This is a genomic window from Paraburkholderia ginsengisoli NBRC 100965 (assembly GCF_000739735.1).
Taxonomy (GTDB): Bacteria; Pseudomonadota; Gammaproteobacteria; order Burkholderiales; family Burkholderiaceae; genus Paraburkholderia; species Paraburkholderia ginsengisoli.
This window is the reverse complement of the sequence record NZ_BBJF01000005.1, coordinates 170,743-227,582: the sequence shown is the minus strand read 5'-3', so window position 1 is coordinate 227,582 and position 56,840 is coordinate 170,743. Positions and strand designations below refer to the sequence as shown.

Genomic DNA, 56,840 nt, shown 5'->3' with positions numbered 1-56,840 from the left:
CGGACGGCACGCGCTGATTAGCATCCTCGACGACATGCGCGCGGGCGGAACTCATCACGTGACGTTCAATCTCGCGGCCGAGCGCCCGGTCGTCGAGGTAATCGAGGAACTCGCGAGCGAGGTATTGCCGCGCTTCCATCTGGCGCGATAGCTTTAATAAGGGGCCGCTCTTGCCAGCGCGGCCAGTCAAATCGGCCAGCATCCATCCTGCGTCTGGAGCCGTCTGCGCGCGTCACGCAATCGATTTCGGTAGCCGCGGGTTCCGTTGCAACGAAGGCGACCGTTCGTTGATCCGCGGACTGGCGTTTGTCTCCACGATATCGCCGGCCGCAAACTGCTTGCGATAAGCAGCGGGTGTCAATTCCTTCAGCGCCTTGAACTGCCGGTTGAAGTTGGCCACGTTCGGAAATCCGGAGCGGGCTGCGACGACGGAAACGGGGGTGGAGGTATGCGCGAGCATTCGGCAGGCGTGTCCAATCCTGACCCGCGCGATGTATCGCCCAACGCTCTCTCCAATGTGCTGCTCGAAGTAACGGGCCAGAGAACGTTCCGACACATTGGCGGCCTCGCATAGTTCGGATAAACGCAGCGGTTCAGCGAAGCGCAGATCGATCATGGAGAGCACGCGATTGATACGTTCCGGTTCGTGGCCCGACGGCCCCTCCGTCCGGTCGCTAAACGCAGTCGGCGAAGCGAGCGGCTCGCCGGGCGCTTCCGCTAGCGTGCACAGAACATTGAGCGCTACAGCAAGGCGTTCACGCGGGGCATTGGACAGCAGTCTGTCGGCCTGAGCGTGCAGCGCTGCGCCGACCTCCGGACTGAATGCCAGCCCGCAGGCCGCACGGCGCAACAGGTTACGCAAAGGCGCATATTCCGGGCAGACATCCGCAAGCCGCCGCGCCCAGTCGCCGCCGAACCAGATCACGATGGCAACCTGAGGAGATGCCGGGTCAATCGAGCGATTCGACGCCCACGTGTGGGGAAGATTCGGCGGCACGAGAACCAGGTCTTCGTCTACATAGTCCGCAATCGAATCTCCGATATAGCGTTTGCCGTGACTGTTCAGCGTCAGGGTCAATTCGTATTCCGGATGGTGATGCCACTCGAACGGAATGCGCGGCAGACGCCGGTGGTAAACCCTGACCGAGCAGTCATCGCCGAATTCGACGCGTTCGTATGCTGGTTTCATGGCAGAAGCCGCAAAGTAATTGGCTGGATGGTATCACTTTTGTGGGCACGATCAGCCTATGCTGCGGACATAGCAGAACCCACAAGGAGACGACCATGGCACTCATCATCGACGATTTGCCGGCAGCCATCCGGCAGGCCAAACAGGAGCTTCGCGAACGACTTCCGAACTATCGTGAGGTCTTCGCCGAAGTGGACGAAGCGATCCGCGCCGAAGCCGGCAGAATTGCCGCGCAACGCGATCGAGGCGAAAACGTCATCCCCGAAATCCAGTTCTCCGACATCGCGGAACAGCGCGTGAGCGCAGAGCAGATCGAACTCGTGAAAACGCGCGGGGCGTGTGTGATCCGCAATGTGTTCGACCGCGCGCTGGTGGAACGCTGGGACCACGATATCGCGGAGTACGTCGAGCGCAACGATCTGGACACGCGCCTGAAGAACCGCGCCGAAGACAAATACTTTGGCCAGCTCGCATCGAGCAAGCCGCAAATTTACGGCGTGTACTGGTCGAAGCCCCAGGTCCTCGCTCGTCAGGCGCCATCGCTCACTGCGGCACGCGTGTTTCTGAACCGGTTGTGGCGCACCGAGAGTGAAGGCCGAGTCCATTTCGATCCGGAGCGCGTGCCGGTTTACGCGGACCGGATGCGTCGGCGTCCACCCGGTTCCGAGTCATTGGGCTTGTCCGCGCATTGCGACGGCGGATCGGTCGAACGGTGGATCGAGGGTCACTTCCGCAAGGTGTACCGGCATGTATTCGATGGCAACTGGCGTCAATACGATCCGTTCGACGCCGCGTTCCGGCCAGACGTCGAAGAGATCGCGTCGCCCGCAGTGTGCTCGATGTTCCGCACATTCCAGGGGTGGACCGCGTTGACGCCGCAAGGCCCGGGCGACGGCACGCTGCAACTCGTGCCGATTGCGAATTCGATGGCTTATATCCTGTTGCGCGCCCTTCAGGACGATGTCGCCGAAGACGACCTGTGCGGTGCAATGCCTGGCCGCGCGCTGTCCATCAAGCCTGAATTTCATGCGCCGCTTTTCGACGCGCTGTCATCGATTCCGCACATGCAGGCGGGCGACACCGTGTTCTGGCACAGCGATGTGATCCACGCCGTGGAAGACGCGCACCGCGGCGCGGGCTACAGCAACGTGATGTATATCCCGTCTGCGCCGGCGTGTGCCAAAAACGACGAATACCTCAGGCGCCAGTTGCCCAGCTTTCTTGAAGGCAGGAGCCCGCCTGACTTCCCGGCGGACCACTTCGAAGTTGACTTTGTCGGACGGGCTACCGCCGACGATTTGACGCCCCTCGGTAAAGCCCAACTCGGCTTCGATCTGTAAGCACGACCCCGACGCACGCCATCATGGCGTGCGTCCGTCTGGTGATTCACCAAGAAAACCAACGGAGACAGCAATGAAAAGAACACTCATGTCAGTTGCAATCGTCGCAGCGGCACTCGCCACAGGCGCACCCGTCGTAAGTGCCGCCGAGTCGCTTTCCGTGTTGCACTGGTGGACCTCGGGCGGCGAATCGAAGGCGGTCAGAGTGCTTAAGGACGACATGAATAAACAGGGCTACGAGTGGAAAGACTTCGCCGTCGCCGGAGGAGCAGGCGCGGCTGCCATGACTGCGCTGAAGACACAAGTCATGTCAGGCAATGCACCGTCGGCTGCACAGATCAAGGGGCCGTTGATACAGGACTGGGCCGATCAAGGCGTGCTGGTCGATATAGATAAATCGGCGACCGACTGGAAAGCCCAGCTGCCAGCGCAAATCAACAAGACCATGAAGTCTGATGGCCACTATGTGGCCGCGCCATTCTCAATACACCGAATCAACTGGCTGTGGATCAACAAAGCCAACCTCGATAAAGTCGGAGGTAAGGCGCCGACGACGTGGCCGGAGTTCTTCGCGCTCGCCGACAAGTTCCGCGCTGCGGGCATTACGCCCGTGGCGCGCGGCGGCCAGCCATGGCAAGACATGACCATCTGGGAGGCGGTCGTGCTGTCGCAGGGCGCGGATTTCTATCGCAAGGCCATGATCGATCTCGACCAGAAAACACTCACCTCGCCTCAGATGTTGCAGGTGTTCCAGATTGTGCGGAGAATTCAAGGTTACTTCGACAAAGGCTCCGCGGGTCGCGACTGGAATCTCGCGACGGCAATGGTCATTAACGGATCGGGTGGCATGCAGTTCATGGGCGACTGGGCGAAAGGCGAGTTCGCGAATGCGAACAAGAGGGCCGACGTCGACTATGTCTGCACGGCTGCGCCCGGTACGGCGAACGCCTTCACCTACACGGTGGACTCGTTCGTGTTCTTCCAGCAGAACGGCAAAAAAGACGCGACTCCCGGCCAGCTTGCGCTTGCCAAAACAATCATGTCCGTCGATTTCCAGGAACAGTTCAGTCTCTACAAGGGCTCAATTCCTGTCCGGCAAGATGTCCCCATGGACAAGTTCGACGCCTGCGCCAAGAAATCGCACGCGGATGAACAATCGACGATTAAATCCAACTCTTTCTTTCCGTCGCTGGCCTTCGGCGATGTTCAGTCGTCGGCCACCCAGGGCGCGATTACCGATGTCGTCACGAACTTCATGAACTCGAATGAAGACCCGCAAGACGGAGTGCGCAAGCTTGCCGCTGCGGCGAAGATCAAATAGGTGTGAGCTTCCGACCCTACCTCACGAAGATCAGGCGTCTATGCAAGGCCATTGGTGAGGTGTGAGATAGGGTTGAAGGACGTCTCCTCCATGTCTCGATGGATATGGATTTGGCCCGCCGTCGAGCGGGCTTTTTTTTGTTGCAGATCGCGGCGCTCAAGGTCCCCTTTATTAATCAATGTTCCATGTAACTTCAGCGGAAGCGGGCCGAGGCTAATCTGCTGACGAGCCGCGCGCCAATACAAAAGCGGATATTGGAAATAGCTTTACTCGGCAGACGACGCGTATGAACCCAGGTCTCAAAAGGCGACGTCGTCCGCCGATTGTCAGCAATCTTGCCCGATGTGTCGAATCGCGCGATTCGACACCCTCGCCGGGTCCGTTGAATCGAGATTAATGGCGCTCTTTTCGGATGCGTCAGTGATGTAGCAGATCCTCAGGCGCAACGCTTGCGCAGAAACAGCACGGGCCCTTCCCGCGTCCGTTCCTCTGCCACCTCTCTTTGGAGCATCGATCATGAGCTTTTTCGGAACCATTCTGTCGAAAATCTTTCCGTCGGATCATCCGGCGAATCAGCAAGCGCAGGCCGCGCCGGCCGCCGGCGCGAGGGCACCTGCCGCAGCCACCCCTACATCTGGAGCGGCATCTGCGCCGGCCGCGCCCACGCAAACACCTGCTTCAGCACCACCGGTCGTCGACGTGGAAGCGGTCCTCAGCGGACTCGCAGCGAATCATGGAGAACCGCTCAACTGGCAAACATCCATCGTCGACCTGTTGAAACTGGTGGGTCTCGACAGCAGCCTCGACTCGCGCAAGGAACTCGCTCGGGAGCTTCATTATTCAGGTGACACGAATGACTCCGCGCAGATGAACGTCTGGCTTCATAGGGAAGTGATGAAGCAACTCGAAGCTAACGGCGGCAAGGTGCCGGCGAATCTGAAAAACTAACGTGCCTGCGCCACGAATGTCGCTTCGTGCGGCCCGGCTTAGCCGGGCCGTAGTCCCTCTCATAAAGCGAATTATTGAAGCACGCATTGTGATCGCCCGATTTCGCTTCGATTAGAGATGCTTCCTCGACCGGTCATATTGGATGGTCCGGCGCAGCGGCTTTCGCACGACCACTTGCGCTGTCAATGAAGTCGTCCGGTCGAACTCCTTGCTGGACCCCACCTCGCTACCGCCAGCGCTCTGCGCTTCGCTAAAGAGCATCGGAAAAAAGCTCACCCATTCCCAGTACTGATCGGTGATGAAGTTCAACATACTGCCCTCGGTTGTCAAAGTGCGGATTAGGCGGGATGCCGTCCATCAACGCGTCTCGCATGTAACGTACCCGACGCGCATGCCCGCCACGCAAGACAGCGCCGCCCGCACGCCGCTCTCGCGTGGCGTGTGCAGCAACGCAACGGAATAGACCTGTGCCTGCGATTGCGCGTGCGTTGCTCGGGAATACGATTTTTCTCGCTGGCGCTTATCGGCCTACGTAGTCAGAGCCGTGCCGATAGACCGATCGACTGCAACGCTTCTTCCTGCTGCGCATCCGTTCAAGGCGTCGCGTATGAAGCTCTCACGTTGTCGCTCGATAAGAAAGTCACCGGCGAGGCTCTCCCACGACCGGCGATTTGTCGGCTGGCTTCTGATGGTTTTTATCCATCGCGGCAGCGATCTCCGCGCCGAGTAGAAACACTGCGGCGGAGAAATAAAGCCACATCATCAGCACGGCAAGCGAGCCGGCCGCGCCGAACGAATTGGCCGTGCCGGCATGCGCGAGATAAAGTCCGAACAGCCGCCGCCCCACGGTGAAGAAAACAGCCGATACGATGCCCCCCGCCAGCGCATGGCGAAACGGGACATGGACGTCCGGCAGCCAGCGCAACATCGCTGTAAAAGCAGCAGACAGCACAATGATGCCCAAGACCGTTTGCGCGATCTGAGCGGCAATCACCAATGGCGATTCGCCGAATATCCGTTGCCCGACATACGTAATCGCCGTGTCTAGCACGAGCGAAACGACCAGCAGAAATCCGACTCCGAGCACGAGGCCGAATGAGATCAGTCGTGCCCGCACTATCAAGGCAAGCCCCGCCACTCCGCTTTGTGGCTTGGCGGCGAAGATCACATCGAGCGCCGTGTTCAACGAACTGAATGTCGCGGACGCGCCAACTACCAGCAGCAAAGTCGAAAGCACTGCTGCCAGCCCGCCGCCACTCGCATGGTGTGCGTTCTCGACCACCGCCTGCATGGCACCCGCGGCCTCGGTGCCGAGGATGTCATGCACCTGCGCGAACAGTTTGCCGCGAGCGGCCGTCTCACCGAAAAACCAGCCGGCGACGGTAAGGACGATCAACAACGTCGGCGCCAAAGAAAACGCCGCATAAAATCCGATGCTGGCCGATAGAGTCGTGCACCGGTCCGCAATGAACTGCCGGACCGCGGTGACGGCCACACCTGATACATTGCCGATCCGGCCATGCTGGGCCCTTTGGGCCGGGGTCGTTTCACTCACAATCGAACTCCGAACGTCGCGCAAATCGACGAGCCAGTCGTGGCATCGTCTATTCGACAATTAGCGTGCACATAGCGATCGCGTAGTCGCGGGCTCCAAAAAATCCGCGCAATGCCGCCATCGTTGCGCTATGCCTTCACGTCTTCCATCGCCCTTTTTGCACCGTCTTCCACACAGCGCGCACCGATGCCGACGTTAGTAGTGCGCAAGCACCGTGCCGCCCAACATGGAATATCGCGCGTGTCTCGCGCGCTCGGGTATAGATCGCGCACGGAGACGATTGCTTGTCACCTACTTGCGTCGCCGCAGACTGGAAACCGGCCAAGCCTATCCCCTCGAACCCGGAAGCCCGGCACAGACGGCACGCCTGCATGCGCGCCTGCCCAAGCTTGCGATCGCGAGTGCCTGCGAACTGGCGTTGCCGGCAAACGCCGCGCCTATCCAAAGCCAAAGCGCGCTTCTCCCGACGCGCGTGCAGGCTTCGCACATCCTCGCACTGTGGAACGCTCACGAATGCGCAGATGGCAGCCGCGTTGTCGTGGATTCGTGCTTCATGGGGCAACGACGCGCAGCCGGTCACCGCGAATGACGTTCAGTCGCTTCGCGAGAAACTGCATAAATGACACGACAACCGCCGTGGACTGGGAAGCGTGTCATTCAGCCAAAGCAGACCGTTCAACCTGACATCACGGCCGTGCCTCGAGCACGAGATTGAAAGGCGTCTCGTGCGCCCGACGAAAACGCGTAAAGCCACCCGTCGTCACCACATCCCTGAGCCGGGCTTCACCTGCCTGTGCGCCCAAGCCCATTTTCCCTTCCTGAGCGAGCGACGCGGCAGTGCAGATCATCGTCGACGCCGAGTAGTAGATTCGCCCGATAGGGTTGAGGTTGTCTTCGAGTCTGTCGTTCGCGAACGGTTCGACGATCATCCACGTACCGTCCGGTTTCAATGTTTTGATCACGTGCGCCGCTGCGCCAACCGGATCGCCCATGTCATGAAGGCAATCGAAGAACGCGACGAAGTCATAACCGGTGCCCGGAAATTCCTTGGCCGACGCGACCTCGAAGCGGACGCGATCCGACACATGCGCCTCTTGCGCCGCTTCGCGCGCTCGCTGCACTGACGGCTCATGGTAGTCAAAGCCGACGAACGTCGCCTTCGGATAAGCCTGCGCCATGAGTATCGTCGACACACCGTGCCCGCATCCCACGTCCGCCACCTGTGCATCACCGGCCTTCAGTTTCGCTTCCACGCCATCCAGAGCGGGAATCCATTCGCTGATGAGATGCAGCGCGTAGCCGGGCCTGAAGAACCGCTCGGTGCCCTTGAATAGCGATGGATAGTGCTGGTGCCAGCCGACACCGAGCCCCGTGCGGAAGGCCGCTTCCAGTTTGGGTAGATCGCGGAACATGGCTTCGGCGCAATCGCAGAAGCCCGGGATAAACGCGGGACTCGTCTCTACGGCGAAACACATCGCCATTTCGTTTTCGAGCTGGTATTTGCCGGCGGCTGCGTCGTAACGAATGAAGCCGGACGCTGCCTGTGCCGCCAACCATTCACGCACGTAACGTTCCGCGAGCCCGGCGCGCTCGGCAACATCGGTCGAGGTCATCCATCCCTGCTCGGACATCGCCTTGTAAAGGCCAAGACGGTCGCCCAATGCGATCAGCGGCGCCGAGGCGACCGCGCCGAATTCACCGACCATCCGTCCCATGAAGTCCTGTACCTTCTGCTCGTCAAATTGCATGACTTGCCTCCTGTTTCTGACTGGAAGAGATCGGCAAGCCGGTGCGAAGGACAGGAATGGATAAATGCATTCAGCTTTCGTGACGCTCGCTCAGCAAGGAAAAGTATAGGCGTGGCGACGTATTCTGAAAGATAGTGGGGATGGCCTCGATGGGGTCGCGGCTATGGGCATCATCGATGTTCGGACGCGGTTATGTTCTGATGCGTTTCATACATTTGATGCGAACAGTGCCTCGCTGCGACTCGCGGCGGACTCGCGTGAATGCGGTTCGCGATGTCACGACTCACGGTTTATTGCCGGATGGTCACTCGAACGCCGATGCACGCAAACCGGCATGTCTAACTTGTCTGGCTTATCGGCCTGCTTAGCCGCTCCAGCCAGCTTCCGATCGCAGCCCCCGAACACTCCGCACTTCTCCATCCGATATAGCCGTCCGGCCTGACAATCCATGCAGCACCGCCCTTCGCTCGATACGTGGCCGCGAAGTCGCCCGATGCGTCCGTCACGGTCGACATGAATTCAGAAGCAGGCACATCGCAGCCCGCAGCCGTGACGAGCAATGCCGATACAGCGTCGGGCAATGCCGTCGACAGAGCCCGGCACCCGTCGACGAACGCATCATATTGCTCTGCCGCGTCCACATAACCCACGAGCGTATGTTTTCCCCGGCCCACGTACTCATGAAGTCGCCTGGCGTGGCCAACGAATCGTTGTGTCAGCGAATGCGCGTCGGGCGCCCGGTCGCCAGCGGCGGGAGCAGCGGGATCGGCGTCAGGACAAAGATCGGAAACGATCGGGCTGCCACGATAGGTAATCAGCAGTTGGGTCTCACGCATCGCCGGATTCGCTGCCTGCCGCGCGAGCACCGCGTTGAGTGCCGCGCTTGTCGCCTTGACGACGTCGACGCCGACCGGATGCCGTTCCGCCAGATAGCTGTCGAGCAATGCAGGACCCGTCAGCCCCTTCACGACGTGCGCCAGTTTCCACGCGAGATTGTGTGCGTCCTGCAGGCCCGTGTTCATGCCCTGGCCGCCCACTGGCGGATGAATGTGCGCGGCATCGCCGGCAATGAACGCCCTGCCGTGCCCATAAGCGGACGCGATGCGATGGCTCACGCGGTAGACCGACGACCATCGCATCGACGATAGCTGCGTGCCCTCGGGCAGTGATGGCAATAACAGGCCGCACATCGTGGCGAAGTCCGGCGCTCCGACGCTGGTGAGCGAAGACGCATGTTCGTCGGGCACGATCATCGAGAGTCGATAGCGCTTCGCGGAACCGCGAACGGGCACGGCGGCCACACTTGCTTTCGCCCGCGCGGCATCGGTCCATTCGAACCGGTACATCGGCCCGCGCGGATACGACCAGTCCACATCGACATCGACGAGCGCAAAAGTCTGCGGATACTGCTCGCCTTCGAAGCCCAGGCCCAATCCCGAACGGACCTTGCTGTGCGCTCCGTCACACCCGACCAGCCATTTGCAACGCACAGCGAGCGCCTCACCTTGCGGCCCGGTCAGAAACGCATCGACAGCGTCGCCGTTCCCGGTGAAGCTGTCCAGCGTATAGCCGTAGTTCACTCGACCGCCATGCTCCGCGAGCGCTGCTTCGAGCAGCCGCTCCGTCTCGTACTGCGCAAGCGAAAGCGAGCCGTAGGGCAAGCCCTTCTCCGGCACGCGCATCGAGCGCGCCGCTACCATCGAGCCGTCGACCCACGTTTCGACACCGGTGAGCCAGGTACCCGCGTCGATGGCTCGATCGACGATACCGAGATCGTCGAAAATCTCGAGCGTGCGTGCGGTGACGCCGAGCGCTTTACAGAAAAATCCTCTGCCCGGCATGCTGTCGATCACCGTTACCGCCGCGCCATCGCGTTGCAACTCGGTGCCCAGCAGCAAGCCGACCGGGCCGGCGCCAACGACCAGTACGTCCACGTCTTCCATATCTTGCTCCTGACAGGTCGTTGCGCAGCCGCGCGAGACGGACGCGCATGGAGAGAAATCGACGAGTGTGCACAACGAGATACTAATGCGGACCGGCCTTCTTTCGTCGTGCCAATCGTGGAGTCGTAGGCGTGGCTGGGCCGCTGCTTTGAACGCTCATGGCTTCCGGCTTGCAAGTCACCCGGCGCCGTAAACAGCATCGCGCAGATCGATCGTGTATTGCCCGTTCATGCCTTCATAGAGCGTGTTCGACAGCGACACGACGGTCAGTCCGCGTGCGCGATCGACAAACCACGAGTGGCCGTAGACCCCACCCCAGCGCCACGTCCCAACAGATTCCGGCGACGCCGCCGCATGCGGATCGCGCAGCACCGAAAAGCCGATCCCGAAGCCGACGCCGGGCCGGTCCGGCAATTCGAGGTCGCCGGTCTGCACGCGTCCCATCTCGTCCACAAAGGCGGCAGGCAGCAGCGCGCCGCCGCCCGCGCGCAGCGTGTCCAGCACGTGCAGCACGTCGCTCGCGCTGCCTACCATCCCCGCACCGCCCGACGCAAATGCGTGCGTGTCGAGCGCGCGCGCCGGCGAGTACGTGACACCCGCGGTCCCCTCGAGGACAGCGACGGTCTCGTTCTCGGCGAGCCGGTGCGGCTGCGGCGTGTCGTTCACATACGGTGTCGCGAGCCGCGCGGGATCGACCACGACGAAGGCCGTGTCGCGAGCGCCGAGCGGGCGGAGCACGAGCACATCGACAGCTTCGGCGAGGGGCACGCCGCAGACCGCTTCGATCAGTGCGCCGGTCACGTCGAGCGCGACTGAGTAGTTCCAGCTTGTGCCCGGCGCGTACAACAGCGGCGCACTCGCGATCCGCCGCACGTTTTCGACAAGCGTGATGGCTGCGCCGTCGAGTCCGTCCGAGATGCCCGCACGCGCATACGGCCCGTTCGCGTCGGCTTCCGCGAAGCGATAGCCGAGGCCCGCTGTGTGCGTCAGCAGCTGACGCACGGTGATCGCCGGCACGCGTCCGTCCGCAAGGCTCGGGCGGAAATCGGGCAGCCAGCGTGTGACGTCATCGTCGAGCGACAGTTTGCGTTGCGCCACCAGCACCATTGCAACCGTCGAGACGATCGGCTTCGTCACCGACGCGAGCCTGAACAGCGTGTCCTCGCGCATGGGCGTGCGCGATTCGCGGTCCGCGAATCCGGCCGCGCGGTGATAGACGAGCTGTCCGTCGCGCGCGATCAGCACGACCGCACCGACGAGACGCTGCGCGTCGAGCGCGCGGGACAACACCGCATCGACGCGCTCGGCGAGCGCGGCATCGGCGGACGGCTGCTGCAATGACGATGCTGAAGTGGAAGGCATAGAGGGCTCCGTCGTGATCGGTCAAGCCGACATGTTAGGAGAGGCCTGGCCGCGATCGCCATTAACCCGTCTGTCGAAAGGGCTACATCCGTTCGCACGGCTATCGCTGCTTTGCCGCTTCCCCTCGCGGCCGTCTCCGTTCATGAACCCATCCCCTCGCGTTCGAGCCATGAACGGAACAGCCCGATCATTTCATCGCCAGGCTTCTCATCAGCGACGTAAGTGCAATAGCTGCGCGACGGCAGACGAGGACCGGCGAACGGGGTGACAAGCCGGCCGGAGGCGAGATCGTCGGAGACCAGCGCGGTCGGCCCCATCGCGATGCCGATACCGTCGATGGCAGCCTGCAAGGTCAGATAGAAGTGGTCGAAGGTCAACGTGGCAGCCGGCCTCAGCGCGGAAATTTGTGCGCTCGCCAGCCAGTCGGGCCAAAGCCGCGGGAGACTCGATGTGTGCAGCAGCGTGTGTTGTTGCAAGTCGTCCGGCGCTCGAAGCGGCACTCGCTGCAAAAGCGCCGGACTGCACACCGGAAGCCTCTCCTCGGAGAGGAAAGGTCGCATCGAGTAGCCGTAGAACGTGTCCGGACCACCCCGGATGATGATGTCGTAGCTTTCTTTGAGACTCTCCAACGGCCCGTTCGACGTGTCCACCCTGACCTCGACGTCGGGATGCTCGGCGCGGAATTTCGCCAGCCTTGCCACCAGCCAGCGCAACGTGAATGTCGCGGGCGCGTTCACGGACAGCGTGCGGGCGACCGGTTCAGGTATGCCGTATCGGGCAGTTGCCTGCGAGAGCTTGTCGAACAGCGGGCCGATTTCGTCAAGATAGGCCTTCGCCGCCGACGTCAGCTCCACGCGCCGGTTGTGCCGTTCGAACAACGATGCGCCGAGCCACCCTTCGAGCAGGCGCACGTGCTGGCTCACCGCACCGTGAGTCACGTGCAATTCCGCAGCGGCTTCCTTGAAACTGCCGAGACGGCCCGCTGCCTCGAAGGCCCGCAACGCATTGAGCGGGGGCAATACCCGTTTCATTTGCAAGAGTTTTTCTAACGCGATTCGTCAATTTGTCTGGTTTGCTGCCCCGCTACAAGATAGTTATCCTTCTTATCGCGCCGCTAATGATGTCTCCCACCGTCCTTCCAGTCCGAAACCCACATGCTCAGTTTTACCGGCGGTATCGTGCTCTTTGCCGCCATGCTCCACGCCAGTTGGAACGCGATGCTCCACGGCAACCGCGATCGGTTCCTGTCCATGACGTGGATGAGCATCGCCATCGCGGCGGTCTCCACACTCGTCGTCCTGTTCAGTCCTTGGCCCGCGCGCGCCGCCTGGCCGTACATCGTCGCATCGGGGCTCGTGCATATCTTCTACAACGTGAGCCTCGTGCGGTCGTATCGCCGCAACGACCTGGCGCTCGCCTATCCGATCGCGCGAGGTTCATCGCCACTGCTTGTCACGCTCGGCGCTGCGCTCTTCGCGCATGAGGCGGTTGGTCCGCTGCACGCTCTCGGGATCGCGATGATATCGGGCGGCATCATCGCAATCGCGCTGCAGGGGCGTCACGTGTCGCTCGCCGGTGCGCTGGCCGCGCTGACGACCGGCGCGACGATCGCGGTCTACACGGTGATCGATGGCATCGGCGTGAGATTGTCCGATGGCCAGCCGCTCAGCTACACCGCGTGGATGTTCCTGTTCTATTGGCTGATGCCGGTGCTGTTCGTCGCGATGCGCGGACTCGGGCCGCTATGGAGACCGATACGTGCCGAGCCGCTATCGGTCGGATCGTCACTGGCCGGCGGCGTGGTGTCGATAGCCGCGTATGGCATCGTGATCTGGGCGCTGCAGTCGGGCGCGATGGGCGCGGTGTCGGCGTTGCGCGAGACCAGCGTCGTGTTCGCGGTGCTGATCGGGCGGGTGTTTCTGCGGGAAACGGTCAGTGGAACGCGCTGGCTCGCCTGTATGGTCATTGCGGCCGGAGCGGTTTGCCTCGGGCTTTGACAGTTCCCGGCGCTTACGAGCGAGCCGACTAGCGGCAGAAACTAGCGGCAGAGATTTCCGCCGAGATAAGCGGCGACCGGTCCTGTCAGTGCAATGCCCCGCAACTCCTCCGCCGATGCCAGTTGCGCGGCGACAATCTCGCGATTATCGAGCCGCAATTCGGGGATGCAATCGAGGTGGAGCTCAAAGAAATGCACCCGGTCTCTTCGTCCGTCCCAGTTCCCGCAGACGCTGCCCGCGGGAAGTAACGATAACGAGTGCGACGAGAGTCCGACCTCCTCCTCCATTTCGCGCTGCGCGGCGGCATCGGGCGCCTCGTCGGGCCGGACACTGCCGCCGGGAAAATTCCATTCGGCCCGGTACGATGACTTCACCAGCAACAACGCCCCTCCGACGTAGATGGCTACCAGCGCGCCTTCATGATGAGGCCGCCGAAGATGCCACCAGGCGCGAGCGAGCCGGAATCCGACGCGAAGCGCCATGCGCCAGACAGCGTCGACAAGCGTAGCCGGTCGCGCTCGTTCAAGGCTCGGCATGCGGTCTCTCCTTTCTTCGTTTCCTGGCGTCAACGGTGCGCAGTACCTGCGGGCAATATGGCCGTGCTCAGGTCGTGCTGCTCACGTCGCCGTCGAGACCATTCATCGGCAACGTCGCCCATACTCGTCGCTGTCCCGCTTCGAATCCATGCCATCAATGCGCGGTCGAATCTGATTCGGGCCCGCATTCAAGGATCAGAAAGCGACGCACGTTCTGCGTATTTCTGTACGCTTTGTCGATGCGTGTCGTCCGCGTGATATGACCGCCGTGCCAATCGAAATCCATCTACATCCCCATTGTCGAGTCGCGCTTCCAGATATCGCTGCAGATTGTCGGCGATTTAGCCAGGCGTGTCGAACGACCGGCTCGGTTGCATTGATTTCTTACGGTCACCCTGTCGCGACCGCCACGAAGAGATAAGGAAGAAACAAAAAGGACCGCTGTCCGTGAGGGCAGCGGTCCTTCATGCCGGGTTGCCGTCTTCAACAGTGGTTACTTGCCCGCACCTGGCGACACGACGCTTGGGGTCGCCAATGTGTTGTTGCTCTTGGGAGCGCTGGTGCCGGATGTCGAATCGCTGTTCGTGCCGCTCGGCAGGCCCGAGTTCGGCGCCTTGGCGCCCATGCCGCTATCCGAATGGGTCGAGCCTGGTGTGCCGTAGCCGCTCGTTGCACCGCTCGTTGCACCGTTCACCTGGTTTGCTGCGCCAGCCGTGCTACCCGCCGACCCGCTGCCGCTCTGGCCTCCGGCCGTCTGTGCATAAGCGCCTGCCGACAGCGTGAACGCGGCGAGGGCCGCGATTAATGTGCTGGTTGCCTTGCTCATGATTCGTGCCTCCTTGATCGGACTGGAATAGGGACACAGACGGTCATCGCCTGCTTGAACCAAGGGCAGCAATCACCGTGCCGCATGTTTTCATCCGCACCGGAATGATGTGCGCCGCAACGTGCGGTCGCCGTCTGCGCGTGACTCGACGGCGGCCAGCACGCGTTTTGACTTTCGCAAGGTCGGGATACTCAAGGCAACTGGGGCCTGACTTCGCGATACAGGGACAATTGAAAAACTTCCAGGAGCCGATTCCCTCATGCGCGCTGCATGCGGACCCTGATCGTTCTCTGATATCGACAGGTATGCGAAAGGAGCAGACCGCCCCCCAGCGGACCACGCATAGGCTCCGTTGACGATAAACTTGCTAAACTTTTCGTCGGCAATTTCTTTGCGCAACGATCTTCGGTAGAGCGAAGAGATTGCCCTCGGCTCTGCCCTTTGACCGATTCAACGAACCTCTTCCGCCCCGCATGTTCCAGCTACGGCAACTGAAAATCTTCCTGGCGGCAACCGAAACCCTGAGCTTTACGAAGGCTGCCAGGCGCGTGCATCTATCGCAGCCCAGTGTGACCGAGCAGGTACAGGCACTGGAGCAGAGCGTCGGTCAAGCGCTGTTCGTTCGCAAGAACAACAGGCTGACGCTCACCGCGGCGGGCGAAAAGCTGGCCACTCGCGCCCGCGAGCTGCTCGCGATGGCCGACGATACGTTCCGGGTCGTGCGAGATAACCTCGAAGAGCAAGGAGGCACGATCCGCGTCGCGGCACCGCAAACCTTGTGCACGTCCCTGCTGATTCCGGTGCTCACCCGTTTTGTCGATCGGCATCCGGGAACCCAGGTCGTGATCCAGGAAAGAAACTCATCGGCAACCGCTCAGGCGGTGCTCGACGGGACAGCCGACTTGGGTCTCGTGCACGGATGGCCCGCAAACGACGCTAACCTTCAGGCCGATCTCATCGCGCGCGACATGCCCGTTGTCGTGATGCCCCCTGGCCATGCGCTGAGTCGGGCCGTCGATGTCAGGCCCGACGCGCTCGCAGCGTTCCCTCTGATCGTCACCATGGAAGGCTGCCGGTATCGCGAGTATCTGGAAGCCCTGTTGCAGGAAGCCCCCGTGCGCCCTTCGATCCGCGGCATCGCCGACAGCGTGCCGGCCCTGGTGCAGATGGTGTCCGCGGGCCTCGGCGTGTCGATCCTGCCGAAAATGGCCGTGGACAGCGCTGAAGCGGCCGCGCGCGTCGAGTGGCGCGCGCTGTCGACGAGCGGCGACGGTCTGCCAATCTGTCTTCTCACTACGGATCGGCAGCCCGTGCGTCACGTGGCGGCATTTATCGACATGGTTCGTCTCGCCACCGCAAGCTCAGACGAGCCGATGCCCGCCTTCGACGTGAAGAACCGTGCCGGTGATGTAGCCGTTACCAAGTAGGAAAACGATGGCATCGGCGATGTCGTCGGCAGTTCCGACCCTGCCCACCGGCAGACGCTCGGCCATCGAGGCCAATAGCCGTTCACTGTCCGCGCCGGCGACGTCGTCCCAGATCGGCGTGCGGACCCAGCCCGGCGATACCGCGTTGATCCGCAGCGGCGCGAGTTCGACCGCCATCGCGCGAACGGCGCCTTCGAGCGCGGCATTGATTGCCGCCACCGCGACGCCCTTCGGCCTCGGCCGGTAAGCCGCAATGCCCGAAGTCAGCGTGATCGAGCCGTGAGCGGGCATGCGCGGCGCACCGTGCTTGGCCAGCAGGATCGGCGCGACGACCTTCGAGCGGATCGCGCGATCCAGCGCATCCAGTTCGAGCCGCGGCAGCAGTTCGTATGAGCCACGGATGTCGGCGGCCGTGCAGACCAGGTGATCCACCGTCCCCGCTTCGTCGAACAGACGCCGCACTTCCTCTTCGCGCGTCACATCGGCCTGGTGCAGGCGTGGCTCGCCGAACTCGCGCAGCCGCTTGCGCGCCGCTTCGAGCTTTTCTCGTGACCGGCCGACGATCGATACCTCACAGCGCATTGTCAGCAACTGCGCGCAAAGGGCCAACCCCATCCCCGAATTGCCGCCGACGATTACCACCCGTTGTCCTTCGAGATTCCTGTTCATGCTCACCTTGAAAGTCGTCGTTGAAGTGAGTCATGTTGGCGGCGCACAGTCTTGCGCACCAGCAGGAATGTTCGATCGTCGCATCGGTAGTTCCGATGCCGCCTGTCGGCTGATGGACAGGGGTAGCGATGCGCCGTGCAGGCAGTCGCGCCCTGCACGGCCTGTTCTATTCAAGACCGTTCGACCACGACTTCGAGATACTCGCTCGGCAGAACGAGTGTCGTGTCGCCCGACCGGTTTCGGCTCCCGATCAGTGTCATCAGATCATCGAGGAGCGCCGCCTGCCGATCGCCGTCAAGTGCGGCAAACGCCTTGTTCATTGGGCCGTAGTACGTGCGAAAAACTTCCATGAAGTGCGCCGGCGAACGATAGCGAAACGTGAACGAGCGTTGGGTCGCCGCGATATCCGCGGCGTTTCCCTCGAACAGCGTCTGCACGCGCGCCTGCGTACCCCAGAGCGCCGGTGACAGCATGCCCGCGGGCGGCGGGACGTACTTGCCGATCGTCCTGAACACCTGTCCGATGAAGCTCTCCGGCGTCCAGTTTGCGAGACCGATCCGGCCACCCGGCTTGCACACTCGCGCAAGCTCAGCCGCCGCCTTCTCCTGGTTCGGCGTGAACATGACGCCGAACGTCGACATCACGACATCGAACGAAGCATCCGCGAAGGGCAGCGCTTCGGCGTCCGCTTCCTGAAACCGCACCGGCAGCCCTTCCGCTTGCGCGCGGGCGCGTCCGCACTCCAGCAGTGACGTGACGTAATCGGTGGACGTGACATCGCAATAGCGGCGCGCCGCGGCAAGCGTCGCGTTGCCATTGCCGGCGGCCACGTCGAGCACGCGACTGCCGGCGCGCAGGTCGAGCGCTTCGCAGAGGTTCTCGCCGACAATTTGCAGCGTGGTGCCGACGACGGCGTAGTTGCCCGTCGACCAGGCGACCTGTTGCCGGGCCTTGGCGGCAGCGAAGTCTGCGACGGGTGAGAAAGAGGAATCGACAGCGGACATAAAGCACTCCTGAGAGGAACGAGGCGGCGATACCAGCAGGATGCGTGGATTGGCTGCCTGTTCCGGGACGCCGCGAATGTGCACCGCAAGCATGCCCGCGCGACGATCGGGCAAGTCGGAAGCCGTGAATCGACATTCGATGACAGTATCCGCACGCGAACCGGGTCGATGAATGACCGCGCGTCCAGATGTTTTGCGCGGGACGCCGAAATTGACTCGCGCTTTCCGGATGTTCTTTCGGACACCTTCGCCGAGGGCATCGATGCGGGCCGGTGATCTAAACGCCGACTTCACTGCGCGTTGCACGTTGGCGCATTACCGATGAGGCGACCCCGGATGGGTGCCGTGCATTCCGCCGCGCGCGGGCATCACACTTGCTGCGTTATCGCTTGCGCGTACTGGCACGCGCCTGGCGGAACCCGGCCGCCCGCCGTCGAACGCCCCACACCCCCACAGCGCCACTGCCAACAGATCCCGCTTTCCGCTTCAGTCCGCGGCCCGGCATGCCGCTTCTGCCCTCTCGCCATAAGGAGAACGCACGATGCATCAGACCGCCTTCCCCGCCTCGCCTGCGCAGCCCGCCGCTGAACGCGACGAAACGCGCGACCCGCCGCGCGACACAACGCGCCCCCCTCACCCGCCTTCCGCCGACACGGCCATGTCAGTCGAGCTGACCGTCAACGGTAATCTCTACAAACTGTCGCTCGATCCCCGCACCACGCTGCTGGATGCGCTGCGGGAGCATCTGCATCTGACCGGCACCAAAAAGGGTTGCGACCACGGTCAGTGCGGCGCGTGCACCGTGCACGTGAACGGACGGCGCGTGAATGCGTGCCTGTCGCTGGCCGGCACTCACGCCGGAGACGACATCACCACCATCGAGGGCATTGGCCAGCCCGATGCGTTGCATCCGATGCAGGCCTCGTTCGTGGAATGCGACGGCTATCAATGCGGCTACTGCACGTCGGGCCAGATCATGTCGGCGGTCGCGCTGCTCGACGAAGCGGTCGGTCCCGGCGATGCCGAAGTGCGCGAAGCCATGAGCGGCAATCTGTGCCGCTGCGGCGCCTATCAGAACATCGTCGCGGCGATCCAGCGCGTACGCGGCCAATCCTGAGGAGCGCCATCATGGAAATGTTCCAGTTGTCGCGCGCCGCCAGCGTGCGTGACGCGATCTCGGCCGGCGCGGCGTCGGCCACCGCCCAGCAAGGCGCACAAGTGCGCTTTCTCGCCGGCGGCACGACTCTGCTCGATTTGATGAAGCTCGACGTCGAGCGGCCCACGCGCGTCGTCGATATCAGCCGCCTGCCGCTCGACCGTATCGAAGCGCTGCCCGACGGCGGTGTGACAATCGGCGCGACCGCCAAAAACGCGGACCTCGCGTTGCATCCGCTGATTCGTGAGCCGTACGCGGTACTGTCGCAAGCATTGCTTTCCGGCGCGTCGGCCCAGTTGCGCAACATGGCGACGACCGGCGGCAACCTGCTGCAACGCACGCGCTGCGTCTACTTTCGCGACGCCGCGATGCCATGCAACAAGCGCGAGCCGGGTTCGGGCTGCCCGGCGATCGACGGTTTCAACCGCACCCTCGCGATTCTCGGCACCAGCGACGCGTGCATCGCCACGAACCCGTCGGACATGAACGTCGCGCTGACCGCGCTCGACGCAACCCTCCACGTCGAAGGGCCGAACGGCACGCGCAGCATCGCGATCGATGACTTCTTCCTGTTGCCCGGCACGACGCCGCAGCGCGAGAACGTACTCGACGCGGGCGAGCTCATTACGCACGTGACGCTGCCGCCTCTGCCGGCGGGCACGCGCTCGGTCTACCTGAAGCTGCGCGATCGCGCGTCGTACGAGTTTGCGCTGGCGTCGGCCGCCGTCGTCGTAACGCTGAACGGCGGTCGCATCGACCAGGCCCGTGTCGCGCTCGGCGGCGTCGGCACGCGGCCCTGGCACGCGCTCGAAGCGGAAGCCTTGTTGCGCGGCGCAATGCCCGACGCCGCAACCCTCCGGAAAGCCGCCGACGCCGCGCTCGCCGATGCAAAGCCGCACAGTCAGAACGGCTTCAAGGTCGAACTGGCGCGCCGCTGCATCGTCCATGCGCTGGGCCAGGCGACCGCCGTGGCCTGAACCGACCAGAGAGAGGAACGCACATGTCCACCTTGCCCGACTCCGTGTTGTCCGTCATTGGACGGCCTCAGGCGCGCGTCGATGGTCCGTTGAAAGTCAGCGGCCGCGCAGCCTATACATCCGATATCGAATTGCCCGGCCTGCTGATTGCGGTGCCGGTATGCAGCACGATCGCGAGCGGCCGGCTCACGTCGCTCGACACGGCGGGCGCCGAAGCGATGCCCGGCGTCCACGCGGTGCTGCATCGGGAGAATATCGGCCGCTTCTACCGGCTCTCCGGCAACTCGATGGAGACCGGCTATGTCGACGAAGCGCGGCCGCCGTTCGAGGACGACATCATCCGCTACTACGGCCAGTACATCGCGGTCGTGATCGCCGACACCTTCGAGGCTGCAAGCGCGGCCTCGGCGGCGGTCAAGGCGGCCTACGAAGTCACGCCGCACGACGTGCGCGACGAACTCGATGCCGATGACGAACCCAAGGTCCAAAGCGAGCGCGGCGACGCGCACACCGCATTCGACACCGCGCCCGCGACGATCGACGCGACCTATGTGACGCCGACGGAAACGCATAACCCGATCGAACTACACGCGTCGATCGCGCAATGGGACGGCGAAAACTACACGTTCTACGAGACGACGCAGGCCATTTCGGTCCATCTGGGCACGCTCTCGCAAATGCTTGGGATACCGAAAGAAAATATCCGCGTGATCTCCCGCTACCTCGGCTCGGGCTTCGGCGGCAAGTTGTGGGTGTGGCCGCACACGCTGCTGGCCGCCGCGGCGACGCGCCATACGGGCCACCCGGTCAAGCTGGTCGTGAGTCGCAAGATGATGTTCCAGAACGTCGGTCATCGTCCGGTCACGCAGCAACGCGTCCGCGTGTCGGCCGAGCCCGATGGCACGCTCACGTCGCTGCGGCACGACTACGTCAATCACACCGCGATCGCCGACGAGTACGAGGAAAGCTGCGGCGAAGTCACGCCACTCATCTACAGCACGCCGAACCTGCGCGTGACCTCCGGGCTCGCGCGCCGCAATGTCGGTTCGCCAACGTCGATGCGCGGCCCAGGCGCGGTGCCTGGACTGTATGCAATCGAATCGGCGATGAACGAACTGGCCCGCGTGCTGAACCTCGACCCCGTCGAATTGAGGCTGCGCAACGAGCCGCGCGTCGACGAAAGCACGGGCTTGCCGTTTTCTTCGCGGCATCTCGTCGAATGTCTGCGTGTTGGCGCCGATCGGTTCGGCTGGTCGCAGCGGAACCCGGACGTCGGGTCGATGCATCGCAACGGCCTGACCGTGGGCTGGGGCGTCGGCGCCTGTGTGTGGCCCGCGATACGCTTTTCCGCTGACGCGAACGTCGATCTGCGAGCGGACGGCAGCGCGCGGGTCGTGTGCGGCACGCAGGATATCGGCACCGGCACATACACGGTGCTCGCCCAGCTGGTGGCCGAGGAAACCGGCATTCCGCTCGCGCGCATCGAAGTCGGTCTCGGCGATTCGGCATTGCCGCGCGGACCGGTCTCGGGTGGCAGCGGCGTAACGGCATCGGTGGTCCCCGCGGTACTCGATGCCGTGCGTGCGGCGATCAGGATGGTGCTGTCGCGTGCGGTCGCGGTCGACGGTTCGCCGTTCAAGGGCGCGGCCGAAGAGGCGCTCGCATTCAGCGCGGGACACGTGCACCGCAAGGACGACGCGCCGGAGCGCGGCGTGCCGTTCGGCCAGATTCTCGAAGCCGCGAAAATGCGTGCGGCCTCGGGCAGCGGCAGCGCGAAGGGCGGCTTCGACGATCCGCTGAAAAAGCGCTTCTCGCTCTATTCGTACGGCGCGCACTTCGCCGAAGTCACGTGGCAGCCGGAGATCGCGCAGTTGCGCGTGAGCCGCGTGGTCACGGTGATCGATGGCGGACGCATCGTCAATCCGCGCGCGGCGCGCAATCAGGTCGAAGGAGCGGTCGTGATGGGTCTCGGCATGGCGCTATTCGAACACACCGAGTACGACAGGCGGACGGGCGCGCCGATCAATAGCAATCTGGCCGATTACATCATCGCGTCGAACGCGGATACGCCCGAGCTGGACGTGACCTTTCTCGACCATCCGGACACCGTGTTCAACGAACTCGGCGCACGCGGGATCGCGGAGATCGGCCTTGCGGGCATAGCAGCCGCGATCACCGACGCGACCCATCATGCGACCGGCGTGCGCGTGCGCAAGCTGCCGATCATGATTGAAGACCTGCTCGCGGGAGAATCGGCCTGAGCCTGAATGTTGTTGCAACGGGCGGAGCGCGTGGCGATAGCGCTCCGCTCGAGACCGATCCCGCCCTGCTTCATGACCGGCCCGCCGAACAGGCTCGCCTATCGTTCAAGCCGATCGCCGCGACGACCTGATACCTGCCATCGCGGGCTCGCTCTGTCGCGCTCCCCTTCTCTCACCAGAGATTCCGCCGTGAATCTGTCCCGCGCTTACCACTTCAGTTGACATGCATCAACCGCGCTGCCCGCCGCGCGGTCATAGTTGGCCTGTACCCACGCTGATCCACCGCCGCCCAACCCGTTTGGAGCAGCGGTGCAAGCGCATCACGGCCAACAAGAGCCGTCCCTCATCGCCGGCGCGGCGCATTGCGTGCCCGGCTCCTTCCTGATTCATGTGAGGAGACTATGTCTACCATCGAAACCGTTTCCCCTGCCCCCACGGCGCTGCACATTCCGCTCACGCGGAATGCGAGCATCGACGGCATGGATGCCTATCGCGCCCTCGTCGCCGAGGCCAGTCAGGATCACGAAGCGTTCTGGGCGCGTCTCGCCCGCGAACATCTCACGTGGCGCCGCCCATTCACGAAGGTGCTGAACGACACGGAAGCGCCGTTTTATCGCTGGTTCGAAGACGGCGAGCTGAACGCGTCGTATAACTGTCTGGATCGCAACCTGATCAACGGACTGGCGGAGAAAACCGCAATCGCCTTCGAATCCGACGACGGCAAGGTCACGCATGTGACCTATCAGGCGCTGTATCACCGCGTCTGCCGGCTCGCCAATGCGCTTCGTGCGCGTGGCGTGAAGAAAGGCGACCGCGTGGTGATCTATATGCCGATGTCGGTGGATGGCGTGGTCGCGATGCTCGCGTGCGCCCGCCTCGGCGCGCCGCACTCGGTGGTGTTCGGCGGCTTCTCCGCGAAGTCGCTGCATGAACGCATCGTCGATGTCGGCGCATGCGCGGTCATCACCGCCGACGAGCAGGTTCGCGGCGGCAAGACACTGCCGCTCAAAACCATCGTCGACGACGCGCTCGCGATGGGCGGCACGGAGAACATCGCAACCGTGGCGATCTACCGGCGCACCGGCGGCCGGATTCCATGGATCGCCGGCCGCGACGCATGGCTGCACGAACTCGAAGCGGCGCAGCCGGATACCTGCGAACCCGAATGGGTCGGCGCGGAACATCCGTTGTTCGTGCTGTACACGTCCGGCTCGACCGGTACACCCAAAGGCGTTCAGCACAGCACCGGCGGCTATCTGCTGTGGGCCGCGTTGTCGATGAAATGGACGTTCGACATCAAACCGGCCGACGTGTTCTGGTGCACGGCGGACATCGGCTGGATCACCGGCCACACTTACATCTGCTATGGACCAACGGCGGTCGGCGCGACCCAGGTGATCTTCGAAGGCGTGCCCACTTATCCGAATGCGGGTCGCTTCTGGGACATGATCGAGCGCCACAAGGTCAGCATCTTCTACACGGCGCCGACGGCGATCCGCTCGCTCATCAAGTCCTCCGACGCCGATCATTCGGTGCATCCCGACAGCTTCGACCTGAGCAGTCTGCGTCTGCTCGGCACGGTCGGCGAACCGATCAATCCGAGCGCGTGGACGTGGTACGCGCAGCACGTCGGCGGCGGGCGTTGTCCCGTGCTCGACACCTTCTGGCAAACAGAAACCGGCGGCCACATGATTTCTCCGCTGCCGGGTGTGACGCCGCTCGTGCCAGGCTCGTGCACGTTGCCGATGCCCGGCATCGACGCGGCGATCGTCGACGAAACCGGCAATGAAGTGCCGAACGGCCATGGCGGCGTGCTGGTCATCCGCAAGCCGTGGCCTTCGATGATCAGGACGATCTGGGGCAATCCGGAGCGCTTCCGGCATGGCTACTTCCCTGAGGAGCTGGGCGGCAATCTCTATCTCGCGGGCGACGGCGCGATCCGCGATCGCGACACCGGCTACTTCACGATCACCGGCCGTATCGACGACGTGCTGAACGTTTCCGGGCACCGGCTCGGGACCATGGAAGTCGAGTCCGCGCTCGCCGCGCATCCGCTGGTCGCGGAAGCCGCGGTGGTCGGGCGTCCCGATGACACGGCGGGCGAGGCGATCGTCGCGTTCGTGGTGCTCAAGGCCGAGCGGCCGTGCGGCGCCGACGCGAAGCGCGTGGCCGACGAACTGCGCGCGTGGGTGGGCAAGGAGATCGGCCCGATCGCGAAGCCCAAAGACATCCGCTTCGGCGACGCGATGCCGAAGACCCGCTCCGGCAAGGTAGTGCGCCGTCTGTTGCGCTCGGTGGCGAAGGGCGAAGTCATCGCGCAGGACACATCGACGGTGGAAAATCCCGCGGTGATCTCGCAGTTCGCCGCCCCCACCTGAAGCCTGACGCCCCATACGCGAGCGACTACCGCTCGCGCATTGCCTCACACGATCTGCTATCGCGCGCGCCCCGCATGGACACGCGCGCCCCCAATTTTCAGCGTTCCTGCACGGAACGGAGGACGTCATCATGAATATCAAGGCTCCCAATCCCGCTTCGCTCGGTCTCGCCGGCTTCGCGCTGACGACATGGCTGCTCAGCATGATCAACGCCGGCTGGTTCAGCGGCAATGCAATGGGGATGGTGCTCGCAGTGGCCTTCGCCTATGGCGGCACCGCGCAAGCGATCGCTGGACTCATGGAGATTCCGCGCGGCAATACGTTCGGCGCGACGGCTTTTCTGAGCTATGGCGCTTTCTGGTGGTCGCTCGCGCTGTTCGTGCTGTTCCTGCACGGCACGGTGCCGGCCGCGTTTATCGGCTGGTATCTGTTCCTGTGGGGCGTGTTCACGCTTTATATGTGGGTCGCGACGTGGCGCTCCCCACGCGTGCTGCAACTGGTGTTTCTCTCGCTGTGGATTACGTTCTTCGTGCTCGCGGCGAGTGAGTGGACCGGGCTCGAATGGCTGCATCATGCCGGCGGTTATCTGGGCATGCTGACCGCGTTGTTCGCGTTTTATCTGTCGGCGGCGGAAATCATCAACGAGACGCATGGGCATGTGGTGTTGCCGACTGGCGTGATGCTGCCGCGAATCGCGGTGTCCATGACGATTCAGGAAGAACTGCGCGAAGCGTAATCGGGCAGGTGGCGGGCGGCGCTCGCTGCCCGCTTGCCGTCCGCTTTCTGTCCACTTTCTGCCGCACTGGAGCGCGGTCTGGTCGACACATTGGAACGTCGCGCTGCAAAAGGTGCTAGCCGTTCAAGCGAAACATCTTTCGCGGACACACGCAGAAGGAGCGCGCTGAACAGCGCCGACCCACACACCCTCCGTTGATCCAACTCAACGAGCGTCCCTGCTGCGCCGGTATGGTCCAGGCACTACCACGCACACAGCCATCACCCCGGGGGCCATGACATGAATCATTCAGCGCAGTTCGCCACGCAACCCATCGCGACCACCGCGGCCGCCGCCAGGGACGACGCTCTCATCTCCGGCCATGTCCATCTCATCGGCGGCGGCATCGCTTCGCTGGCGGCCGCCGCGTTTCTGATCCGCGACGCGGATGTGCCCGGCTGCAACATCACGATCTTCGAAGCGCTCGACAAACCCGGCGGCAGCCTCGACGGCGCCGGTTCGCCACGGGAAGGCTACGTGGTGCGCGGCGGCCGGATGCTGGAGAGCAAATACCCGTGCACCTACGATCTGTTCGACTCGATCCCGACGCAGGACGGCCGCAGCAGCGTCACGCAGGAGATCTTCGACTGGAACCGGACGATCCGCACTTCGTCGAAAGCGCGGCTCGTGCGCGATGGCCGGCGCGAAGACGCGCCACCGTATGAGCTTGCGGAAAAGCATCTGCTCACGCTCGGCCGTCTTTCGATCGAACCGGAAGCCCTGCTCGGCGACAGCCGGATTGGCGACCACTTCGAGCCGGACTTTTTCAGCACCAACTTCTGGATCATGTGGTGCACGACCTTCGCGTTTCAGCCGTGGCATAGCGCTGCCGAATTCAGGCGCTATCTGCTGCGTTTCGCGCACATGACGCCGGGCTTCAACCAGCTGCACGGCATCATGCGCACGGTCTACAACCAGTACGACTCGATGGTGCGGCCGCTGCGCAAATGGCTCGACGAACACGGCGTGCAGTTTCGGGCGAACACGCGGGTCGTGGATTTGCGGTACGACGAACACGGCGCACTGAATCGGGTGACGGGCATCGTCTGCGAACACGACGACCGTCGTGTCGAGATACCGGTCGGGCAGAGCGACAAAGTGATCGTCACGCTCGGTTCGATGACGGCGGGTTCGAGCCTCGGCGGCACGGATCGCGCCGCCGTGCCCAATCACGACGACAGCAGCGGCGCATGGGCGCTGTGGAAAACCATCGCGGCAGGGCGCGCCGAATTCGGCCATCCGTCGGTGTTCGCCGATCACGTCGACGAATCCCGCTGGCTCTCGTTCACCGCGACGCTGCACGACCCGACGCTGTTCCGCCTGATCCGCGATCTGACCGGCAACGTGCCGGGCGAAGGCGGCCTCATTACCTTCCCGCAATCGAACTGGCTTGCGTCGATCGTGCTGCCGCACCAACCGCATTTCATCGATCAACCGCGTGACGTCGAAGTGTTGTGGGGCTATGGGCTGTTCGTCGACCGGCCCGGCAATTTCGTCGGCAAACCGATGGCCGATTGCACGGGCCGCGAGATCATGACCGAACTGCTCGGCCATCTGCACATACACGACGAAGCGCCGCGCATTCTCGACGACGCGATCTGCATTCCGTGCCTGATGCCGTTCATCACCAGCCAGTTTCTGCGGCGCAAGCGCGGCGACCGGCCTCAGGTGGTGCCCGAAGGTTGGGCGAATCTCGCGTTCGTCGGCCAGTTTTGCGAGTTGGCCGACGACGTGGTGTTCACCGTCGAGTATTCGGTGCGCTCCGCGCAGACGGCGGTTTACGCGCTGCTGGGTCTCGACCGCTCCGCGCCGGCGGTGTACAAAGGTCAGCACGATCCGCGCGTGGTGTACCGCGCGGTCTCCACGTTGCACGACCGGTAGACGACCATGCCGTTTTTGCGCCGTACATCAGCGTCCTCGCAAGCGGAGGCGCAAACCGGGGCGCCCGCCGGCGCGCCGCGCAAAGGCTTTCGCGCGCTTCTCGCCCGCCTCAACGAACATCCGCTCGCGCGTGTCGGCCCCGGCCTCATCACCGGCGTCGCCGACGACGATCCGAGCGGCATCGCCACCTACTCGCAGGCCGGCGCACAGTTCGGGCTGAACATGCTCTGGACCATGCCGCTCGCGTTCCCGCTGATGTCTGCGATCCAGTCCATGTGCGCGAACCTGGGCCGCGTCACCGGCAAAGGGCTCGCCGCCAACATCAAGGCGACGTTCCCGCCGGTCGTGCTGTATGGCGTGGTGCTGCTGCTGTTGATCGCCAATACGCTGAACATCGCCGCCGACATCGCCGCGATGGGCGAAGTCGCGCAGCTGGTCAGCGGCATCGACCGGCATCTGCTGACGGTAGGCTTCGTGTTCGCCACGCTGCTGCTGCAGATCTTCGTGCCGTACCACCGCTACGTGTTTTTTCTGAAGTGGCTGACCGTTTCGCTGCTTGCGTACGCGGCGGTGCTGTTCGTCGTTCACGTGCCGTGGCGCGAAGTGGCATTGCGCACCTTCTGGCCGCACTTCACCGTGGATGCGAACGCGGCGGCGGTCGTCGTCGCGGTGTTCGGCACGACGATCAGTCCGTATCTGTTCTTCTGGCAGGCGTCGGAGGAAGTCGAAGACATGCATGCTCATGCGGACGGCGCGAACGGCGCGTCGCTCGTGAGCGACCCGCGCGCCGCGCGCACGGAACTGCGCCGTATCCGCTGGGACACCTGGAGCGGCATGCTCTACTCCGATATCACCGCCTACTTCATCATGCTGGCCACTGCCGTGACGTTGCACGTCGCGGGCGTGACCGACATCACCACCGCCGCTCAGGCGGCAAGCGCGCTGCGGCCGCTGGCCGGCAACTTCGCCTATCTGCTGTTCGCGCTCGGCATACTCGGTGTGGGGCTTATCGGGGTGCCGGTGCTGGCGGGGTCGGGCGCCTATGCGTTGGCCGAGACGCTCGGCTGGCGGGAAGGACTCGAACGCAAGCCGCGCGATGCGCGCGGCTTCTACGGGATTATCGCGGTGAGCGTGCTGGCCGCGCTGGCGATCCAGTTCTCGTCGATCAATCCGATGAAGGCGCTGTTCTGGAGCGCCGTCATCAACGGCGTGGTGGCCGTGCCGTTGATGGTGGTGATTCTGCTGCTCGTGTCGAAGCGCTCGGTGATGGGGGACTACACCGCGAGCCGGCCGCTCGTCGTGCTCGGCTCGATCGCGACGCTGGTGATGGGCGCGGCAGCGGTCCTGATGCTGCTGCCGGGGTGAGCCTGACAGTGAAAGGCGCGGTGGCTCAGCAGATCCATTCGAGCGCTTCATAGTCGGCGAGATGGCGTTTCAGGTCGCTGACGAAAAGCGCCAGCGACGCGGCCACCGCGCCGCGCTGCACTTCGCCGGCGCGCACCTCGCACTGCGCGACGGGCGCCCGGCCGGCGAGCGTGCGCATTTCGTCGAAGACAGCTTGGCTGCCAAGACCGCCGAAGCTGCAAAAGAACGCGACATGCCGGAACTTCGACCGGTTCTCGAACAGATACGTGCGCACCGGTGCGGACACCGCACCCGCCCACACGGGCGTCCCCACCACAACGAGGTCGTACTGCGCGGCATCCAGCCCCGCCGGGACGATCTCGGCGGGCCGCTTGCGCCATGAGTCGGCGAGACACCGCAGATACCCTGAAGCGCCGCTGCGCTCGGTCAGATCGCAGATTTCTTCGAGATCAGCGGACAGCATTCCGGCGAGCGTAGACGCGAGCACGCGCGTGGTGCCGGTGCGGGAAAAGAAAACGACGAGAACGCGAGAATCGGACATGGCTCGCTCCTTCAGAGGAAACGCACGGCCGCGCTCACGGCCGCTTGCATGTGGGGGAGCATAGGCGCGACGACGACCCCTGGCATGACCTAAGTCAACGACCGCATTCACACGCAGCGCAGCAACCCTCCGTTGATCTGCATCAACGGCGCCGTCGCGAACGTTCCTAGACTCAAGCTGATCCATCCGCGCGTCACCGCCCTTTCTCCGGAGCCACTGCCATGAGCTACAAGACCATCGTCGTTCATCTCGACACCAGCGAGCGTGCGCATCCGCGGCTCGAAATAGCGCTGCGCCTCGCCAAACAGTTCGGCGCGCATCTGACCGGCGCTTTCGCCGTGTTCTCCCCGGTCCCGCGCTCGCTCTACGTGATGGCGGGCACGGCGGCGTACTACGGCACGCACGAAGAGATTCGCGCGGAGCGGCGCGCGGCGCTCGAACGGCTCTTTCACGCCGAACTGCGGCGCGCCGACGTGGCGGGCGAATGGGTCGTCAGCGACGAGCCAGCCAGCCTCGCGCTACCACGCGCGGGCCGCTGCGCCGATCTGATCGTGGCCGGCCAGGACAACCCCGAGGATCCCGAATCGTATGTCGGCGACTTCTTCCCCGAGAGCCTCGTTCTGTCGAGCGGTCGACCGGTGCTGCTGGTGCCCCATGCGAGTAACGCGCGGTCGACCGGCGAGCGCGTGCTGGTCGCGTGGGACGGCAGCCGCGAAGCCACGCGCGCGGTACACGATGCGCTACCGTTCATGCGGAATGCGACGAGCACCACGATCCTCACCGTTAACGGCGAGCAACAGGGCGAGCGCGCCCGCATTCCGGGCGCGGATATCGCCACGGTGATCGCGCGGCATGGCGTGCAAGTGGAAATCGCCGACATCGAAACCGGACCGGGCGGATCGGTCGGCGAAGTGCTGCTCACGCAAGTGGCCGACAGCGGCGCCGATCTGCTGGTGATGGGCGCGTACGGCCACGCCCGCTGGCGCGAACTGGTGATGGGCGGCGCCACCCGCACGATTCTCCACTCGATGACCGTGCCCGTGCTGATGTCGCACTGATCACAGTCCGCCCTTTCCCGTTCAGGAGTGCTCGCCATGTACAAGCAGATTCTGGTGGCCGTCGACGGCAGCGAAACCTCGGCGCGCGCGCTGGCCGCCGCCATCAAGATGGCGCGCGATTCGGATGCGCGATTGCAGCCGCTCTTCGTCGTGGACGTGCCGTTGATGTCCTACGACGTACCCGGCTACGACCCGTCATACGTGCGCGACGCGCTCGCGGATGAAGGCCGGCAAGTACTCGCCGACGCAGCCGCGCTGATGGCAGTCGCCGGCGTCAAGGGAGCGCCCCGCATGCTCGAAACCGAACTGCTGGAAGGCGAAGACGTCGCACACGGCATCCAGCGCGCCGCTCAGGAACTCGACGCCGACCTGGTCGTAATGGGCACGCACGGCCGGCGGGGCGTGCGACGTCTGGTGCTCGGCAGCGTCGCCGAGCATTTTCTGCACATCGCCGCCTGCCCGGTGCTGCTGGTCTCCGCGCATTGCGCGGCACCGTCGGCGAATCCGGCACACGCTGCGGATGCACTCGTCAAGGACCCGTCATAAGCTGCAAAACCCTGCTGGCACCTCTCGACGACAGTGCGTATTGCGCTGCCCGGCTCGACTGCGCGCCGGCTGTCGCACCCGCCGCCCGGTCCCTCGGGGCTGGCGGCACTGGTACACAGCCTGCGTTTCACGCACAATGAGCGCAAACATCGTTTGTTCGGGGCGAACCGCCGCGGGGTCCGCCACCGCGTCAGGCAACACACCGCACCGAACCGCGATGCGTCACTACGCGCCGCCGTCGCATCTCACTTCGAGTCAATCGGGTTAATCGGGTAGCGCGCCCTGTCCTTGTCTGCTGTTTCCGAAGAGGCGCACATGGTTGTTCGCGACAAGTCGCCCACTCCGCCACCGCCCCACGAACGTGGGCGGCTGGCCTCGTATGCGGCGCGCCCCGGGCTCGCCGCCGCCGCGACGTTTTGCGTCGCGCTCGCCGCGATGATCGCGGCGCAACGCTGGTTCGATCCAACCTGGCTGCTTTGTCTCGCCGCCGCGCTCTTTCTGGCCGCGAGCGCCTACCTGCTGACGCGCGCGCGCCGCAATGGGTCGGCGCGCGGCATGGAGAATCAGTCAGCCGTCAACGAAGCGCGCATGATGGCGATCATCCGTTCGTCGATGGAGGCGATCATCACCATTGACGAACGTCAGCGCATCGTCATCTTCAATCCGATGGCGGAGCAGGTGTTCGGCTGTTCCGCGATGGAGGCGGTCGGCGGGCCGCTCGACCGCTTCATCCCCGAGCGGTTCCGCGCGGCGCACGCGCAACACGTCCAGCAATTCGGCGGCACCGGCGTGTCGGACCGGCAGATGGGCACGCAACGCGTGCTGTCCGGTTTGCGCGCCAACGGCGAGGAATTTCCGCTGGAAGCGTCCATTTCGCAGATCCGCGACGGCAACACGCGCCTTTACACCGTAATGCTGCGCGACATCACCGACCGCGTGAAAGCGGAGCGCGCACAACGGCAGGCGCGCGAGGAATTGCGCGAGCTTTCAGCCAACCTGCAAAATATTCGCGAGGACGAGAAGTCCCGCATTGCGCGCGAACTGCACGACGACCTCGGTCAGCAGCTCACGGCGCTGAAAATGGATATCGCGTCGGTCGAACAGGCGCTGATCGACTCGGCGGATGTGCCGCTGCGCGCCCAGTTGCAAGGCATGCGGCGGCTGATCGACGCAACGGTCGCGTCGGTGCGGCGCATCGCCGCCGATCTGCGGCCGGTCATGCTCGACGATCTTGGGCTGATCCCCGCGATCGAATGGCTGTCGAACGACTTCACGAACCGCTATGGGATCGACGTGGAGCGCGACATCGAGACGGGCGACGCGCGTTTCACCCAAGCCGGCGCGACCGCACTGTTTCGCATCGTTCAGGAAGCGCTGACCAACGTGGCGCGGCACGCCGACGCCACCCTGGTCATGCTCAGCCTGCGCGCCGAAAGCCCGAACTTCGTGCTGCGCATCGCCGACAACGGCCAGGGCGCGCATCGCTCCGGCGAAGCCGGTGGCAAATCGTTCGGCTTGCTCGGCATTCGCGAACGCGTGCATATGCTGGGCGGCGCGGTCGAAATTCAGACCGCTTACGGCAAGGGGTTCGCGTTGACCGTGACGATGCCGGCGCAGACCGTGCAATCGCAGGAAGTGCAAACATGACGCGCGTGCTGATCGCCGACGATCATGCGCTGGTGCGCGACGGCTTGCGCCACATCCTCAAGGGCGCGAGCGGCTTCGAAGTGGTCGGCGAAGCGAGCGACAGCGCCAGCACCGTCGCGCTGATTCGCGAGCGCGCCGCCGATGTGCTGGTGCTCGATCTGTCGATGCCCGGCCGCAATGGCGTCGAGTTGATCAGGCAGATCAAGGAAGAAAAGCCGGCGCTGCGCATCCTCGTGCTGACCATGCATGCCGAGCAGCAATATGCGGTGCGCGCCTTCAAGGCGGGCGCTTCCGGTTATCTGACCAAGGAGAGCGCGAGCGCCGAGCTGGTGTCGGCCGTGACCAAGGTTGCCGCTGGCGGCGTCTATGTCAGCCTCGCGATGGCCGAGCGCTTCGCACAGAGCCTGAACGAACCCGTCGATCAACTGCCGCATCAGCGTCTGTCCGACCGGGAGTTCGATGTTCTCAAGCGCATTGCCGCCGGGCAGACGATCACCGAAATCGCCACCGAGCTATGCGTGAGCAGCAAGACCATCAGCACGTACAAGACGCGTATTCTGGAGAAGATGCAGATGCCGCACGACGCTGCGCTGGTGCGTTATGCGATGCGCCACAAACTCATCGCCGACGACGAGGACGACATCTGAACGCATGGGTCGCGCCGGCTCGCTGCGCCGTCGCTTGACGACCGCCCGCGCGGCCCGCACTCCGCGGCCCCCAGGGATTGCACTGAGCCGCTTCACGCTGCTGTAGGCAACGCCCTACACCCCTTCTCACTCGCCTACTCGAAGTACATTCACCGCCGATTTTATTTTGAGATAACGCGGCCGATACTTTGAGCATGAACTCAAACCCCGAGCGCCCCGCGCTGCGTATTTTCCTGGTCGACGATGCCGTGCCGGTGCGCCGCCGTATGGCTGCGCTGTTCAGCGCGCTCGACGGCGTGGAAATCGTCGGCGAAGCCGAAGAGCCCGCTGCCGCATTCGCGGGCATCGACAGCGGCGCGGCCGATCTGGTGGTGATGGAATGGCATCTGAGCGGCGGCACCGGCATGGAGTTGGTGGCGCTGCTGGCTGAAAGAATGCCTCACGTCATTGTCATGGTGCTGACGAATCATTGCGGCGCCTGGTTTCGGCGCGCCTGCCTGAAACACGGTGCCCACTACTTTCTGGACAAGACCGGTGAATTCGATCTCGCGCGCAGCACGATCCAGCGGATCGCCGGCGAACATCGCACGCGCGCCCCTTCTTCAATCAGGAGCACATCATGTCTGACGTAGCCGCGTATCCGGTCACCTTGCCCGCGTTTGTCCCTGAACATGCGCCGCCCTTTCCGGGGCAACCGCCGGCAATCGCGCGAGCCCCGCGCAGCGACACACTGCGTTGCTCGACCTGCTCGATGCGCGCGATCTGCATGCCGCAAGGCCTCACGCCCGACGAGTTGAAGAGGATGGAAGCGCTGATTTGCCCGTCGCGCACCATCAGGCAGGGCGAAACGATCTACCGCGCCAACGATTCGTTCCAGAGCATCTACGCCGTGCGCGTCGGCTCGTTCAAGACTGTCGTGATGCACCGCGACGGCCGCGAACAGGTGACCGGCTTCCACCTCACCGGCGACTCGTTGGGTCTGGACGGCGTGAGCTCCGGCCACCATAGCTGCGACGCCGTCGCGCTCGAAGACAGCAAGGTCTGCATCATCCCGTTCCATCTGCTCGAAACGATGTGCCGCGAGGTCAAGGTCGTGCAACAACATCTGCACCGGATGATGGGCAGCGAGATCGTGCGCGAGTCGTCGCAGATGATGCTGCTCGGCACGATGTCGGCCGAACAGCGCGTAGCGACCTTCCTGCTGAATCTGTCCGACCGTCTGAGGCTGCGCGGTTATTCGCCGGCGGAATTTCATCTGCGCATGACGCGCGAGGAAATCGGCAGCTATCTGGGCATCAAGCTCGAAACGGTCAGCCGGATGCTCTCCAAATTCCAGCGCGACGGACTGGTCGACACACACGGCAAGGACATCCGGATTCTCGATCACGAAAGTCTTGTGCGGGTTTGACTCCGGCTATCCACCGCAGTGCGGTATGCGCCCGTATGCGTCGTGATCGTCGACGCGGATCGGAGAGCGCAATCGCGCTAACGGATGGCGAGCACCGCCGCCCCCGTCAACCTGCCGTCGCGCAGATCGCTCAGCGCCCGGTTGGCGTCCGTCAACGGATAAGTCGTCGTTTCGATCGCGAGGCTTGTTTCGGCTGCGATGCGCATGAACGCGAGCCCATCGTCGCGCGTCAGATTCGCAACCGACACCACGCGCCGCTCGCCCCACAGAAACGCGTACGGGAACGACGGAATGTCGCTCATGTGAACCCCGCCGCAGACCACCACGCCCCCTTTCGCCACCGCTCTCAATGCTTGCGGAACCAGCGCGCCGACCGGCGCGAAAAGCAAAGCCGCATCCAGTTCGTCGGGCGGCGCCTCGTCGCTGCTGCCCGCCCATGCCGCGCCCAGACGCAGCGCGAGTTGCTGGGCCGCGTGATCGCCACGCCGCGTGAACGCATACACCGTGCGCTGCTGATGACGCGCGATCTGCGCGACGATATGCGCCGCCGCGCCGAAGCCGTAGATGCCGATGCGCTGCGCGTCGCCCGCCATGCTGAGCGTGCGGTAACCGATGAGGCCCGCGCATAGCAGCGGCGCGGCCTCGATGTCCGAGTACTGCGCCGGTAAATGAAAGCAGTAGCGACTGTCGGCGACGGTGCGCTCGGCGTAACCGCCGTCGATCGTATAGCCTGTGAAGCCCGGTTCGTCGCAGAGATTTTCGCGCGATGACAGACAATAGCGGCAATGCCCGCACGTATGACCGACCCACGGCACCCCCACGCGATCGCCGATTGCGAAACCCGTCACGCCTTCGCCGAGTTCCACCACCGTGCCGACGATTTCGTGGCCCGGGATCACCGGCTGTTTCGGATGTTCGAGTTCGTGGTCGATCAGATGAAGGTCGGTGCGGCACACGCCGCACGCATGAATATCGATCAGGATCTGTCCGGCGCCGGGCGTTGGATCAGGCAGTTCCTGCACTCGCAGCGATGATGCGCTGCCGTCGAACACCATCGCACGCATAGGGTTCTCCTCGAACTTTGTCGACCGCTCCGCGCAACGTCACTCGCTAAACCGGAAGTAACCGCTATGCACGAGCACCGGTTTCGCGCCTATCTCGTGAAGCAGTTGCTTCGCTGCGTGTTCGATCGGATGCCGGTTCGAGTTGAATGCCGCAATCAGATCGTCTTCGCGCAGCGAAGCCGCGCCAAAGTGATCCTCGAGCGCCTCCGCGGTAATCGCGCACTGCACACGCACGCCGTCCACCTCGGCCGGAAAGGCGACGACGAAATCGCGCGCGCAATACTCCGGCAGCTCCTCAGGGAAATGAATCTTCATAACGCCACCTGGTTCATTGCGCAGGATGCGAGGCTGGGGCGGACGCGTTCGCGCTCCGCGCGTCGCGCGCCACGCTCCGGGGCGGGCCCCGCTTCTGTGCGACCCGCCTGTCATCAGCATAGGAGCTATCCGCGGCACGTCAAATTCAGGCCTCGCGTGTTGCTTGACCGAAGTCAAGGGCGCCTGAATGGCCGCCCCTACACTGAAGTGGTCCCCCTCGCACCGTCGGTCCGGAAGATCGCGGAGCGCTATCGCGACGTACCGAACGCGCAGTTCATGCTCGAATCCACGTCGCGCATGGGGGCGCGCCTAGCCTGGCGAAATGGGTTTTGAACCGGCGATCTACGTTAATTGATTCACGGCTTCCGCATCTGATTCGATTGAAGACGTCCCCATGTTCCGGAGATTTTTCATGCGCCTCACTGTCCACCTCGATACGTTCGATCGTATCCATCCGATGGCATTTGCAATCCTCTGGCTCGACAAGGACACGCGGCAATGGTCGCGCGAAGGACACCAGGGGCTGGAGCTGCCCGAATGGGGCGCGCTGCATATGGATTGCGGCAATACGCTCGTGTGCGGCCCGCACGATGCGGCGCCCGTCTGCGTGCTCGAGAACCTGGATCTGAACGATTGCGACGGACCGTTCGAAGGCGAAACGGGCCGCGCGCAGTGGTGCGGGGAACGCGGGCGGACCTTGATGAGCGGCCACTGGCACGTGCAGTGTGTCGATCACGAGCGGGCGCAGCCCGAACACAGCTTGTTTGCCACCCGCGACGAGGCGTGAAGCGCCGCCGTCATCGACACGTCAAGGCCTATGCTCATGGGACTCACCACTGATCTGGACGGCGTGCGCCACGCTTACGGCCTTTGTTTCGTGCGCGCGCCGTGGGCCTATTTCACCCGCTTGCCGCTCGACCAGCAATGGGGCGATGGCTGGGAGCGCGTGCCCTATGAGAAGGATGCCGGCCTGCCCTACGACGACGCCGCACAGCAGATCCTGACCGTCGCGTTCGACGGCCCGCTGCTGCCGCCCGACGCCGAGTATGACGGCTGCGAGCGCAGCGTCAACGAAATCAATCGCGGCGACGCGCCGTGGCTGCGCACGCAGGATTTCATCAGCAACGCGCCGGTCCGGATCGCGGCGGGCGTGTCGCTGGAGAGATTCGTGGAACTGGTCGAACTGGCTGGCGGCCACGTATTCGCGCCGCTCGGCTGGGGCTCGCTTCGGCTGGAGCCGACCAAACCCGCCGGGTCATCCAAGGGTTGACGCGCACGCGCCGGCCCGATGTTGCCGGACCGGCACGTTCAGATCTTCTCAAGCTCGAGCCCTTTCGTGCGCGGCCCCATCAGGCCGATCGCCAGCATCACGACCAGCATCGCGCCCGCGATGAATATAAACACGCCGGCCGTGCCGAAGTGCTTCAACACCGCCGCGATGAGAAACGCGGTGAAGATCGCGGAAAAGCGGCTCCACGAATAAACGAAGCCCACCGCGCGCGCACGGATGCTAGTCGGAAAGAGCTCGGTCTGATACGCATGGTAGCTGTACGAAATGATGTTGCCCGCGAGCGTCAGACACACGCCGAGGCTCACCAGCAGCACCGCGCCCGACGCCTGGCTGAACCAAAGTCCGCAGACGATGTTCACCCCCGCCATCACCACGATCACCGTCTTGCGCTCGAAGCGATCGCCGATGAACAGTCCGATGATCGGGCCGAGCGGCGCGGCCAGTGCGATCACGCTCGAATACATCAGGCTCGTCGTGATCGTGATGCCCTGCTTGATCAGCAGTGTCGGCACCCAATTCGCGAAGCCATAGAAGCCCACCGTCTGGAAGATATTGAAGAGTGTCATCATCACCGTGCGGCTGCGGTACGGCGGCACCCACATATCGCGGAAGCTGCCGCGCGGCGCGACCGGCACCGGCGGCGCGGGCGGCGGCAACTCGCGGCCATATTCGCTGCGCACTTTCGCTTCGAGCGCGCTCATCACGCGATCCGCTTCGACGAGCCGGCCTTGCTGCGCGAGCCAGCGCGGGCTTTCCGGCAACGCGCGGCGAATCCACCAGACGAACAGCGCGCCGTGCGCGCCGATCAGCACGACCCAGCGCCAGCCGTCGAGACCGAACAGCGTGCGCGGCACCAGCAGGAAGGACAGAAACGCGACCACCGGCACCGCCGTGAAGCCTACCGCCTGCTCGCACGCAAACGCGCGGCCGCGAATCTGTTTGGGCACCAGCTCGGAGATATAAGTGCCAATCGTCACCAGCTCGACGCCGATACCGACGCCCGCGACGAAGCGCCAGAAATTGAGCCCCGTGGCCGTTTCCTGGAAGGCCATCACCACGTTCGCAGCGGTGTACCAAAGCAGCGAATACGTGAACACGGCGCGCCGTCCGAAGCGATCCGCGAGAAAGCCGCACGCGATCGTGCCGATGAATAGTCCGCTGAACAGCGCGGCAATGAAACTCGCGACGCCGGTCGAGCCGAACAGCCCGTGCGTCGTCGCGGTCAGCAGGCCGCTTTTGACGAGGCCCGGCGCGACATAGCCGGAGTACAGCAGATCGTAGAGTTCGAAGAAGAAGCCGAGGCTCAGCAGCACCACCAGCTTCCAGATGGAACGCGTGGCGGGCAAGCGGTCGAGGCGCGCCGAAATGCTGCCGGCGTCGAGCGACGCGCTGTCGGTTGCGGTGTCAGCCGCAGTCTCGACCGTAGCGCCGGCATACGTCGCGCTGCCGCCGCTGCGCGCGACGGAGCCGGCGTGATCTGGGGATGCCATGTTGTTTGTCTCCATGCAAAGCTGTCGGGCGGAGCCGGCGCTTCAGCGCCGCCCCGACCCCATGCAAGCCAGTCGCCGCCGATAGCGGAACGACGCTCGCCGAAGCCGATCTGGTGCCGGCCTTTCGTACTCTCGCGCATTGCACGCACCACGATGCCGGCCCCCAGGGTCCGGCCAGCATTCTAGCCGCGTGCGCGCTTCAATTGTTCAAACGTGGTGATTTTTCCGGCCAACGCGCTCGCCGCCACCGTGTACGGACTTGCGAGCCACACGTCGCCCGGACCCGAGCGGCCCGGGAAATTGCGGTTGATCGCGCTGATCGTCACCTGCTTCGGGTCGGCCGATTGCCCCGGTCCGCAGTTCGCGCACGACCCGCAACCCGGCATCACGATCGTCACGCCCGCGCGTTCGAACACCGGCAGATAGCCCTGCGCCTCGCAATACTCGCGCACCGCCATGGTGCCGAATTGCAGATAAAGACGCGTGCCCTCCGGCACACGGATGCCCTGCTCGACGCCCCAACGCAGCACCTCGTGATAGAAATCGAAATCTTCACGCTTGCCCGCTGTACACGAGCCGCCGTACGCGATATCGATCGCGACGTCCTGCTCCAGTTGCGGCGCCGGCACGCCGTTGCCGGGGTCGCCGGGGCGCGCGAGCATCGGTTCGATGGCGCTGGCGTCAATGCGGATCGTGTCGCGATAGACCGCGCCCGCGTCGCTTTTCATCCAGCTTTCCAACGCGAAATCGACGCCGCGCCGCTCCTTCAGAAACGCCACCGTGCGTTCGTCCGGCTCGACGATGCCGGTGAAGCCGCCCAGTTCGGCGACCATGTTGGTCAAGGTCGCGCGTTCGTCGATCGACATCGCGCGCACCGCCGCGCCGCCGTATTCGAACACGAGGCCAATCGCGCCGCCTGAGCGGATTGCGTCCATCCGCAACAGATGCAGCACGACGTCCTTCGCGGTCACGCCGTCGCGCAAGCTCCCGTCGACTTCGATGCGCAGCGTCTCCGGCACCTTGCAACGCACGTAGCCCGTCACCCAGCTATTGGCGATTTCCGTCGCGCCCGCGCCGAACGCGAGGCAGCCGAGCGCGCCCGAATGCGGCGTGTGCGAATCGGTGCCGCACGCCACCTGGCCCGGCAACGCGTACTGCTCGGCCATCAACGCATGACAGATGCCTTCGGAGCCCGCCACGCCGTCGAGCGCGCCGTGCGAGCGCACCGGGTAGTCGCGCGAGAACGACGTGTGGCCTTCCATCAGATTGGCGACTCCCGGCAACAGACCGTCGCGCACGTGCGGAATGCTTTGCGGCGCCAGCACCAGATGATCCTGGAACGCGATGATGTGATCGGGCGCATGCAGCGGCGCGGGCTTGCCGAACGCGCGGTGCATCAGGTGCGCGCACATGCCGGTGAAGTAGTCGTGGCTGAAGCGCCAGTCGGCGGAAATAAACACGCCGTCGCCGCGCTGTGCGCCGGCAATGCCCGGATGCAGATGACGGTCGATGATTTTCTCGACCAGCGTCTTCGGTTCGGCGGGCGGCGCGCTTGCCGCGTTATTTGCCGCATCGCTCGCTGCATCGCGCACGCGCGGCGCGGGCCACTCCGCGAACTTGCTGTACGCGAGCAGCCCGCCGCTGCGAATGATCTGCTGCGTGAGCGCGTCACGGCCTTTGAGGAACTCGTCGATCGGCACCGCTTCACCCGCGCTCAAACGATCGAGCACGGCAAAGTCGGTAGTCGTGAGAATGCCGATGTTGTCGCAATTCTGCTGATAGATCCGCTCGAAGCTCTCCGCGACGATCAGCCGGATGCCCGCCGACAGTTCCGCCAACGGGCTCGATTCGCGCGACGAGCCCTTGCCGTAACGCTTGCCCGCCACCGTGACCTGAAAGCCGCCGTTCTTCACCGCGTTGCGGCCGATCGGCATCCGCTCGCCCGCCTTGAAGCCGACGTACGGATACTGGCCAAGGCGTTCGTCGTAAGTGAGCATCACGGTGACCGGCGTGATCTCGTCGGTGGACACGTTTTCGCGCAGCGGGCCCGCCGTCGCGCGCGTGAAATTCTCACCCGCGAGTTGCGCGTCGATCACCGCGGGGTCCTGGGACAGGTACAGCACGCGGCCGTCCAGACGAAACGTATCGCTCATGAATGCATTCTCCTTGCGCTCACTATACGGCGCGCAACGCCGATGCCGAAGTGCCGGTCCGGCAATGCAGCCGTCTCGTTTGGCGAAGGCTGGGGTGGGCTGGGGTGGGCTGTGCTGCGCGGCCCCGCTACGGCTGATTGCCGAGAAACCCCACCAAAGCCGCCGCGCTCGCACTCAACTGCTCGCGCGTCCTGAAGATCATGACGAGGCTGCGCGCGGCCCACGCATCGCTCAGAGACAGCAGGCGCACGTCGAGCGCATTCACGTAGAGCAGCCCGACCTGTTCGGGAACGATCGCGATGCCGAGCCCCGCGTGCACCATCCGGCACAGCGCGTCGAGACTGCTCACCCGAATCCTCACGTCGAGTTCCCGCCCCGCGCTCGCCGCCTGTTGCGTGACGAGCCGTGTCAGCGCGCTCTCGCTGCGCAGGCCGACGAAGCGATCGTCGAGCAGAGCGTCGAACGACACGCGCGACGCGCCGGCGAGCCGATGGCCTTCGGGCACCAGCACCGCCAGCCGGTCTTGCCGGTACGGCACCTGCTCGAAGGCCTCGCTGCCCGCGACCGGGTTGCAGATGCCGAAGTCCGCGCCATGCTCGTCGACGATCCGCAGCACGTCCGCGCTGTTCTCCTCTTCCAGCTCGATCGACACATCCGGAAACGCGCGCCCGAATGCGGCCACATCTTCCGGCAGGAACTGCACGATCGACGAAAGATTCGCGACCACCCGCACGCGCCCTTTCGCGCCCGACGAGAAACGCGACAACTCCGCGCTCATCTGTTCGATGTTGCCGATGATCGCCAGCGCATAGCGCAACACGGTCTCGCCGACCGGCGTCACGGTGATGCCGCGCGACTGGCGCTGGATCACCGGCAGGCCGATGACCGCCTCGATCTCGGCGATGCGCCGGCTCACCGCCGACGAAGCGATGAACTCGCGCTCGGCCGCGCGTGCGATGTTGCGCTCCTGGCATACAGCGACGAACAGGCGCAGCGAAGTGAGGTCGAGTTTCTTGAGGAGGTTTTCCATGGTGTCGTGCGGCGGTCGGTCCTGCGCTCGTGATGCGAGTGGCTTTAATACACCGAAGACGGCGGCGCTCGCCGGTGCAGCGCTTTTCATGCGGGTGGGCGAACGCCGACGATTCCCGGATTGTAGCGAGTGCGGGCGGCTGTTCGCTCGCGATAGCCTTGTTGCACGCCGAGGCGGCGGTCTTGCCACGCCCTCGTTCCACGCTCTGAGCGAGCGAGCCCCCGTTATCGATCCGCACCGTTCAAGCGTCGCGACGCTCGACTCACAACGCGTCGTGAAAAATCACCCCCACCGTATGCCGACGCCCCGAGCGCAAACGGCTGACACCATGACGCAGCGTGACGCGATAGGGCCCGCGCGTCCCCTGAACCGGCCGGCTGTTCACCGTGAACACCACCGCATCGCCTTGCGCGAGCGGCACCACTTCCGCGCGAGACTGCATACGCGGACGCTGCTCCGTCATCACGAATTCGCCGCCGGTAAAGTCCCGCCCCGGTTCCGACAGCAGGATCGCGACCTGCAGCGGAAAGACATGCTCGCCATAGAGATCCTGATGCAGACAGTTGTAGTCGCCCTCGCCGTATTGGAGGATCAATGGCGTCGGGCGGACCTGGCCCGCGTCATGGCAACGGCGGATGAAGTCCGCGTGCTGCGCCGGATAGCGCACGTCGATGTTCATCGCCTGATTCCAGCGGTTTGCCACCGGCGCGAGATGCGGGTACATCGTGGCGCGCAACGCGCCGATCGGCTCAGGCAACGGATAGTCGAAGTACTTATATTCACCGCGACCGAAACCGTGGCGCGCCATGACGACCCGGCTTCGATAGAGATCGTCGCGCGGATAGAGGGCGGCCAGCGCGTCGCATTCGGGCGCCGTGACGAGTCCGGGAATCACCGCGCATCCGTACAGATCGAGATCCTGTTCGATTCCTCGCCAGTCGAGCGCGTCGATCCGTTGCGCGATCGTTTGCGGGGAGGCGATGACGGGCGCTTCTGCTTTACTTGAGTTCATGGTCGATTCGCGGCGGTGCTCATGGCCGGTTCAATGAATTGGAATGGGTTCGATCGGGCCAGTGTACGGGCACGCTGCAAAGAAAACACTCCGGGTCTTGCGGTCCAATCCGGCAGCGCTCGCGCATCAGCGCGGTGCTCTACGCGCGGTCCTGCAAGAGTCGGCAAATCACGCTACGCTGTCTGCCTCTGTCGCGCGCGCCATACGCGCCGCGCGACGCGTCATCCATCCAGCAAGGACCGCAATGAAACAAGCGCTCACCATCGATTTTGTCTCCGATATCGCCTGCCCGTGGTGCGCGGTCGGCCTCTCCTCGCTTCAGCTGGCACTGGCGCGTTTCGCCGATACCGTCGACGCGCAGATAGCCGTGCATCCGTTCGAGCTCAACCCGCAGATGGGACCGGACGGCGAAGCCATTGTCGATTATCTCGGCAAGAAGTATGGACGCACACCGGCGCAGATCGCCGAAACGCAAGCGATGATTCGCGAGCGTGGCGCAAGCGTCGGCTTCGAATTCGGTCCGCGTACGCGGGTCTATAACACCTTCGACGCGCACCGCCTGCTGCATTGGGCGGGCATCGAAGGCAAGCAGTTGCCGCTCAAGCTGGCACTGCTGCGGGCCTATCATGCCGACGGCAAGGACCCGAGCAATCACGACGTGCTGGTCGAAGCGGCGCACTCCGTGGGACTCGACGCGACCGCAGCACGTAACGTGCTGACAAGCGGCGCGTATGGCGATGAAGTTCGCGCGGAAGAACAGAATAACCAGGAGATGGGCATCCAGTCGGTGCCGGCCATCATCTTCAACCGTCGATACCTGGTGAGCGGCGGGCAGCCGGTCGAGCAGTTCGTGAAGGTGATCGAGCAGGTGCTGGCTGAAGCGTAGGTTAAGAACGCGGTCTGAACACGCGCGATGAGCTGCGTCGTCCCGTTCGGTTCCAATAAGACAGCTTGGGCTCGGCGCAAGGAGGATGGCTAATGGGAAGCGTGATCAAATTTATCGGTTCCAGCGCAAAGTCCGCAGCGCTCGCGTTGGCTTTCGTTGCTGTGGCCTCGGCCTCGGCCAGTCACGCGGCGAGTGCGGTCGACGCTCACGCGCATTTCGCGTGGCCCGCATCGCTCGCGCCCTTCGGCAACGGCTACCCCAACGCGGGAGACGCATGTCGCCGGCTCGGCGAGTCGCCCGCAACGGCCGGCTATCTCGACCATATGGCGATACTCGTCGGTTGTCCGGGCGGCGCCGATAGCGCCAGTGTGCGTGCGATGCTTCGCGATCATCGCGGGCACGTGGTCGGCGCAACGGACGGCGTCACGCTGATTTCGGTTCCGACGGAGGGCGCGAGAGGAAGCGCCGCGCCCGGTGATCAAAGCGATCACACCAGAACGACAACCGGTTGTCATGGGACCGGGCCACGCACGGACGGTCATTAGCATTTTTCGAATCACCGTTGACGTTACCGGCAGCGCTCATCCTAACGCTCGACATGGGTCGATCGCCTCCGGAGCGCCCATTCCGCAATGGATGACGAACACGAGGCAACCGGCAACGATCGGGCCGCCCGACCTGTTGTCACCCATAACAACTTCCAACAAAAGCCCTGGTTGCCACGCACGCCGGCTCGATTGAAGAGACGGGTGGCGTCGGGTTCCAGTGGATTGCCGCCACTCCGCGCGACATACGACCAAGGTCCAATACCTGCCGGCGTGCCTCACGCCTATGCTTAACCCGATGTATTTTTGTTCGGCGGTCGCTATGGCGATGTCGACATGCCTGTTGCGGACTATGGTTGATTCATGCCGGTTCGACATTCCCTGCATGTTTGGCCTACCTGGTCCGATCGCGCTGGCCTGAAGGCTTCCCATCACGACATCGACTCGTCCTCCCGCTTCGAAGCGGGAAATCCAGATCAAGCATTTCCAGATGCGCGGAATCCCTATCCGCTGCACGTCAGCCGAGGAGAGTCTCATGGAGCGTCGCGCCTTCTTATCGCTAACGGCCATCGCACTGGCCGCCTCGCTGGCCGGTTGCAACACGACTTCGACGCCGACGGAGGCCGCAAACAAGCGGCAGGAAATTGATGCCGGCGTCGATGGCGCGCTCAAGAAACTGTTCAGCACGACACCGGGCGCGCAGGCGGTGGCAGACAAGGCCAAGGCTATTCTCGTCTTTCCATCGGTAATCGCGGCAGGCCTCGTCGTCGGCGGCGAATATGGCGAAGGTGCACTCCGCAAGGGAGGCACATCCATCGGTTATTACAAGACCAGTACCGCCTCGTTCGGCTTGCAGATTGGCGCTCAGTCCAAAGCGGTGTTCCTGATGTTCATGACCGATGCCGCGCTCCAGAAATTCCAGACGAGCGACAAAGGCTGGACAGCCGGGGTGGATGGCTCGGTTGCGGTGGCGAAGACCGGCGCCAACGGTGTGCTCGACACGGCAACGACAGGGGCGCCGATCGTCGGTTTCGTGCTGACCAACTCAGGCCTGATGGCCAATCTCAGCTTCGAAGGCACGAAGGTCAGCAGGCTCGATATCTGATGCCAGTACGTACGATCGCGAGGCGTCGTTCCAGTCGGAATAGGACGGCGATGACGGATGTCGTCGCCGTGAAGGCATAGGCGAAGCGGTCACGCTGAAAGGCCTGCCAGGCCATACGGCGGGCAAGTAGCCGGTCGATATCCGACTACTTCAGGAGGTCGACCGACGCGGCGCCGCGTTCCGTTCCGACTGCCATGGTGATGGACGTGGCCTCGACTGTCGCCGTCAGATCCTCGATATGACCCGCGGGAGACACGTCATGCCACTCACACCGATTACCGAACGGGTTTTGTCCAGAGAACTGCTCGATGTTCTGATTCGCGCGGGACTGGTCGCCGTTCTGGCGATCTTCTGCTTCAGGATCTTCGCCCCGTTCCTGAATCTCATGGTATGGGCGTTGATCCTCGCCATTACGCTGTATCCGCTGCAGGTCAGACTTCGGCTTGTACTCGCCGACAAGGATGGCTTGACCGCCACGCTGATCATCCTCGTCGCGTTTGCCATCATCCTCGTGCCGACGTATCTGCTGGGCGTGGCGGTGGCCCATTCGATCGAGCATGGAATGGCTATTTTCAAAAGCGGCAGCTTCCGCATTCCACCGCCGGACGCCTCCGTGTCCGGCTGGCCGATCATCGGCCAGCGTGTCTACGATTTCTGGCAACAGGCCTCGATCGACCTCACAGGCGTTGCGCAGAAGTTCGCCCCCCAACTCAAGGAGGCCGGTCTCGCGGTGCTCGGAACCGTCACCGGGCTGGGTGCGGGGCTGCTGGTATTCTTCGTTGCCCTGATCGTTGCCGGGATATTGATGGCGCACGGTGAGAAAGGCCACCGCAGTGCGGTGCAGATTGCCTCGCGCATCTCCGGTCCCGAGAACGGCCCGCAGATCACCGAACTTTGCACGGCGACGATTCGCGCGGTCGCTCAAGGCGTGGTCGGGATCGCGTTCATCCAGATGCTGCTCATCGGCATCGCATTCGTCATCATGGGTATTCCCGGCGCGGGTCTGCTCGCGCTCGCGGTGCTGCTGGTCGGCATCATGCAATTGCCCGCCACGCTGATCACGGTTCCCGTGATTGTCTTCGTGATCGTCACGCAAGGCGTGAGCACCATGACGATCATCTTCTCGGTCTACGTGTTCGTCGCGGGACTTGCGGATAACGTGCTCAAGCCATTGCTGCTTGGCCGGGGTGTTGCCGTCCCGATGCCGGTGGTGCTGATCGGCGCGCTCGGGGGCATGGTGACAGGCGGCGTCATCGGCCTGTTCATCGGACCTGTCATGCTCGCGGTGGGTTATCAGCTGTTCTGGCGATGGGTGAAAGACCAGGGCAAACCGGCGCGGTTAAAACAGGAGCACCACGCCTGATGCGTCCGGAGGCTATCCGTGTTCCCCGCGGCAGTTCACGCACGCCTGCACTGGCCGCTTCTCGCCATGGGCTGCCTGAGCGCGTGCATGCGTGTTGGACCGGATTTTCATCCGCAGCACGAGAACTGGACGGAGCACTGGAGCAGCACGTCGATCGAGCAGGTCACGCAGCAGGCCAGCCAGCCCGACATCCGGCAATGGTGGCGGATATTCGCGGACCAGAACCTCGAGAGTCTGATCGCCCAGGCCGATGCGAACAACGGCGACGTAAAGATCGCGGGTCTGCGCGTGCTCGAAGCGCGCGCTCAACTGGGCATTGCGATCGCGGGCCGCTATCCGCAGGTACAACAGGCCAATGCCGAAGCCCTGTACTCGACGCGCAATCAACCGGATGGACTCGGTCCGCGCTCGGGCGGCTACTGGCAGTACGGAGCGGGCTTCAGTGTCGGTTGGGAGCTGGATTTCTGGGGGCGCTTCGCCCGCGCAATCGAATCCGCGAACGCCGCGTTTTTCGCGGCGCAAGCCAATCGCGACGACGCGTTGGTCCTGCTGCACGCGCAGGTCGCCAATACGTATTTCACGCTGCGCACGGCCGAGGCGCGCCTGCGTATTGCACACGATAACGCCCAGTTGCAGAAGCGCAGCTACGAGATTGCGCAGAAGCTATTCAAAAGCGGTGAGACCGATGAACTCGATCTGCAGCAGGCAAAGACGCAATATCTCGGCACGCTGAGCAGCATCCCCGAATTCGAAAGTCAGATCGTGCTCGCGCATCATGCGCTATCCGTGCTGCTTGGGCGACCGCCTGGCCCGTTGCCGGAACTGACCGTGCAGCCGGGCAAAGAGGAAGTGGTGCCCTTCGTGAATCGCGCCATTCTGCAGGACGTCCCGGCAGATCTCCTGCTGCGCCGCCCGGATGTGCGCGCGGCCGAACTGCAGATGGCCGCGCAGTCCGCGCTCATCGGCGTGGCGGAGGCCGACTTTTACCCGTCCGTGTCGTTGCTCGGCTCCCTTGTCTGGAGCGCCAGTTCGCTCTCCGGCGCTCAAAGCACGCTGGCTCTCGTCGGCGGCCCGAGCGTCACATGGAACCTGTTCGATCACGGCAAGATAATCAACAACGTGCGCGTGCAGGATGCCCGGCTGCAGCAGCTGACCGTCGCGTACCAGAACACCGTGCGCGAAGCGGCCCGCGAGGCCGACGACGCCGCGACCGCACTCATCGTCGCGTGGCAGCGGGACACGATCCTGAACGACGCGCAAGCGGCCGCGCAGCGTTCGCTGAAGCTCGCCAATACGATCTACCGGGAAGGCTACTCGGACTTCCAGCGCGTTCTCGACGCACAGCGCGCACTGTTCGCGCAGCAGGATGCCTACATCGTCAATCGCGGCAATGCGGTCGGCAGTCTGATTGCGCTTTATAAGGCGCTCGGCGGCGGCTGGTACTCGGAACAGCCGCTCATCGATCCCGCGACGTGCGAGCAGATGCGGCAGCGCACCGACTGGGGCGACCTGCTGAACGAGTCGAATGCTCAATCCACCGCCGCCAGTCCGTCAAAAGGTTCGTCCCGATGAGCGACAAGACCGAGCCCGCCGCCGGCAATCCGTCGAACCCGCCGACGCCCGCCGCCGACCCGTCGGGCAAAGCGGTGAAGTGGGTCGTCGGCGTGATCGTCGTGAGTCTGATCTGGTATCTGCTCGCCGATCGCTTCACCCCCTATACGCAACAGGCGCGCGTTCAGGCGTACGTCGTGTCCGTGGCTGCGGAAGCATCGGGGCGAGTGACCCGCGTGCTCGTGCATAACAACCAGGAAGTCAAAGCGGGCGACCTGCTTTTCGAGGTCGATAACGGGCAATACCGGATCGCCGTCGATCGCGCGCGGGCCGACCTCGAATCGACGCGCCGGCAGATCGGCGCGAGCACGGCAGGGATCGATGCGGCGCTCGCCTCGCTGCGCGCGGCCGTCGCGAACGAAGTCAAGGCACGCCAGGACAGCGAGCGCCTCGACAGGCTGTATCGCGACGACGAAGGCACCGTCTCGCTGCGGCGCCTCGAAGTGGCGCGAGCGACCCACGAGCAGGCCCAAAGCCAGGTGGCCGCAGCGCGTGCCGAAGTGCAGCGGGCTCGCGAGCAGCAAGGCGGCACGGAGGCGGAAAACGCGCAGTTGCGCAGTGCCGGCGCCGCGCTGGAAAAGGCCGAACTCGATCTGGCGAATACCCGGATCAAGGCGCGCTCAGGCGGTGTCATCACGGATCTGCGCACGGAGGTCGGCCAGTTCGCGGCGGTGGGCAATCCGGTCATGACGCTGATTGCAATCCGCGACGTGTGGGTCAGTGCGGATATGACGGAAAACAACCTGGGACATCTGCGCCCCGGCACGCGCGTGGCGATTGCGCTGGACGCGCTGCCGGGCGAGGTGTTCGAAGGACGGCTTCGCAGCATCGGCTACGGCGTGAGCGTCGGACAGAGCGCGCCGCCCGGCGGTTTGCCGACGGTACAGAACAGCCGCGACTGGCTGCGTCCCGCGCAACGCTTTCCGGTGATCGTCGAGTTCGAACCGGATGAGAGGACACGCCTTCGCAACGTTCGCGTTGGTGGGCAGGCAGAAGTGATGGCGTTTCCAGATCCGGGCAATCCGCTCAATCCGTTCGGCCGCGTGTTTTTCCGCGTGATGAGCTGGGCCTCCTATCTTTACTGAACGGCTAACCATTGCATCCATGGAACCCAGGCTTCAGCTTCTCGGTCGACGTACGCTGCGCGTTGCCACAGGGACGGCGCTGTGTCTGACGATCAGCTTCGCACTGGATCTGTCGGTCCCGGTCATCGCGCCGGTGTTCGCCGTCTTCCTGCTCGCGACGCAAAACCGGCCACTATCATTCAAGGCTGGCGTCGCGTTCGCGCTGATCGTCGCTTTGACGACGGGCAGCGGCCTGCTCCTCGTTCCGTTGCTTCGCCACTACGCGTTCGCTGGCGTGATGCTGGTCGGCCTGATGCTTTTCCTCGCGTTTCGCTACGGTTTGCGCGGCGGGAACAATCTGGTCTCGACCTTTCTGGTGGCTGGCCTGACGATGGTTTCCGCCGCCGGAACCACTGACTTCCCGCTGGCCGTGACGGTAGTCGGCGCGCTGGTGAAAGGCCTCGTGCTCGCCGTGCTGGTGGCGGCACTAACCCACGCGCTGTTTCCGGAGCCCGTGAGCGCGGGGCCGCAGCCTGCGGCTCAGGGCATGCCCGACGGGCAGGCCGTCCGTATCGCGCTACGCGCCGCGCTCGTGGTCATGCCTGCGTATCTGCTCGCCATTGCCGATCCGGCGAGCTACATGCCGATCATCATGAAGTCCGTCAGTCTCGGGCGACAAAGCTGCACCACGACGGCTCGCAACGCAGCGCGCGATCTGATCGGTTCCACACTGCTCGGCGGCTTGCTGGCGATCGTGTTCTGGTTTGCACTGAGGCTCTTCGCTGACCTGTGGATGTTCTTCCTGTGGATGCTGCTGTTCGGCCTGCTGGTGGGACGCAAGCTCTATCGCATCAGCCCGACGCGTTATTCGGCGAGCTTCTGGCTGAACAGCCTGGTAACCATGATCATTCTGCTGGGCCAATCAGTGCAGGACAGCGCAGCGGGCAAAGACGTGTACACCGCGTTCGCGGTTCGTATGGGACTCTTCGTGGCCGTCACGCTCTACGCGTGTCTGATGTTGCTGATTTTCGAGCAGCGTCGCCCCGCGTGATGACGCCACTCGCGCGTGCGTCTGTCCAACGTACACATCGACGTCCCCGAGAGCACCATCCAGGAGGTATCTTGCAATGGGAAATGGGACAGGCGAAGTAGTCGTTCGCGTGAGAGCGCGCGACATCTTGCGGGAATCAGGCAGAACGCTTTGGTACCTGCGCGCGATCCTTGCCGGCCTTCTGTTGCTGTTCGTGCTGCTGACGCTCGCCATGTATTACATGGGGGCTCCCGTGGAGACGGTGAAGCGAACGGCTTCACCGCTGGGTGAAACCCTGTATTTTTGCGCGATCACGGCGTTGACCATCGGGTACGGCGACGTCGTCCCTACATCGGCGTTCGGCCGGATCGACGCAATATTGCTTGGGCTGGTCGGCATGGTGTTCACGGGGCTGATCGTTGCGGCCGCCGTACGGGGCGTGCAGGAAGCGGCGCACCAGGCCAGCGTTCAGGATCAGTCTGGCCGCGGTGGCTGATGCGCGGCATCTCAAACTCCGCCAAAGCGCCGATCAAGCCCCGCACCCGCTCCCTTGCTGAATCCGCGCCCATTGCCTGAACGCCACCGGCGGCGTCGCGTGCCGGCTGCGAAAGAAGCGCGTGAATGCGCTTTGCGACGAGAAACCGAGTTGCTCGCTGATCTGCGCGACGCTAAAACGTGTGTCGGCCAGCAACCGGCAAGCCTCCTTGAACTTGACCCGCGCTTCCAGTTCGCTGAAATGCAAACCCTCGGCCTGCAACTGGCGGCGCAACGTCCAGCGCGACGTATTCAGTCGTTCACAAATCTGCGCCAGCAAGGACGATGACGTCGGCGCTTCTCCGCTTTCATCCGCGATGATGTCTCTGACCAGCTCCGCGATATGCGTGGAAAACAAACCGCTTTGCTGAACGCGCTGCAATTCCTTTTGCGTCTGTTGCAGAAGAAACGGCGCTAGCACCGCGTTGTATTTCGTAAACGGCCGGTCCAGCGCTGCCGCCGGGAACTGCATCTGGTTCGCGGACGCGCAATAGCGCACCGCCGCGCCGAAAAAATCGCCGGGCACGTGAGCGCGGCGTGGCTCATCGCAAGTCAACGCGACACGAAATACCGTGGGTTGCGCGACATCGTACGCGCGGATCAGCGTCGCCAGCACCTGGAAATTCGCGAGTGCCTGAAAGCAGTTTTCGGGCGAGAACTCCGCGATGTACTCGAACTGCACCGACTCGGGCGTCTCCTGGCAGAAAAGAAAATCGAACTCGCCAATGAGCGGACGAAAAGTGATGAACGCATCGATCGCCTCGCGCAGCGTACGCGCGTTCAGGCATAGATTGCCGAGCACGGGGAAATCCGGAAACAGCGCGCAACGCTCATCCAGAAGCGGCTCGATATCCGGACCGATCGACGTCATCAACGCCACGAGCCGACGATGCCGCGCGCCTTCTATCCGGCCGTTCGCATCGATCAGATCCTGCGCCTCGATGCCGGTACGCGCGCTGAAAATTTCCGGCGACATGCCCGCGCACCCGGCGGCATGCATCGCGGCAACGGCGATGCGGTTCGAAACGGTACGGCGCCGGGCGACGCGCGGCGTCGCGTGGTCGAGCGTGGATTCCGGGAGTGCGGGCATCTCGCGATCATGCCCACACCGCGCGTGCGAATCCATCAGGAATTGCCATTACATTTCGCCTTCTTCGACTTGCGTTCAGCTTCGTTACGCATCCTGCTCCGCAAAGACAAATGCTGCACCGCACAGTCAAACCAGTAGGAGACGGTAAGGATAAGGTAATACGCAGCCCGTCGAATGGGCTGCCAGAACTCGAAGATCCACCGAATCCGGAGACACAGATGCACCTCTTTTCCCAGCCTGCCTGCCGAGTCACGGCCATTGCCGCCGCCAGCGCCGCACTCGCACTCGGCCTGTTCGCTTGCGGCAGCGATGTCAGCGAAAATCCCCCGAGCGTCGCGCAGCGCGATTTCGGCTACACGACTCTGCCCTTGCTCACGAAAGACAACCTCAAGTTCAAGGACATGAATCGCAACGGCCAGCTCGATCCCTACGAAGACTGGCGTCTGTCCGCCGACGTCCGCGCGCGCGATCTGACCAACCGGCTGACACTCGCCGAAAAGGCCGGACTGATGATGCACGGCACCGCGCCCGTGCTGAACGACACGACCGGCGCGGGAACCGGCACGGCCTACGATCTCGCCGCCTTGAAAACGCAGATCAACGATCGCGACATCAGCACCTACATCACGCGTATGAGCGGCGATGCGAACACGATGGCCTCGCAGTACAACCAGATCCAGACTCTGGCCGAGCAATCGCGACTGGGCATTCCGGTGTCGATCAGTTCCGATCCGCGCAATCATTTCCAGTACGTGCTAGGCGCGAGCGCGGGCGGCAGCGGCTTTTCGCAATGGCCGGAGACGCTGGGTTTCGCGGCGATCGGCGATAGCGCACTGACGCGCAAGTTCGGCGATATAGCGCGCCAGGAATATCGCGCGGTCGGCATCACGGAGGCGCTTTCGCCCCAGGCCGATCTCGCGACCGAACCGCGTTGGGCCCGCATCAACGGCACGTTCGGGGAAGACGCGGATGTCGCGAAGGCGCAGGTTCAGGCGTATATCGAAGGCTTCCAGGGCGGCAATACCGGCATCAATGAAACGAGCGTGATTGCGGTGGTCAAGCATTGGGCCGCTTATGGCGCGCAGAAATCCGGCTTCGACAGCCACAACTACTATGGCCGCTACGCGACGTATCCCGGCAATAACTTCGCCTATCATCTGAAGCCATTCGAAGGCGCCTTCGCGGCCAACGCCGGTTCGGTGATGCCAACCTATTCGGAGCCGGATGGCCCGGTGACCGTGGACGGCATCGCGCTCGAACAGGTCGGCGCAGCCTATGACAAGGCGCTGCTGACCGATCTGCTGCGCGGCAAGTACGGCTTCAAGGGCGTGGTCGTGTCGGACTGGCTGATTGCGTCGGATTGCGACACCAACTGCATGAACGGTACGTCGTCCGGCGCGCCGTCGTTCGCGGGACTCGGCATGCCGTGGGGCATGGAATCCGCGACGCGCCTCCAGCGCTTCGTGAAGGCCGTCACGGCGGGCATCGATCAGTTCGGCGGCGAGGACGATCCGTCGTTCCTCATTCAGGCCGTCAATCAGGGCTTGCTGAGCGAAGCGCGCCTCGCGGATTCCGCGTACCGCGTGCTGTTGCAAAAATTCCAGCAAGGCCTCTTCGATCATCCGTACGTGGATGCGGAAGCGGCCGGCTCGATCGTCGGCAATGCGGATTTCAAGGCGCAGGCGCTCGATGCGCAACGCCGCTCGATGGTCCTGCTGCAGAACACGGGCAACGTGCTGCCATTGACGGCGACAAGCAAGAAAGTGTGGCTGTACGGTATCGATCCGGCGGTGGCGCAGCAATACGGCTACACGGTCGTCGATACGCCGCAAGCCGCCGATGTCGCGATCCTGCGCGTGAGCACGCCGTACGAGACCTTGCATCCGAACTACGTGTTCGGCGCGATGCAGCATGAGGGCAGTCTCGCTTTCGTCGACGGCAACAAGGACTATGAAGCGATCAAGCAGGCGGCTGCCGCGCCGCGATCGATCGTGTCGGTGTATATGGATCGACCGGCCATTCTGACCAACGTGCAGGACAAGACGAGCGCGATTCTCGCCAACTTCGGCGCAAGCGATATCGCGCTGTTCGACGTGCTGACCGGCAAAGGTAAGCCGGAGGGCAAGCTGCCGTTTGAGTTGCCTTCGTCGATGGATGAGGTGGCCGCGCAACGGGAGGACGTGCCGCACGATACCGCGCATCCGTTATATCCGTACGGATATGGGATGTCGTATTGAGGCGGGCACGCGGTAGATAGCGCTGTTCGGTTGGGCCGCACTTTGATGTGCGGCCCAACAGCGTTTACTCGCGCGATGCATCCGAGTCGTCAATCACGCTCGCTCAAAGGTTCGAACCCTCGATGAAAACCCATGCGGCGTCACGCCCGCCACGAAAGTACGGCATCAACAAGGCCGCTTTTCAATTCTCGAAGTAGGTCAAACCCAGTGCGCTCTTGACCTCGGCCAACGTTTCTCCGGCCACTTCCCGCGCGCGCATCGTGCCGCGACGCAGGATCGCCAGTACTTCGGCACGGTCTTTCTCCAACTCGCAACGGCGGGTGCGAATCGGTTCAATGATCGACTGGAGCCGCTCATTCAGTACCCGCTTGACCATGCTATCGCCCAGTCCACCGCGACGATAATGAGCCTTGAGTTCGTCCACCTTCTGCACGTCCGGCTCGAATGCATCCAGGAATGCAAACACGACATTGCCCTCCACCTGACCGGGGTCGCTGACTCGCAAGTGGTTGGGGTCTGTGTACATGTTGTTGACCGCGTTCGTGATTTCGTCCGGCGTAGCGCCCAAGGTGATGGCGTTTCCGAGGGATTTGCTCATCTTGGCTTTGCCATCGATACCGGGCAATCGCGTGACCTGCGACAGCACCGCCTCGCACTCGACCAGAACGGGCCGGCCGGCCGTATTGTTGAAGCGGCGCACCAGTTCATTGGTTTGCTCGATCATCGGTATCTGATCGTCGCCGACCGGCACCTGGGTCGCCTTGAACGCGGTAATGTCAGCCGCCTGACTGACCGGATAAGTCAGGAATCCGGCGGGAATGTCGCGCTCGAATCCGCGCAACCGAATTTCTTCCTTGATGGTCGGATTGCGTTCGAGCCGCGCGACCGTCACGAGGTTCAGCAGATACTGCGTGAGTTCCGCCAGTTCCGGCACCTGCGACTGGATGAAGATGGTCGACTTCGCCGGGTCGATGCCGACCGCCAGATAGTCGAGCGCGACTTCGACGACGTTCTCGGTGACCCTCTGATGCCGGCCCACGTTGTCGGTTAGTGCCTGCGTATCCGCGAGAAGCAGAAACTGCCGGGCCTCATGCTGGAGCTGGACGCGCGCTCGCAACGAGCCGACGTAGTGGCCGAGGTGCAGCGGACCGGTCGTGCGGTCGCCAGTCAGAATGGTGGGTCGGTTTGCGTGTGTCATGAACTGGAGTCTCATACTTTTGACACCACCAGCCATCGGCGCGCAGAAACGAAAATGCCGCCAGGACTGGCGGCATCACGTTTGCGATATGCGTGGAGAAACGGGCCGCCGGGTTCAGGCGTGCCACCAACGATGCAGGTTCAGCGAGGTCGGTTTCGTATCCATGGGCTGGAGTATAGCGCAGCGGTCGCACATGCGGTCAAGGCTGCCGGCCTGTGTGCGAGAGGACCACCGCGGCTATTGCAGATATCGGACGATGAGCCGTGTGGCTTCGTCGACGAGCGCGTCCATCGCTTCTTCCGAGAGGCGCCCGGCATAGTCCAGCACGGCCGAATGAGTCAGCGCCTCGATCGAGGTCACGCACACGAACGTGGCAAGCTCCAGGTCGACCGCGCGAAACTCGTCGGCGTGGGCGTCGAGATACGCCCTGAACAGCGCATAGGTTTCCACGCTCAGAACGTCCGCGTTCGCCGCGCGTCCCGTGCGTGGCATCTGCTCCGCCAGCACGCGATGCAGTTCGGGATCGATGCGATGCGCGTGGATCGCCGCCGTGACCAGCTTGCGCACGGCCTCGTCCACGGGAAGCTTCGCCACGTCCGCCAGCACGGTTCGGACGACGTGCATCAGCTCCTCAGTATGACGCTCGACCACAGCGGCCACGAGCGCTTCTTTGCTGGGGAAATACTGGTAGAGCGAGCCGACACTCACGCCCGCTTTTTCGGCGATGCGGTTGGTGCTGGTTTTATCGAAACCGTCCTTGACCAGAATGCGAGCGGTTGCTTCGATCAGCGCATCGACCGTCGCGCGCGACCTCCCCTGAGAGGCGTGTTTTCTGGGTTTCGTGAGCGGTTTCCGCGCCATTTTCCGCGCTCCGGAATGCGAGTAGATAAATACGAGCAACCGCTCGTATTATGCCTGCAGGCGATGGCGCCGTGGACCCGAACCGTAGCACCACTCATCAATACAGGGGCCGGCCCGAATCGCGCCTCTATCGTCACCGAATGATTAAAGGAAACCTCTCATGATCCGTCAGCCCTACTCCAAACTCATTGCGATCAAACAATGGGCCGATCGTGGCCTCTACGATGCCGTCAGCCAGAATTTCGACAAGCTGAGCACCGACGAGGCTTCGATCATGCTGCGCATCCTCGACCATATCAATGCGGTCGACACCATTTTTCAGCATCACTTACAAGGATTGCCGCATACCTTCAAGGCGCCGCGCTCCGAAAAAGTACCCGCGCTCGACGTGCTGGCGAAAAGTGCAAAAGCAGTCGACGACTGGTACGTGTCATACGTGGAGAGCCTGACGGAAAA

General features: G+C 63.6%; 51 protein-coding genes and 1 pseudogene (2 of these 52 only partly in view). 30 read left to right on the top strand and 22 right to left on the bottom strand.

Going from position 1 to position 56,840, the window contains the following annotated elements; genetic code table 11:
- On the top strand, window positions 1-151 hold the 3' portion of the coding sequence (locus BGI01S_RS10285) for an LLM class oxidoreductase (protein WP_042324958.1). It extends 815 nt beyond the left edge of the window; the window shows 151 of its 966 coding nt (coding positions 816-966); its start codon lies off the left edge, out of view; its stop codon occupies window positions 149-151.
- Between the two features lie 81 nt (window positions 152-232).
- Here the strand turns inward: BGI01S_RS10285 and BGI01S_RS10280 are convergent, their stop codons facing one another.
- Window positions 233-1,189 carry a helix-turn-helix domain-containing protein gene (locus BGI01S_RS10280; protein WP_042324956.1) on the bottom strand — a complete coding sequence of 319 codons (957 nt, stop codon included), beginning with the start codon at window positions 1,187-1,189 and terminating at the stop codon, window positions 233-235.
- Window positions 1,190-1,284: 95 nt separating this feature from the next.
- On the opposite strand from BGI01S_RS10280, the gene BGI01S_RS10275 reads away from it, so the two are divergent.
- The 3 genes from BGI01S_RS10275 (at window position 1,285) to BGI01S_RS10265 (ending at window position 4,798) form a co-directional block, all read left to right on the top strand.
- The gene (locus tag BGI01S_RS10275; RefSeq protein WP_042324954.1) at window positions 1,285-2,529 is read left to right on the top strand and encodes a DUF1479 domain-containing protein; all 1,245 of its coding nucleotides are present in this window, start codon (window positions 1,285-1,287) and stop codon (window positions 2,527-2,529) included.
- A 73-nt stretch (window positions 2,530-2,602) separates the two neighbouring features.
- Window positions 2,603-3,850 carry an ABC transporter substrate-binding protein gene (locus BGI01S_RS10270; RefSeq protein WP_042324952.1) on the top strand — a complete coding sequence of 416 codons (1,248 nt, stop codon included), beginning with the start codon at window positions 2,603-2,605 and terminating at the stop codon, window positions 3,848-3,850.
- Window positions 3,851-4,366: 516 nt separating this feature from the next.
- A complete protein-coding gene (locus BGI01S_RS10265; protein ID WP_042324950.1) occupies window positions 4,367-4,798 on the top strand; it encodes a DUF3597 domain-containing protein in 432 nt (143 codons plus the stop codon).
- A 111-nt stretch (window positions 4,799-4,909) separates the two neighbouring features.
- Here the strand turns inward: BGI01S_RS10265 and BGI01S_RS10260 are convergent, their stop codons facing one another.
- The 6 genes from BGI01S_RS10260 to gcvA all read right to left on the bottom strand — a co-directional run bounded on the left by BGI01S_RS10260 (window position 4,910) and on the right by gcvA (window position 12,437).
- A complete protein-coding gene (locus BGI01S_RS10260) occupies window positions 4,910-5,110 on the bottom strand; it encodes a hypothetical protein (protein ID WP_042324947.1) in 201 nt (66 codons plus the stop codon).
- A 328-nt stretch (window positions 5,111-5,438) separates the two neighbouring features.
- The gene (locus BGI01S_RS10255; RefSeq protein ID WP_042324945.1) at window positions 5,439-6,353 is read right to left on the bottom strand and encodes a YihY/virulence factor BrkB family protein; all 915 of its coding nucleotides are present in this window, start codon (window positions 6,351-6,353) and stop codon (window positions 5,439-5,441) included.
- Window positions 6,354-7,039: 686 nt separating this feature from the next.
- Window positions 7,040-8,101 (bottom strand): class I SAM-dependent methyltransferase, encoded by a 1,062-nt coding sequence (locus BGI01S_RS10250; RefSeq protein WP_042324943.1) that lies wholly within the window; start codon window positions 8,099-8,101, stop codon window positions 7,040-7,042.
- 338 nt (window positions 8,102-8,439) lie between these two features.
- Window positions 8,440-10,044, bottom strand: a complete 1,605-nt coding sequence (locus tag BGI01S_RS10245; RefSeq protein ID WP_042324942.1) for an FAD-dependent monooxygenase — start codon at window positions 10,042-10,044, stop codon at window positions 8,440-8,442.
- 177 nt (window positions 10,045-10,221) lie between these two features.
- Complete coding sequence (locus BGI01S_RS10240) at window positions 10,222-11,406, bottom strand: serine hydrolase domain-containing protein (protein WP_042324940.1); 1,185 nt, start codon at window positions 11,404-11,406, stop codon at window positions 10,222-10,224.
- A 140-nt stretch (window positions 11,407-11,546) separates the two neighbouring features.
- The gene (gene gcvA, locus BGI01S_RS10235; protein WP_042324937.1) at window positions 11,547-12,437 is read right to left on the bottom strand and encodes a transcriptional regulator GcvA; all 891 of its coding nucleotides are present in this window, start codon (window positions 12,435-12,437) and stop codon (window positions 11,547-11,549) included.
- Between the two features lie 123 nt (window positions 12,438-12,560).
- On the opposite strand from gcvA, the gene BGI01S_RS10230 reads away from it, so the two are divergent.
- The gene (locus tag BGI01S_RS10230; protein WP_042324935.1) at window positions 12,561-13,403 is read left to right on the top strand and encodes a DMT family transporter; all 843 of its coding nucleotides are present in this window, start codon (window positions 12,561-12,563) and stop codon (window positions 13,401-13,403) included.
- A 41-nt stretch (window positions 13,404-13,444) separates the two neighbouring features.
- Here the strand turns inward: BGI01S_RS10230 and BGI01S_RS10225 are convergent, their stop codons facing one another.
- The 3 genes and pseudogenes from BGI01S_RS10225 to BGI01S_RS10215 all read right to left on the bottom strand — a co-directional run bounded on the left by BGI01S_RS10225 (window position 13,445) and on the right by BGI01S_RS10215 (window position 14,765).
- On the bottom strand, window positions 13,445-13,939 hold the full coding sequence (locus BGI01S_RS10225; RefSeq protein ID WP_042324933.1) for an NUDIX domain-containing protein: 495 nt from the start codon (window positions 13,937-13,939) through the stop codon (window positions 13,445-13,447).
- Between the two features lie 29 nt (window positions 13,940-13,968).
- Window positions 13,969-14,225: pseudogene (locus BGI01S_RS31030) on the bottom strand (DUF6434 domain-containing protein).
- A 207-nt stretch (window positions 14,226-14,432) separates the two neighbouring features.
- Window positions 14,433-14,765: a hypothetical protein gene (locus BGI01S_RS10215; RefSeq protein WP_042324931.1), complete on the bottom strand. Its 333-nt coding sequence runs from the start codon at window positions 14,763-14,765 to the stop codon at window positions 14,433-14,435.
- A gap of 473 nt (window positions 14,766-15,238) precedes the next feature.
- Between BGI01S_RS10215 and BGI01S_RS10210 the strand changes: the two genes are divergently transcribed.
- The gene (locus BGI01S_RS10210) at window positions 15,239-16,192 is read left to right on the top strand and encodes a LysR family transcriptional regulator (RefSeq protein WP_042324929.1); all 954 of its coding nucleotides are present in this window, start codon (window positions 15,239-15,241) and stop codon (window positions 16,190-16,192) included.
- On the opposite strand, the gene BGI01S_RS10205 is transcribed toward BGI01S_RS10210, so the two are convergent.
- Together BGI01S_RS10205 and BGI01S_RS10200 are read right to left on the bottom strand one after the other, a co-directional pair.
- Complete coding sequence (locus BGI01S_RS10205) at window positions 16,127-16,861, bottom strand: SDR family oxidoreductase (protein WP_042324926.1); 735 nt, start codon at window positions 16,859-16,861, stop codon at window positions 16,127-16,129. The two genes, BGI01S_RS10210 and BGI01S_RS10205, sit on opposite strands and share 66 nt — an antisense overlap.
- Before the next feature lie 170 nt (window positions 16,862-17,031).
- Complete coding sequence (locus BGI01S_RS10200; RefSeq protein ID WP_042324924.1) at window positions 17,032-17,865, bottom strand: class I SAM-dependent methyltransferase; 834 nt, start codon at window positions 17,863-17,865, stop codon at window positions 17,032-17,034.
- Window positions 17,866-18,523: 658 nt separating this feature from the next.
- Here BGI01S_RS10200 and BGI01S_RS10195 point away from each other — a divergent pair.
- From BGI01S_RS10195 to BGI01S_RS10165, 7 genes are all read left to right on the top strand, one after another.
- A complete protein-coding gene (locus BGI01S_RS10195; protein ID WP_232624483.1) occupies window positions 18,524-18,982 on the top strand; it encodes a (2Fe-2S)-binding protein in 459 nt (152 codons plus the stop codon).
- An 11-nt stretch (window positions 18,983-18,993) separates the two neighbouring features.
- Window positions 18,994-19,998 (top strand): FAD binding domain-containing protein, encoded by a 1,005-nt coding sequence (locus BGI01S_RS10190; RefSeq protein ID WP_042324920.1) that lies wholly within the window; start codon window positions 18,994-18,996, stop codon window positions 19,996-19,998.
- Window positions 19,999-20,021: 23 nt separating this feature from the next.
- Window positions 20,022-22,259, top strand: coding sequence for a xanthine dehydrogenase family protein molybdopterin-binding subunit (locus BGI01S_RS10185; protein ID WP_042324919.1), 2,238 nt, complete (start codon window positions 20,022-20,024; stop codon window positions 22,257-22,259).
- Between the two features lie 401 nt (window positions 22,260-22,660).
- Window positions 22,661-24,637, top strand: a complete 1,977-nt coding sequence (gene acs, locus BGI01S_RS10180; protein WP_042324917.1) for an acetate--CoA ligase — start codon at window positions 22,661-22,663, stop codon at window positions 24,635-24,637.
- Between the two features lie 130 nt (window positions 24,638-24,767).
- Window positions 24,768-25,373: an acetate uptake transporter gene (locus tag BGI01S_RS10175; protein WP_042324915.1), complete on the top strand. Its 606-nt coding sequence runs from the start codon at window positions 24,768-24,770 to the stop codon at window positions 25,371-25,373.
- Between the two features lie 279 nt (window positions 25,374-25,652).
- Window positions 25,653-27,293, top strand: a complete 1,641-nt coding sequence (locus BGI01S_RS10170) for an oleate hydratase (RefSeq protein ID WP_042324913.1) — start codon at window positions 25,653-25,655, stop codon at window positions 27,291-27,293.
- A 6-nt stretch (window positions 27,294-27,299) separates the two neighbouring features.
- On the top strand, window positions 27,300-28,658 hold the full coding sequence (locus BGI01S_RS10165; RefSeq protein WP_084585323.1) for an NRAMP family divalent metal transporter: 1,359 nt from the start codon (window positions 27,300-27,302) through the stop codon (window positions 28,656-28,658).
- Between the two features lie 25 nt (window positions 28,659-28,683).
- On the opposite strand, the gene BGI01S_RS10160 is transcribed toward BGI01S_RS10165, so the two are convergent.
- Window positions 28,684-29,199, bottom strand: coding sequence for a flavodoxin family protein (locus tag BGI01S_RS10160; RefSeq protein ID WP_042324909.1), 516 nt, complete (start codon window positions 29,197-29,199; stop codon window positions 28,684-28,686).
- A 221-nt stretch (window positions 29,200-29,420) separates the two neighbouring features.
- Between BGI01S_RS10160 and BGI01S_RS10155 the strand changes: the two genes are divergently transcribed.
- From BGI01S_RS10155 to BGI01S_RS10130, 6 genes are all read left to right on the top strand, one after another.
- Window positions 29,421-30,257 carry a universal stress protein gene (locus BGI01S_RS10155; protein WP_042324907.1) on the top strand — a complete coding sequence of 279 codons (837 nt, stop codon included), beginning with the start codon at window positions 29,421-29,423 and terminating at the stop codon, window positions 30,255-30,257.
- Between the two features lie 36 nt (window positions 30,258-30,293).
- Window positions 30,294-30,803 (top strand): universal stress protein, encoded by a 510-nt coding sequence (locus BGI01S_RS10150; protein ID WP_042324905.1) that lies wholly within the window; start codon window positions 30,294-30,296, stop codon window positions 30,801-30,803.
- Between the two features lie 315 nt (window positions 30,804-31,118).
- Window positions 31,119-32,450, top strand: a complete 1,332-nt coding sequence (locus BGI01S_RS10145; RefSeq protein WP_042324904.1) for a PAS domain-containing sensor histidine kinase — start codon at window positions 31,119-31,121, stop codon at window positions 32,448-32,450.
- On the top strand, window positions 32,447-33,097 hold the full coding sequence (locus tag BGI01S_RS10140; RefSeq protein WP_042324903.1) for a response regulator: 651 nt from the start codon (window positions 32,447-32,449) through the stop codon (window positions 33,095-33,097). The genes BGI01S_RS10145 and BGI01S_RS10140 overlap by 4 nt, the downstream gene beginning before the upstream one ends.
- Window positions 33,098-33,291: 194 nt before the next feature.
- Entirely contained in the window at window positions 33,292-33,729 is a 438-nt protein-coding gene (locus BGI01S_RS10135) for a response regulator (RefSeq protein WP_042324902.1), read from the top strand.
- Window positions 33,717-34,505 carry a helix-turn-helix domain-containing protein gene (locus tag BGI01S_RS10130; protein ID WP_042324901.1) on the top strand — a complete coding sequence of 263 codons (789 nt, stop codon included), beginning with the start codon at window positions 33,717-33,719 and terminating at the stop codon, window positions 34,503-34,505. The genes BGI01S_RS10135 and BGI01S_RS10130 overlap by 13 nt, the downstream gene beginning before the upstream one ends.
- Before the next feature lie 77 nt (window positions 34,506-34,582).
- On the opposite strand, the gene BGI01S_RS10125 is transcribed toward BGI01S_RS10130, so the two are convergent.
- Together BGI01S_RS10125 and BGI01S_RS10120 are read right to left on the bottom strand one after the other, a co-directional pair.
- Window positions 34,583-35,569 (bottom strand): zinc-dependent alcohol dehydrogenase family protein, encoded by a 987-nt coding sequence (locus tag BGI01S_RS10125; RefSeq protein ID WP_042324900.1) that lies wholly within the window; start codon window positions 35,567-35,569, stop codon window positions 34,583-34,585.
- Window positions 35,570-35,608: 39 nt separating this feature from the next.
- Window positions 35,609-35,884: a DUF1488 family protein gene (locus tag BGI01S_RS10120; RefSeq protein WP_042324899.1), complete on the bottom strand. Its 276-nt coding sequence runs from the start codon at window positions 35,882-35,884 to the stop codon at window positions 35,609-35,611.
- A gap of 412 nt (window positions 35,885-36,296) precedes the next feature.
- Here BGI01S_RS10120 and BGI01S_RS10115 point away from each other — a divergent pair, with 412 nt between their 5' ends.
- A complete protein-coding gene (locus tag BGI01S_RS10115) occupies window positions 36,297-36,671 on the top strand; it encodes a DUF3564 domain-containing protein (RefSeq protein ID WP_042324898.1) in 375 nt (124 codons plus the stop codon).
- Between the two features lie 36 nt (window positions 36,672-36,707).
- Entirely contained in the window at window positions 36,708-37,154 is a 447-nt protein-coding gene (locus BGI01S_RS10110; RefSeq protein WP_042324897.1) for a hypothetical protein, read from the top strand.
- Window positions 37,155-37,192: 38 nt separating this feature from the next.
- Here the strand turns inward: BGI01S_RS10110 and BGI01S_RS10105 are convergent, their stop codons facing one another.
- The 4 genes from BGI01S_RS10105 to BGI01S_RS10090 form a co-directional block, all read right to left on the bottom strand.
- The gene (locus tag BGI01S_RS10105) at window positions 37,193-38,665 is read right to left on the bottom strand and encodes an MFS transporter (RefSeq protein ID WP_042324896.1); all 1,473 of its coding nucleotides are present in this window, start codon (window positions 38,663-38,665) and stop codon (window positions 37,193-37,195) included.
- Window positions 38,666-38,847: 182 nt separating this feature from the next.
- Window positions 38,848-40,818, bottom strand: coding sequence for an aconitase family protein (locus BGI01S_RS10100; protein ID WP_042324895.1), 1,971 nt, complete (start codon window positions 40,816-40,818; stop codon window positions 38,848-38,850).
- Between the two features lie 127 nt (window positions 40,819-40,945).
- On the bottom strand, window positions 40,946-41,848 hold the full coding sequence (locus tag BGI01S_RS10095; protein WP_042324894.1) for a LysR family transcriptional regulator: 903 nt from the start codon (window positions 41,846-41,848) through the stop codon (window positions 40,946-40,948).
- Window positions 41,849-42,110: 262 nt separating this feature from the next.
- Entirely contained in the window at window positions 42,111-42,860 is a 750-nt protein-coding gene (locus BGI01S_RS10090) for a 2OG-Fe(II) oxygenase (RefSeq protein ID WP_042324893.1), read from the bottom strand.
- 244 nt (window positions 42,861-43,104) lie between these two features.
- Between BGI01S_RS10090 and BGI01S_RS10085 the strand changes: the two genes are divergently transcribed.
- From BGI01S_RS10085 to BGI01S_RS10050, 7 genes are all read left to right on the top strand, one after another.
- On the top strand, window positions 43,105-43,746 hold the full coding sequence (locus tag BGI01S_RS10085) for a DsbA family oxidoreductase (protein ID WP_042324892.1): 642 nt from the start codon (window positions 43,105-43,107) through the stop codon (window positions 43,744-43,746).
- Between the two features lie 1,080 nt (window positions 43,747-44,826).
- On the top strand, window positions 44,827-45,396 hold the full coding sequence (locus BGI01S_RS10075) for a BPSL1445 family SYLF domain-containing lipoprotein (RefSeq protein ID WP_042324891.1): 570 nt from the start codon (window positions 44,827-44,829) through the stop codon (window positions 45,394-45,396).
- Window positions 45,397-45,655: 259 nt separating this feature from the next.
- Entirely contained in the window at window positions 45,656-46,759 is a 1,104-nt protein-coding gene (locus tag BGI01S_RS10070) for an AI-2E family transporter (RefSeq protein ID WP_042324890.1), read from the top strand.
- A 66-nt stretch (window positions 46,760-46,825) separates the two neighbouring features.
- A complete protein-coding gene (locus tag BGI01S_RS10065) occupies window positions 46,826-48,331 on the top strand; it encodes an efflux transporter outer membrane subunit (RefSeq protein WP_042324888.1) in 1,506 nt (501 codons plus the stop codon).
- The gene (locus BGI01S_RS10060; RefSeq protein ID WP_042324886.1) at window positions 48,328-49,455 is read left to right on the top strand and encodes an HlyD family secretion protein; all 1,128 of its coding nucleotides are present in this window, start codon (window positions 48,328-48,330) and stop codon (window positions 49,453-49,455) included. The genes BGI01S_RS10065 and BGI01S_RS10060 overlap by 4 nt, the downstream gene beginning before the upstream one ends.
- A gap of 19 nt (window positions 49,456-49,474) precedes the next feature.
- Window positions 49,475-50,485: a DUF2955 domain-containing protein gene (locus BGI01S_RS10055; RefSeq protein ID WP_042324885.1), complete on the top strand. Its 1,011-nt coding sequence runs from the start codon at window positions 49,475-49,477 to the stop codon at window positions 50,483-50,485.
- A 76-nt stretch (window positions 50,486-50,561) separates the two neighbouring features.
- Entirely contained in the window at window positions 50,562-50,960 is a 399-nt protein-coding gene (locus BGI01S_RS10050; protein ID WP_042324883.1) for a potassium channel family protein, read from the top strand.
- A 33-nt stretch (window positions 50,961-50,993) separates the two neighbouring features.
- Here the strand turns inward: BGI01S_RS10050 and BGI01S_RS10045 are convergent, their stop codons facing one another.
- Complete coding sequence (locus BGI01S_RS10045; protein ID WP_167335642.1) at window positions 50,994-52,088, bottom strand: helix-turn-helix transcriptional regulator; 1,095 nt, start codon at window positions 52,086-52,088, stop codon at window positions 50,994-50,996.
- A gap of 218 nt (window positions 52,089-52,306) precedes the next feature.
- On the opposite strand from BGI01S_RS10045, the gene BGI01S_RS10040 reads away from it, so the two are divergent.
- Complete coding sequence (locus BGI01S_RS10040; protein WP_042324880.1) at window positions 52,307-54,325, top strand: glycoside hydrolase family 3 protein; 2,019 nt, start codon at window positions 52,307-52,309, stop codon at window positions 54,323-54,325.
- A gap of 181 nt (window positions 54,326-54,506) precedes the next feature.
- Here BGI01S_RS10040 and trpS read toward each other — a convergent pair whose 3' ends face one another.
- Window positions 54,507-55,523 carry a tryptophan--tRNA ligase gene (trpS, locus tag BGI01S_RS10035; RefSeq protein WP_042324878.1) on the bottom strand — a complete coding sequence of 339 codons (1,017 nt, stop codon included), beginning with the start codon at window positions 55,521-55,523 and terminating at the stop codon, window positions 54,507-54,509.
- 237 nt (window positions 55,524-55,760) lie between these two features.
- On the bottom strand, window positions 55,761-56,384 hold the full coding sequence (locus BGI01S_RS10030; protein WP_042324875.1) for a TetR/AcrR family transcriptional regulator: 624 nt from the start codon (window positions 56,382-56,384) through the stop codon (window positions 55,761-55,763).
- 160 nt (window positions 56,385-56,544) lie between these two features.
- On the opposite strand from BGI01S_RS10030, the gene BGI01S_RS10025 reads away from it, so the two are divergent.
- A protein-coding gene (locus tag BGI01S_RS10025) for a DinB family protein (protein ID WP_042324874.1) crosses the window boundary here: on the top strand, window positions 56,545-56,840 show its 5' portion. The gene runs 190 nt beyond the window's last position; the window shows 296 of its 486 coding nt (coding positions 1-296); it begins with the start codon at window positions 56,545-56,547; the stop codon falls past the right edge of the window.

Excerpts from the sequence above, each read along its gene's own strand:
- BGI01S_RS10280 (WP_042324956.1), bottom strand. The coding sequence starts at position 1,189 with ATGAAACCAGCATACGAACGCGTCGAATTCGGCGATGACTGCTCGGTC.
- BGI01S_RS10275 (WP_042324954.1), top strand. The coding sequence starts at position 1,285 with ATGGCACTCATCATCGACGATTTGCCGGCAGCCATCCGGCAGGCCAAA.
- BGI01S_RS10270 (WP_042324952.1), top strand. The coding sequence starts at position 2,603 with ATGAAAAGAACACTCATGTCAGTTGCAATCGTCGCAGCGGCACTCGCC.
- BGI01S_RS10265 (WP_042324950.1), top strand. The coding sequence starts at position 4,367 with ATGAGCTTTTTCGGAACCATTCTGTCGAAAATCTTTCCGTCGGATCAT.
- BGI01S_RS10260 (WP_042324947.1), bottom strand. The coding sequence starts at position 5,110 with ATGTTGAACTTCATCACCGATCAGTACTGGGAATGGGTGAGCTTTTTT.
- BGI01S_RS10250 (WP_042324943.1), bottom strand. The coding sequence starts at position 8,101 with ATGCAATTTGACGAGCAGAAGGTACAGGACTTCATGGGACGGATGGTC.
- BGI01S_RS10245 (WP_042324942.1), bottom strand. The coding sequence starts at position 10,044 with ATGGAAGACGTGGACGTACTGGTCGTTGGCGCCGGCCCGGTCGGCTTG.
- BGI01S_RS10240 (WP_042324940.1), bottom strand. The coding sequence starts at position 11,406 with ATGCCTTCCACTTCAGCATCGTCATTGCAGCAGCCGTCCGCCGATGCC.
- gcvA (WP_042324937.1), bottom strand. The coding sequence starts at position 12,437 with ATGAAACGGGTATTGCCCCCGCTCAATGCGTTGCGGGCCTTCGAGGCA.
- BGI01S_RS10230 (WP_042324935.1), top strand. The coding sequence starts at position 12,561 with ATGCTCAGTTTTACCGGCGGTATCGTGCTCTTTGCCGCCATGCTCCAC.
- BGI01S_RS10225 (WP_042324933.1), bottom strand. The coding sequence starts at position 13,939 with ATGCCGAGCCTTGAACGAGCGCGACCGGCTACGCTTGTCGACGCTGTC.
- BGI01S_RS10215 (WP_042324931.1), bottom strand. The coding sequence starts at position 14,765 with ATGAGCAAGGCAACCAGCACATTAATCGCGGCCCTCGCCGCGTTCACG.
- BGI01S_RS10210 (WP_042324929.1), top strand. The coding sequence starts at position 15,239 with ATGTTCCAGCTACGGCAACTGAAAATCTTCCTGGCGGCAACCGAAACC.
- BGI01S_RS10205 (WP_042324926.1), bottom strand. The coding sequence starts at position 16,861 with ATGAACAGGAATCTCGAAGGACAACGGGTGGTAATCGTCGGCGGCAAT.
- BGI01S_RS10200 (WP_042324924.1), bottom strand. The coding sequence starts at position 17,865 with ATGTCCGCTGTCGATTCCTCTTTCTCACCCGTCGCAGACTTCGCTGCC.
- BGI01S_RS10195 (WP_232624483.1), top strand. The coding sequence starts at position 18,524 with ATGTCAGTCGAGCTGACCGTCAACGGTAATCTCTACAAACTGTCGCTC.
- BGI01S_RS10190 (WP_042324920.1), top strand. The coding sequence starts at position 18,994 with ATGGAAATGTTCCAGTTGTCGCGCGCCGCCAGCGTGCGTGACGCGATC.
- BGI01S_RS10185 (WP_042324919.1), top strand. The coding sequence starts at position 20,022 with ATGTCCACCTTGCCCGACTCCGTGTTGTCCGTCATTGGACGGCCTCAG.
- acs (WP_042324917.1), top strand. The coding sequence starts at position 22,661 with ATGTCTACCATCGAAACCGTTTCCCCTGCCCCCACGGCGCTGCACATT.
- BGI01S_RS10175 (WP_042324915.1), top strand. The coding sequence starts at position 24,768 with ATGAATATCAAGGCTCCCAATCCCGCTTCGCTCGGTCTCGCCGGCTTC.
- BGI01S_RS10170 (WP_042324913.1), top strand. The coding sequence starts at position 25,653 with ATGAATCATTCAGCGCAGTTCGCCACGCAACCCATCGCGACCACCGCG.
- BGI01S_RS10165 (WP_084585323.1), top strand. The coding sequence starts at position 27,300 with ATGCCGTTTTTGCGCCGTACATCAGCGTCCTCGCAAGCGGAGGCGCAA.
- BGI01S_RS10160 (WP_042324909.1), bottom strand. The coding sequence starts at position 29,199 with ATGTCCGATTCTCGCGTTCTCGTCGTTTTCTTTTCCCGCACCGGCACC.
- BGI01S_RS10155 (WP_042324907.1), top strand. The coding sequence starts at position 29,421 with ATGAGCTACAAGACCATCGTCGTTCATCTCGACACCAGCGAGCGTGCG.
- BGI01S_RS10150 (WP_042324905.1), top strand. The coding sequence starts at position 30,294 with ATGTACAAGCAGATTCTGGTGGCCGTCGACGGCAGCGAAACCTCGGCG.
- BGI01S_RS10145 (WP_042324904.1), top strand. The coding sequence starts at position 31,119 with ATGGTTGTTCGCGACAAGTCGCCCACTCCGCCACCGCCCCACGAACGT.
- BGI01S_RS10140 (WP_042324903.1), top strand. The coding sequence starts at position 32,447 with ATGACGCGCGTGCTGATCGCCGACGATCATGCGCTGGTGCGCGACGGC.
- BGI01S_RS10135 (WP_042324902.1), top strand. The coding sequence starts at position 33,292 with ATGAACTCAAACCCCGAGCGCCCCGCGCTGCGTATTTTCCTGGTCGAC.
- BGI01S_RS10130 (WP_042324901.1), top strand. The coding sequence starts at position 33,717 with ATGTCTGACGTAGCCGCGTATCCGGTCACCTTGCCCGCGTTTGTCCCT.
- BGI01S_RS10125 (WP_042324900.1), bottom strand. The coding sequence starts at position 35,569 with ATGCGTGCGATGGTGTTCGACGGCAGCGCATCATCGCTGCGAGTGCAG.
- BGI01S_RS10120 (WP_042324899.1), bottom strand. The coding sequence starts at position 35,884 with ATGAAGATTCATTTCCCTGAGGAGCTGCCGGAGTATTGCGCGCGCGAT.
- BGI01S_RS10115 (WP_042324898.1), top strand. The coding sequence starts at position 36,297 with ATGCGCCTCACTGTCCACCTCGATACGTTCGATCGTATCCATCCGATG.
- BGI01S_RS10110 (WP_042324897.1), top strand. The coding sequence starts at position 36,708 with ATGGGACTCACCACTGATCTGGACGGCGTGCGCCACGCTTACGGCCTT.
- BGI01S_RS10105 (WP_042324896.1), bottom strand. The coding sequence starts at position 38,665 with ATGGCATCCCCAGATCACGCCGGCTCCGTCGCGCGCAGCGGCGGCAGC.
- BGI01S_RS10100 (WP_042324895.1), bottom strand. The coding sequence starts at position 40,818 with ATGAGCGATACGTTTCGTCTGGACGGCCGCGTGCTGTACCTGTCCCAG.
- BGI01S_RS10095 (WP_042324894.1), bottom strand. The coding sequence starts at position 41,848 with ATGGAAAACCTCCTCAAGAAACTCGACCTCACTTCGCTGCGCCTGTTC.
- BGI01S_RS10090 (WP_042324893.1), bottom strand. The coding sequence starts at position 42,860 with ATGAACTCAAGTAAAGCAGAAGCGCCCGTCATCGCCTCCCCGCAAACG.
- BGI01S_RS10085 (WP_042324892.1), top strand. The coding sequence starts at position 43,105 with ATGAAACAAGCGCTCACCATCGATTTTGTCTCCGATATCGCCTGCCCG.
- BGI01S_RS10075 (WP_042324891.1), top strand. The coding sequence starts at position 44,827 with ATGGAGCGTCGCGCCTTCTTATCGCTAACGGCCATCGCACTGGCCGCC.
- BGI01S_RS10070 (WP_042324890.1), top strand. The coding sequence starts at position 45,656 with ATGCCACTCACACCGATTACCGAACGGGTTTTGTCCAGAGAACTGCTC.
- BGI01S_RS10065 (WP_042324888.1), top strand. The coding sequence starts at position 46,826 with ATGGGCTGCCTGAGCGCGTGCATGCGTGTTGGACCGGATTTTCATCCG.
- BGI01S_RS10060 (WP_042324886.1), top strand. The coding sequence starts at position 48,328 with ATGAGCGACAAGACCGAGCCCGCCGCCGGCAATCCGTCGAACCCGCCG.
- BGI01S_RS10055 (WP_042324885.1), top strand. The coding sequence starts at position 49,475 with ATGGAACCCAGGCTTCAGCTTCTCGGTCGACGTACGCTGCGCGTTGCC.
- BGI01S_RS10050 (WP_042324883.1), top strand. The coding sequence starts at position 50,562 with ATGGGAAATGGGACAGGCGAAGTAGTCGTTCGCGTGAGAGCGCGCGAC.
- BGI01S_RS10045 (WP_167335642.1), bottom strand. The coding sequence starts at position 52,088 with ATGCCCGCACTCCCGGAATCCACGCTCGACCACGCGACGCCGCGCGTC.
- BGI01S_RS10040 (WP_042324880.1), top strand. The coding sequence starts at position 52,307 with ATGCACCTCTTTTCCCAGCCTGCCTGCCGAGTCACGGCCATTGCCGCC.
- trpS (WP_042324878.1), bottom strand. The coding sequence starts at position 55,523 with ATGACACACGCAAACCGACCCACCATTCTGACTGGCGACCGCACGACC.
- BGI01S_RS10030 (WP_042324875.1), bottom strand. The coding sequence starts at position 56,384 with ATGGCGCGGAAACCGCTCACGAAACCCAGAAAACACGCCTCTCAGGGG.